The 57,671-nt window shown below is 63.5% G+C and carries 52 protein-coding genes and 1 tRNA gene (2 of these 53 cut by a window edge); 49 read left to right on the top strand and 4 right to left on the bottom strand.

The window, feature by feature from the left end; genetic code table 11:
• The 15 genes from mltG to pyrF all read left to right on the top strand — a co-directional run.
• A protein-coding gene (gene mltG / locus BSP239C_RS03955) for an endolytic transglycosylase MltG (RefSeq protein WP_101570329.1) crosses the window boundary here: on the top strand, positions 1 to 218 show its 3' portion. 925 nt of this gene lie to the left of the window's left edge; only the last 218 of its 1,143 coding nucleotides appear in the window; the start codon falls outside the window, past its left edge; the stop codon is at positions 216 to 218.
• Complete coding sequence (locus BSP239C_RS03950; RefSeq protein ID WP_101570328.1) at positions 215 to 1,240, top strand: shikimate dehydrogenase; 1,026 nt, start codon at positions 215 to 217, stop codon at positions 1,238 to 1,240. The genes mltG and BSP239C_RS03950 overlap by 4 nt, the downstream gene beginning before the upstream one ends.
• 27 nt (positions 1,241 to 1,267) lie before the next feature.
• Entirely contained in the window at positions 1,268 to 2,017 is a 750-nt protein-coding gene (locus tag BSP239C_RS03945) for a hypothetical protein (RefSeq protein WP_101570327.1), read from the top strand.
• A 10-nt stretch (positions 2,018 to 2,027) separates the two neighbouring features.
• Positions 2,028 to 3,233 carry a chorismate synthase gene (gene aroC / locus BSP239C_RS03940; RefSeq protein ID WP_101570326.1) on the top strand — a complete coding sequence of 402 codons (1,206 nt, stop codon included), beginning with the start codon at positions 2,028 to 2,030 and terminating at the stop codon, positions 3,231 to 3,233.
• Entirely contained in the window at positions 3,230 to 3,853 is a 624-nt protein-coding gene (locus BSP239C_RS03935; RefSeq protein ID WP_101570325.1) for a shikimate kinase, read from the top strand. The genes aroC and BSP239C_RS03935 overlap by 4 nt, the downstream gene beginning before the upstream one ends.
• A gap of 80 nt (positions 3,854 to 3,933) precedes the next feature.
• Entirely contained in the window at positions 3,934 to 5,049 is a 1,116-nt protein-coding gene (aroB, locus tag BSP239C_RS03930; protein WP_101570324.1) for a 3-dehydroquinate synthase, read from the top strand.
• A gap of 123 nt (positions 5,050 to 5,172) precedes the next feature.
• Positions 5,173 to 5,733 carry an elongation factor P gene (gene efp / locus BSP239C_RS03925; protein WP_101570323.1) on the top strand — a complete coding sequence of 187 codons (561 nt, stop codon included), beginning with the start codon at positions 5,173 to 5,175 and terminating at the stop codon, positions 5,731 to 5,733.
• Complete coding sequence (nusB, locus tag BSP239C_RS03920; RefSeq protein ID WP_101570322.1) at positions 5,734 to 6,141, top strand: transcription antitermination factor NusB; 408 nt, start codon at positions 5,734 to 5,736, stop codon at positions 6,139 to 6,141.
• Positions 6,142 to 6,251: 110 nt separating this feature from the next.
• Positions 6,252 to 6,803, top strand: coding sequence for a bifunctional pyr operon transcriptional regulator/uracil phosphoribosyltransferase PyrR (pyrR, locus tag BSP239C_RS03915; protein WP_101570321.1), 552 nt, complete (start codon positions 6,252 to 6,254; stop codon positions 6,801 to 6,803).
• Positions 6,800 to 7,780, top strand: a complete 981-nt coding sequence (locus BSP239C_RS03910) for an aspartate carbamoyltransferase catalytic subunit (protein ID WP_101570320.1) — start codon at positions 6,800 to 6,802, stop codon at positions 7,778 to 7,780. The genes pyrR and BSP239C_RS03910 overlap by 4 nt, the downstream gene beginning before the upstream one ends.
• Positions 7,773 to 9,092 (top strand): dihydroorotase, encoded by a 1,320-nt coding sequence (locus BSP239C_RS03905; protein ID WP_101570319.1) that lies wholly within the window; start codon positions 7,773 to 7,775, stop codon positions 9,090 to 9,092. The genes BSP239C_RS03910 and BSP239C_RS03905 overlap by 8 nt, the downstream gene beginning before the upstream one ends.
• The gene (locus tag BSP239C_RS03900; RefSeq protein WP_101570318.1) at positions 9,077 to 9,571 is read left to right on the top strand and encodes a hypothetical protein; all 495 of its coding nucleotides are present in this window, start codon (positions 9,077 to 9,079) and stop codon (positions 9,569 to 9,571) included. Before BSP239C_RS03905 ends, BSP239C_RS03900 begins: the two co-directional genes overlap by 16 nt.
• Entirely contained in the window at positions 9,568 to 10,728 is a 1,161-nt protein-coding gene (gene carA, locus BSP239C_RS03895) for a glutamine-hydrolyzing carbamoyl-phosphate synthase small subunit (protein WP_101570317.1), read from the top strand. Before BSP239C_RS03900 ends, carA begins: the two co-directional genes overlap by 4 nt.
• Positions 10,729 to 10,736: 8 nt before the next feature.
• Positions 10,737 to 14,012: a carbamoyl-phosphate synthase large subunit gene (gene carB / locus BSP239C_RS03890; RefSeq protein ID WP_101570316.1), complete on the top strand. Its 3,276-nt coding sequence runs from the start codon at positions 10,737 to 10,739 to the stop codon at positions 14,010 to 14,012.
• Positions 14,012 to 14,869, top strand: a complete 858-nt coding sequence (gene pyrF, locus BSP239C_RS03885; RefSeq protein ID WP_101570315.1) for an orotidine-5'-phosphate decarboxylase — start codon at positions 14,012 to 14,014, stop codon at positions 14,867 to 14,869. Before carB ends, pyrF begins: the two co-directional genes overlap by 1 nt.
• A gap of 28 nt (positions 14,870 to 14,897) precedes the next feature.
• Here the strand turns inward: pyrF and BSP239C_RS21325 are convergent, their stop codons facing one another.
• Complete coding sequence (locus BSP239C_RS21325; protein ID WP_101570314.1) at positions 14,898 to 15,428, bottom strand: GNAT family N-acetyltransferase; 531 nt, start codon at positions 15,426 to 15,428, stop codon at positions 14,898 to 14,900.
• 166 nt (positions 15,429 to 15,594) lie between these two features.
• On the opposite strand from BSP239C_RS21325, the gene mihF reads away from it, so the two are divergent.
• From mihF to BSP239C_RS03740, 28 genes are all read left to right on the top strand, one after another.
• On the top strand, positions 15,595 to 15,906 hold the full coding sequence (gene mihF, locus BSP239C_RS03875) for an integration host factor, actinobacterial type (protein ID WP_101570313.1): 312 nt from the start codon (positions 15,595 to 15,597) through the stop codon (positions 15,904 to 15,906).
• Between the two features lie 19 nt (positions 15,907 to 15,925).
• Positions 15,926 to 16,489: a guanylate kinase gene (gene gmk / locus BSP239C_RS03870; RefSeq protein ID WP_101570312.1), complete on the top strand. Its 564-nt coding sequence runs from the start codon at positions 15,926 to 15,928 to the stop codon at positions 16,487 to 16,489.
• Between the two features lie 12 nt (positions 16,490 to 16,501).
• Positions 16,502 to 16,834 carry a DNA-directed RNA polymerase subunit omega gene (gene rpoZ / locus BSP239C_RS03865; protein ID WP_101570311.1) on the top strand — a complete coding sequence of 111 codons (333 nt, stop codon included), beginning with the start codon at positions 16,502 to 16,504 and terminating at the stop codon, positions 16,832 to 16,834.
• The gene (coaBC, locus tag BSP239C_RS03860; RefSeq protein ID WP_101570310.1) at positions 16,831 to 18,090 is read left to right on the top strand and encodes a bifunctional phosphopantothenoylcysteine decarboxylase/phosphopantothenate--cysteine ligase CoaBC; all 1,260 of its coding nucleotides are present in this window, start codon (positions 16,831 to 16,833) and stop codon (positions 18,088 to 18,090) included. The genes rpoZ and coaBC overlap by 4 nt, the downstream gene beginning before the upstream one ends.
• Positions 18,087 to 19,289: a methionine adenosyltransferase gene (gene metK, locus BSP239C_RS03855; protein WP_308298054.1), complete on the top strand. Its 1,203-nt coding sequence runs from the start codon at positions 18,087 to 18,089 to the stop codon at positions 19,287 to 19,289. Before coaBC ends, metK begins: the two co-directional genes overlap by 4 nt.
• Positions 19,289 to 21,379, top strand: a complete 2,091-nt coding sequence (locus BSP239C_RS03850; protein WP_101570308.1) for a primosomal protein N' — start codon at positions 19,289 to 19,291, stop codon at positions 21,377 to 21,379. Before metK ends, BSP239C_RS03850 begins: the two co-directional genes overlap by 1 nt.
• Before the next feature lie 54 nt (positions 21,380 to 21,433).
• Positions 21,434 to 22,393 carry a methionyl-tRNA formyltransferase gene (locus tag BSP239C_RS03845; protein WP_101570307.1) on the top strand — a complete coding sequence of 320 codons (960 nt, stop codon included), beginning with the start codon at positions 21,434 to 21,436 and terminating at the stop codon, positions 22,391 to 22,393.
• 5 nt (positions 22,394 to 22,398) lie between these two features.
• Positions 22,399 to 23,853, top strand: a complete 1,455-nt coding sequence (locus tag BSP239C_RS03840; protein ID WP_101570306.1) for an RsmB/NOP family class I SAM-dependent RNA methyltransferase — start codon at positions 22,399 to 22,401, stop codon at positions 23,851 to 23,853.
• A 1-nt stretch (position 23,854) separates the two neighbouring features.
• Positions 23,855 to 24,517, top strand: a complete 663-nt coding sequence (rpe, locus tag BSP239C_RS03835) for a ribulose-phosphate 3-epimerase (protein ID WP_101570305.1) — start codon at positions 23,855 to 23,857, stop codon at positions 24,515 to 24,517.
• 11 nt (positions 24,518 to 24,528) lie between these two features.
• Positions 24,529 to 25,194, top strand: coding sequence for a nicotinamide mononucleotide transporter family protein (locus BSP239C_RS03830; protein WP_101570304.1), 666 nt, complete (start codon positions 24,529 to 24,531; stop codon positions 25,192 to 25,194).
• A gap of 115 nt (positions 25,195 to 25,309) precedes the next feature.
• On the top strand, positions 25,310 to 25,573 hold the full coding sequence (locus BSP239C_RS03825; RefSeq protein WP_101570303.1) for a phosphoribosyl-ATP diphosphatase: 264 nt from the start codon (positions 25,310 to 25,312) through the stop codon (positions 25,571 to 25,573).
• A gap of 83 nt (positions 25,574 to 25,656) precedes the next feature.
• Entirely contained in the window at positions 25,657 to 26,496 is an 840-nt protein-coding gene (gene hisG / locus BSP239C_RS03820) for an ATP phosphoribosyltransferase (protein ID WP_101570302.1), read from the top strand.
• 25 nt (positions 26,497 to 26,521) lie between these two features.
• A complete protein-coding gene (locus BSP239C_RS03815; RefSeq protein WP_257930062.1) occupies positions 26,522 to 26,938 on the top strand; it encodes a PH domain-containing protein in 417 nt (138 codons plus the stop codon).
• A gap of 2 nt (positions 26,939 to 26,940) precedes the next feature.
• On the top strand, positions 26,941 to 28,146 hold the full coding sequence (locus BSP239C_RS03810) for a CaiB/BaiF CoA-transferase family protein (protein WP_101570300.1): 1,206 nt from the start codon (positions 26,941 to 26,943) through the stop codon (positions 28,144 to 28,146).
• Between the two features lie 93 nt (positions 28,147 to 28,239).
• On the top strand, positions 28,240 to 29,742 hold the full coding sequence (locus BSP239C_RS03805) for a carboxyl transferase domain-containing protein (RefSeq protein ID WP_101570299.1): 1,503 nt from the start codon (positions 28,240 to 28,242) through the stop codon (positions 29,740 to 29,742).
• A 28-nt stretch (positions 29,743 to 29,770) separates the two neighbouring features.
• The gene (gene hisF, locus BSP239C_RS03800) at positions 29,771 to 30,535 is read left to right on the top strand and encodes an imidazole glycerol phosphate synthase subunit HisF (RefSeq protein ID WP_101570298.1); all 765 of its coding nucleotides are present in this window, start codon (positions 29,771 to 29,773) and stop codon (positions 30,533 to 30,535) included.
• On the top strand, positions 30,532 to 30,903 hold the full coding sequence (gene hisI / locus BSP239C_RS03795) for a phosphoribosyl-AMP cyclohydrolase (RefSeq protein ID WP_101570297.1): 372 nt from the start codon (positions 30,532 to 30,534) through the stop codon (positions 30,901 to 30,903). The genes hisF and hisI overlap by 4 nt, the downstream gene beginning before the upstream one ends.
• Positions 30,893 to 32,485: an anthranilate synthase component I gene (gene trpE / locus BSP239C_RS03790; protein ID WP_101570296.1), complete on the top strand. Its 1,593-nt coding sequence runs from the start codon at positions 30,893 to 30,895 to the stop codon at positions 32,483 to 32,485. Before hisI ends, trpE begins: the two co-directional genes overlap by 11 nt.
• 1 nt (position 32,486) lies before the next feature.
• Positions 32,487 to 33,104: a Trp biosynthesis-associated membrane protein gene (locus tag BSP239C_RS03785; RefSeq protein WP_226830494.1), complete on the top strand. Its 618-nt coding sequence runs from the start codon at positions 32,487 to 32,489 to the stop codon at positions 33,102 to 33,104.
• Positions 33,105 to 33,202: 98 nt separating this feature from the next.
• Positions 33,203 to 33,472 carry an HGxxPAAW family protein gene (locus BSP239C_RS03780; RefSeq protein ID WP_101570295.1) on the top strand — a complete coding sequence of 90 codons (270 nt, stop codon included), beginning with the start codon at positions 33,203 to 33,205 and terminating at the stop codon, positions 33,470 to 33,472.
• Positions 33,469 to 34,272: an indole-3-glycerol phosphate synthase TrpC gene (gene trpC / locus BSP239C_RS03775; RefSeq protein WP_101570294.1), complete on the top strand. Its 804-nt coding sequence runs from the start codon at positions 33,469 to 33,471 to the stop codon at positions 34,270 to 34,272. The genes BSP239C_RS03780 and trpC overlap by 4 nt, the downstream gene beginning before the upstream one ends.
• A gap of 37 nt (positions 34,273 to 34,309) precedes the next feature.
• Positions 34,310 to 35,524, top strand: coding sequence for a tryptophan synthase subunit beta (gene trpB, locus BSP239C_RS03770; RefSeq protein WP_101570293.1), 1,215 nt, complete (start codon positions 34,310 to 34,312; stop codon positions 35,522 to 35,524).
• A complete protein-coding gene (gene trpA / locus BSP239C_RS03765) occupies positions 35,521 to 36,312 on the top strand; it encodes a tryptophan synthase subunit alpha (RefSeq protein ID WP_101570292.1) in 792 nt (263 codons plus the stop codon). Before trpB ends, trpA begins: the two co-directional genes overlap by 4 nt.
• Positions 36,309 to 36,614 (top strand): hypothetical protein, encoded by a 306-nt coding sequence (locus tag BSP239C_RS03760; RefSeq protein ID WP_101570291.1) that lies wholly within the window; start codon positions 36,309 to 36,311, stop codon positions 36,612 to 36,614. The genes trpA and BSP239C_RS03760 overlap by 4 nt, the downstream gene beginning before the upstream one ends.
• Positions 36,615 to 36,801: 187 nt before the next feature.
• A complete protein-coding gene (gltB, locus tag BSP239C_RS03755; RefSeq protein ID WP_101570290.1) occupies positions 36,802 to 41,478 on the top strand; it encodes a glutamate synthase large subunit in 4,677 nt (1,558 codons plus the stop codon).
• Complete coding sequence (locus BSP239C_RS03750) at positions 41,471 to 42,955, top strand: glutamate synthase subunit beta (protein WP_101570289.1); 1,485 nt, start codon at positions 41,471 to 41,473, stop codon at positions 42,953 to 42,955. Before gltB ends, BSP239C_RS03750 begins: the two co-directional genes overlap by 8 nt.
• Before the next feature lie 116 nt (positions 42,956 to 43,071).
• Entirely contained in the window at positions 43,072 to 44,619 is a 1,548-nt protein-coding gene (gene pyk / locus BSP239C_RS03745; RefSeq protein WP_101570288.1) for a pyruvate kinase, read from the top strand.
• A 269-nt stretch (positions 44,620 to 44,888) separates the two neighbouring features.
• Positions 44,889 to 46,304 carry a dicarboxylate/amino acid:cation symporter gene (locus tag BSP239C_RS03740; protein WP_101570287.1) on the top strand — a complete coding sequence of 472 codons (1,416 nt, stop codon included), beginning with the start codon at positions 44,889 to 44,891 and terminating at the stop codon, positions 46,302 to 46,304.
• A gap of 142 nt (positions 46,305 to 46,446) precedes the next feature.
• Here the strand turns inward: BSP239C_RS03740 and BSP239C_RS03735 are convergent.
• Positions 46,447 to 46,528, bottom strand: a tRNA-Leu gene (locus BSP239C_RS03735).
• Positions 46,529 to 46,687: 159 nt separating this feature from the next.
• Here BSP239C_RS03735 and BSP239C_RS03730 point away from each other — a divergent pair.
• Entirely contained in the window at positions 46,688 to 47,308 is a 621-nt protein-coding gene (locus BSP239C_RS03730; RefSeq protein WP_374701013.1) for an ANTAR domain-containing response regulator, read from the top strand.
• Between the two features lie 129 nt (positions 47,309 to 47,437).
• Here BSP239C_RS03730 and BSP239C_RS03725 read toward each other — a convergent pair whose 3' ends face one another.
• Positions 47,438 to 47,896, bottom strand: coding sequence for a PaaI family thioesterase (locus tag BSP239C_RS03725; protein WP_101570285.1), 459 nt, complete (start codon positions 47,894 to 47,896; stop codon positions 47,438 to 47,440).
• Positions 47,897 to 47,937: 41 nt separating this feature from the next.
• Between BSP239C_RS03725 and polA the strand changes: the two genes are divergently transcribed.
• Positions 47,938 to 50,604 carry a DNA polymerase I gene (gene polA / locus BSP239C_RS03720; RefSeq protein WP_101570284.1) on the top strand — a complete coding sequence of 889 codons (2,667 nt, stop codon included), beginning with the start codon at positions 47,938 to 47,940 and terminating at the stop codon, positions 50,602 to 50,604.
• Positions 50,605 to 50,640: 36 nt separating this feature from the next.
• Here polA and BSP239C_RS03715 read toward each other — a convergent pair whose 3' ends face one another.
• Positions 50,641 to 51,480 (bottom strand): class I SAM-dependent methyltransferase, encoded by an 840-nt coding sequence (locus BSP239C_RS03715; RefSeq protein ID WP_101570470.1) that lies wholly within the window; start codon positions 51,478 to 51,480, stop codon positions 50,641 to 50,643.
• A gap of 204 nt (positions 51,481 to 51,684) precedes the next feature.
• Here BSP239C_RS03715 and rpsA point away from each other — a divergent pair, with 204 nt between their 5' ends.
• The 4 genes from rpsA to uvrB form a co-directional block, all read left to right on the top strand.
• On the top strand, positions 51,685 to 53,172 hold the full coding sequence (gene rpsA, locus BSP239C_RS03710) for a 30S ribosomal protein S1 (RefSeq protein WP_101570283.1): 1,488 nt from the start codon (positions 51,685 to 51,687) through the stop codon (positions 53,170 to 53,172).
• A gap of 100 nt (positions 53,173 to 53,272) precedes the next feature.
• A complete protein-coding gene (locus tag BSP239C_RS03705) occupies positions 53,273 to 55,033 on the top strand; it encodes a hypothetical protein (RefSeq protein WP_257930061.1) in 1,761 nt (586 codons plus the stop codon).
• A gap of 47 nt (positions 55,034 to 55,080) precedes the next feature.
• The gene (gene coaE / locus BSP239C_RS03700; protein ID WP_101570281.1) at positions 55,081 to 56,241 is read left to right on the top strand and encodes a dephospho-CoA kinase; all 1,161 of its coding nucleotides are present in this window, start codon (positions 55,081 to 55,083) and stop codon (positions 56,239 to 56,241) included.
• 129 nt (positions 56,242 to 56,370) lie between these two features.
• Positions 56,371 to 57,671, top strand: the 5' portion of a protein-coding gene (uvrB, locus tag BSP239C_RS03695) for an excinuclease ABC subunit UvrB (protein ID WP_101570280.1). 832 nt of this gene lie beyond the right edge of the window; only the first 1,301 of its 2,133 coding nucleotides appear in the window; it begins with the start codon at positions 56,371 to 56,373; the stop codon falls past the right edge of the window.

Here is a 57,671-nt window from a genome sequence, read left to right as displayed (position 1 = left end):
AGAAGAAGGGTCTGCCTCCGGGGCCGATCAATTCGCCCAGCTCCGGCGCAGTCGACGCCGCCCTCAACCCGACTAAGGGAGACTGGCAGTTCTTCGTAGCCACGAACCCGGACACCGGGGAGACCAAGTTCGCCGACACCTTCGACGAGCACCGGAAGAACGTTGAGATCTACCGGAAGTGGCTCAAGGAGCACGGAGAGGACAAGGGCGACAAATGACGATCTCGGCAGCGGTGCTCGGTCGCCCGATCGCCCACTCCAAATCGCCGCTGCTGCATCGTGCGGCGTTCCACGCTCTTGGTCTTCACGGCAGCGAATACACCAGCTTCGACCTCGGTGCCGATGAACTGGAAACCTTTCTGGCCGCTCATCCAAGCCAGGTCGGGTTCTCTGTCACGATGCCTCTGAAGGAACGGCTTGTCGAACTTGCGCTCACCCACGGGTGGGGCCTCGACGACACGGCGAAGCTGACCGGGGTGGCGAACACCTTGGTTCGCCGGCACGGGGCGACATCGGTGGCCAACACCGATGTGCAGGGAATCGTGCGCGCGTTGACCCCGGGCCTGACCACCTGTCGGGGAGGCGCTGTCACCGCTGCGATATCGGCCGCGGTCGTCGGCCTCGGCGCGACAGCAGGCGTGAGCACCGCCGAACATGACGGTGCCGACAGGGCGACGATTCTCGGTGCCGGGGCCACCGCAGCCTCGGCGCTGATGGCCTGCCACGAACTGGGCATCACCACGGTCGAATTTCTCGTCAGAAACCCTGACCGGGCCCGCCGAGTCCTGGAACTCAGCGCACGGCTCGGGATGTCGGCGACCACCGCACCGCTGAAACTGATCGAACCCTCGGCAGTGGTCATTTCGACTCTGCCCGCCGAGGCCGTCCCGGAGCTGGAATGGTCACCGGGCTTCCGTGGTGGAGTGGCCCTAGACGTCGCCTATGCCGCCGAGTCCGGGTTCCTTAATGCAGCGAAATCACACGGATTCATCTGTGTCGAAGGCACTGTGATGCTCGTTGAACAGGCCGTCGCACAGTCGGAGATGTTCATCGCCGCCGCCGAAACGACGGAGGTCGCAACAGCGGAAGCAGCGGATGCTCCTGCCAACCCGACCTGGGACGCAGACCGTCGCGCTGTGATCACAGCAGCCATGTATCGCGCGCTCGAACACCAACCCGGACCGTCAGACGACCGACCGTCAGATGACCTCCCGGCGGACGACCGACCAGCAGGCGACTGACCACAAGGACGGGAAGGGCGGGCGAGGGTGGACAGCGGAGTTCTCCACGGGTGGCCGATCGTTGCCACAGCAGTCTTCAGCGCCGTCCTCGGCGTTCTCCTGGCCTGCGCCCGATCATGGTGGCTGGCCGATGACAAACACTTCGCCGTCCTTTCCAGAACTCGCCTCTTCCGCCCCCTGCCCCTGACAATCTTCGGCACGGTCCTCGCTGTTGCCGCGGCTCTGTTCTTTCCCGGCACGGACACCACACTCGATTCCGGCCTCGCACGTCCCGGAGCCGATTTCGGGACCTTCGACCGGCTGCTCCTGGCGTTGAGCCTAGGCGCAGCCGCTGCAGCCACGCCGTTCCTCGTCATCGTCGACATCGTCGTCCACCGGCTGCCTGACCGGATCGTGTATCCGCTCATCGGCACCGAACTGCTCGTCCTCGTTCTCGGGCAGCTGCTGGGGGAGTCTCCGATCTGGGTCCTCGGCCTCATCGCCGGTGCTGCTGGAGTTCTGTTCTTCGGTTCCCTCTACCTGATCGGACGGGTGCTGCACGCACGCACAATGGGCCTCGGCGACGTCAAACTCGTCTTCATCGTGTTCTGCGTGCCCACCCTTTTCTCCGCCTGGGCACCGGCGCTTGTCTTCATCATCATGATGCTCATCGCGGGCATCGTGGCCCTCATAACCGCCGCTGCAAAGCGCAGTCTGAGGGCGACGACGATCGCATTCGGGCCCGCAATGTTATCCGGAATGTGGTTCGGGGCGGTACTTGCGCCAAACATTTTGTAGAATCGGTTGAATGTTGAGATGGCTGACTGCAGGCGAATCCCACGGCGAAGCGCTGACTGGGATCATTGAGGGGCTTCCTGCCCACGTTCCTATCACCAGGGAAGATATTCGCGCGAGCTTGGCGAGGCGCCGCTTGGGCTACGGCCGTGGAGCACGGATGAAGTTCGAAGCCGACGAGGTTCGACTCCTCGGCGGAGTCCGGCACGGTCAAACACTGGGTTCACCGGTGGCTGTTGAAGTCGGGAACACGGAATGGCCCAAATGGGAGTCCGTGATGAGTCCTGACCCGATCGACGAGGACGAGCTCGCCGGGCAGGCGCGCAACGCCCCGCTGACCCGACCGCGGCCGGGTCACGCCGATATCGTCGGTATGCAGAAATACGGATTCGACGAAGCACGACCGATCCTCGAACGCGCTTCCGCACGGGAAACCGCAATGCGCGTGGCGCTGGGCACCATCGCCTCGAACTTCCTGGGCGAGCTCGGCATCACCCTGGTCGCCCACACCGTGGCCATCGGGACCGCCGAGAATGCCGTGGATTCCGCCACAGAACCTTCCTTGCCCCTGGCCTCCGATGTGGATGCCCTCGACGCCGATCCTGTGCGCTGCTTCGATCCCGATCTCTCGGCCCGCATGGTCACCGAGATCGATGCGGCGAAGAAGGCCGGTGACACGTTGGGCGGAGCCGTCGAGGTCCTCGCCTACAATCTCCCGCCCGGGCTGGGGTCGCATGTCCACTGGGACCGTCGCCTCGACTCCCGACTCGCCGGGGCCCTGATGGGCATTCAGGCGATCAAGGGCGTTGAAATCGGCGATGGCTTCGAGACCACGAAGCGCCCCGGATCGGCCGCCCATGACGAGCTCGAGGTGGGCGAGGACGGGATCCGACGCGTGAGCAACCGTGCCGGCGGCACAGAGGGCGGAATGTCGACGGGCGGCCCGCTGCGCGTCCGGGCAGGCATGAAGCCCATCGCCACGGTGCCCCGCGCTCTGGCAACCGTCGACGTCGTCACCGGTGAACCTGCGAAGGCCAACCATCAGCGCTCCGACGTCTGCGCGGTTCCGGCCTCCGGCGTCGTCGCCGAAGCGATGGTTGCCCTGGTGCTCGCCGAGGCAGTGGTGGAGAAGTTCGGCGGAGACTCCGTGGCCGAGACCAAACGGAACCTGGATGCCTACGTGGCCGCCATTCCGGAGAACCTTCACATCGGCCAATGACACAGCGCCCGCACCCGAAACCGGTTCCTCCGCTGGAACCGGTCCCGGCATCGCAATCACGCATCGTCCTGACCGGGCCGCCCGCAGCCGGCAAGTCCACGATCGGTCGGCTATTGGCGGATCGGCTCGATCTGCCGCTCATCGACACGGATGCCAACATCGTCGACAAATACGGTGTCATCGCAGAGATCTTCGTCGACCGCGGTGAGGACTATTTCCGGCGGATCGAACGCGAGGTCGTCCGGCGTGCCCTGCGTAGGCTGCTCGACCGTCCAGGCATCGTGTCCCTGGGCGGGGGAGCGATCCTCAATCCGGGCACCCGAGCCCAGCTGGGGCATCCCGCGATCAAGGTCGTGCACATCGATATCGACGTCGACACCGTCATGACGAGGCTCAATTCCCCGCACCGGCCGCTGCTGCGCGGGGCAGGAACTCCGGTGGAGAACTGGCTGTCGCTGGTCAACGAGCGTGAGCCCCTCTACGATCAGGTCGCCACGTTCCGTGTCCATGCGTCGAATTCCCATCCCTCGACCATCGTCAACCGCGTCGTCGACGTCCTCACCGGCCTGCAGCGAGCCGAGGAGTATGCCAAGTACTCGGGCCGCGAGTCGGAGAGTTAGGCTTGGGGTCGCAACAGGTTCGTAAGTTCAGCCAACGCGGCCATGACATGCCCGGAGGCAGCAAAGGGGAAAGTGCACGAATGAGTCTCACACGCATCAACGTCGAAGCCGGCGGAAACTATCCGGTTCTCGTGGGGCAGGGTCTCCTGGGCGAACTTCCCGAGCTCCTCGGCCCCCGGGTCGAGAAGGTGCTCGTTATCCATCCGCGGGCTCTGCGTGCCACCGGAGAGACGGTTCGTGACGATCTGCGTGCAACCGGTCTCGATGCGATCGTGGCTGAGATCCCCGACGCCGAAGAAGCCAAACACGTGCAGGTCGCCTCGTTCTGCTGGCAGGTGCTGGGGCAGAGCGACTTCACCCGCAGCGATGCCATCATCACCGTGGGCGGGGGAGCCGTGTCCGACCTCGGCGGCTTCGTCGCAGCAACCTGGCTGCGCGGAATCTCCGTCATCCACATTCCCACCACGGTGCTGGGAATGGTCGACGCGGCCATCGGCGGTAAGACCGGGATCAACACCGCCGAAGGCAAGAACCTCGTCGGTTCCTTCCACGCGCCCTCCGGTGTCCTCGTTGACCTCGACACCCTGCAGACACTGCCGGAGAATGAACTCTTCACCGGGCTCGCCGAGGTGGTCAAGACCGGTTTCATCGCCGATCCCGCGATCCTCGATCTGGTGAGCAACCATTCGAAGGCTGAGATCGCCGAGGTGGAAGGCCCCGTCCTGCGCGAGCTCATCGAACGTGCGATCGCAGTCAAGGCCGAGGTCGTCGCCGATGACTTCAAGGAATCCGGGCGCAGAGAGATCCTCAACTACGGACACACCCTGGCCCACGCCATCGAGCACAAAGAGCGCTACCAGTGGCGCCACGGCGCCGCGGTCTCCGTGGGCATGGTCTTCGCCGCCGAGGTGGCCGCGATGGTCAAGAGCCTTCCCCCTGAGACCGTCGACCTCCACCGTGAGCTGCTGACCAAGCTGGGCCTGCCCGTGGCCTACCGTGCCGATGTCTGGCCGCAGCTGTTGGAGACGATGAAACGAGATAAGAAGGCACGTGGCTCCATGCTGCGCATGGTGCTTCTGAGCGAAGTGGGCGCGCCCGCCACAGTGGAGATCCCGGACGTCTCGATCCTCCACACGGCCTATCAGGAGATCGGGGAGGACTCTCCCCGCGTCATGCTCGGAACAGACCTGGGCTGAGGCCCGAGATGGCAGGCCCTGCAGGAGCTTGCTAGAATTGCTGTTTGGCGAAACTGCACGTTGTCGCCAGACACACCAAATCACCTCGCGGTGGCCAAGACTGACACGAAGAAGGACGGATTAGTGGCTTCAACCAACGACCTGAAGAACGGCCTTGTGCTCAATATCGACAAGCAGCTGTGGCAGGTGCTGGAGTTCCAGCACGTCAAGCCCGGCAAGGGTCCGGCATTCGTCCGCACCAAGCTCAAGAACGTCATGTCCGGCAAGATCATCGACAAGACCTTCAACGCCGGAACCAAGGTCGAGACAGCCAATGTCGACCGTCGCGATATGCAGTACCTCTACCATGACGGCACCGACTACGTGTTCATGGATGCCGAGGACTACGACCAGGTCAGCATCCCGCCAGACCTCGTCGGCGATGCCGCCAACTACATGCTCGAGAACCAGAATCTGCAGATCTCCTTCCACGAGGGCACTGCCCTGTCTGTGGAGCTGCCGCCTTCGGTTGAGCTGTTGATCACCCACACCGAACCAGGCCTGCAGGGTGACCGGTCGACTGGTGGATCCAAGCCTGCAACGCTGGAGACCGGCTACGACATCCAGGTGCCGCTGTTCCTCGAAGAGGGCACCAAGGTCAAGGTCGACACCCGCAACGGCGACTACCTGGGTCGCGTCAAGTAAGTGTCAGCGCGTACGCGGGCCCGACGTCGGGCCCTGGAACTGATGTTCGAGGCAGGACAACGTCGCCTCGACACCGAGCAGGTCGTGACCATGCGGTCCAACGACCCCGATTATCCGATGAAGGCCTACGCGGTCGAGATCGTCGAAGGAATCACGAGTCATCGTGAGGAGATCGACGAGATCATCGCCACCTACGCTGAGGGCTGGACCCTGGAGCGGATGCCGGCCGTGGATCTGGCGCTGCTCCAGATCGGGACCTGGGAGATCCTCTTCAACGATGAGGTGCCCGACAAGGCGGCAATCGACGAAGCCGTGTCCCTGGCCAAGCAGTTCTCAACGGATGACTCACCAGGCTTCATCTCAGGACTGCTCTCACGCGTCCTGGACGTCAAGCCGACCCTGATCTGAGTCCGCGGGTCCGGAATCCGGACCCGCGAACCGAGCCGAATCGGCTGAGGTCTACAATCGAATCGAACCACTCCTTTAACCACCGTCCGGAGAGGCGGAGAAGGGGAAGCATGACACAGCGAACAGTGCTCGATGCCCCAGATATGAAACGGGCAATGACCCGTATCGCCCACGAGATCATCGAGTCCAACAAGGGCAGCGACGACCTCGTTCTTCTCGGAATTCCGCGCCGCGGCGTTCCTCTGGCCACTCGTCTGGCAGAGCAGATCGCCTCGATCTCGGCACGACCTGAGATGGCCGGCGAGCTCGTCGGCAGCCTCGATATCACGATGTACCGTGACGACCTGCGCAGCGGTGCCTACCGTGCACCTGAACCCACCACTATCCCCGCCGACGGCATCGATGCCAAGACCGTGGTCCTCGTCGACGATGTGCTCTTCTCCGGGCGGACGATCAGAGCAGCCCTCGACGCGCTCTCCGATCTGGGTCGTCCGTCCAAGGTCCGCCTCGCCGTCCTCGTCGATCGGGGCCACCGGGATCTGCCGATCCGCGCCGATCACGTCGGAAAGAACCTTCCCACCTCCAACAGCGAACGCGTCAACGTCTCCCTGCTCGAGATCGACGGAGAAGACGGCGTCACCATCTCGGGAGGTCGCGAATGAAACACCTCCTCGACACCATCTCCTTAAGCCGTGAAGAAGCTATCTCGATCCTCGACATCGCAGAGGAGATGACTCAGGTCTCCGAACGTGAGGTCAAGAAGCTTCCCGTCCTGCGCGGACGCACCGTCGTCAATCTCTTCTTCGAAGACTCGACCCGGACCCGGCTGTCCTTCGAAGCCGCGGCCAAGAGGCTCTCAGCAGACGTCCTCAACTTCTCTGCAAAGGGCTCTTCAGTGTCCAAGGGCGAGAGCCTGCAGGACACCATCCAGACGATCTCGGCAATGGGAGCCGACGCTCTCGTCGTTAGGCACCCCGGCTCGGGCACTCCGCATCGCCTGGCCCACACCGGCTGGATCGACGTTCCCGTCGTCAACGCCGGCGATGGCACCCACGAACATCCGACACAGGCGCTGCTCGACGCCTTCACCCTGCGTCGTGCCCTCGGCGGGTTCTCCGCCTCAGGCGCTGTCAAAGAGGGCCCTCGCGGACGCGGACTCGACGGGGCGAAAGTCGCCATCGTCGGTGACGTTCTCCATTCCCGGGTAGCCCGCTCGAATGTCCACCTGCTGGCCCGCCTCGGCGCTGAAGTCCACCTCGTGGCACCGCCGACTCTGCTCCCGTGGGGTGTCGAGAATTGGCCCGTGACACTCCACTACGACCTCGACGAGGCCCTGCACAGCGAAGACTTTGCGGCCGTGATGATGCTGCGTGTCCAGAACGAGCGCATGCACGAATCGTTCTTCCCCAACGAACGCGAATACGCACGACTGTGGGGACTTTCGGCAGCCCGGCTGGCCGGACTGCCGAAGGAGACTTTCATCATGCACCCGGGGCCGATGAACCGCGGCTTCGAAATCTCAGCGGCAGCAGCCGACTCACCGCGTGCACTCATTCTCGACCAGGTCGAGAACGGAGTGAGCGTGCGAATGGCGGTCCTGTACCGCCTCTTGACGGGCCAGGAGGGAACCAATGAATGATTATCTGATCCGCGGTGCGAATGTGCTGGGCCAGGGAATCGCCGATATTGCGGTCAGGGAATCGACGATCGTCGACCCCGAACTGCTCGATCCCACGAGCAGCGATGTGGAGGTCGTGAGCGCTGAGGGGCTGATCGCCCTGCCCGGGCTCGTCGACATGCATACGCATCTGCGCGAGCCCGGAAAAGAGGACGCGGAGACGATCCTGAGCGGATCACGCTCGGCCGCCTCGGGCGGGTTCACCTGTGTTCATGCGATGGCGAACACGGCCCCGGTGGCCGATACTGCAGGCGTCGTCGAGCAGGTCCACCGGCTCGGCCGGACCGCCGGCTACACCGAAGTCGTGCCCATCGGAGCTGTGACCATCGGCCTGGAGGGGAAGAATCTCGCAGAAATCGGAGCCATGGCCCGTTCGGCGGCTCGAGTCAGGATCTTCTCCGACGACGGCATCTGCGTCTCAGACCCGCTGCTCATGCGCCGGGCCCTCGAATACGTCAAGACATTCGACGGAGTCATCGCCCAGCACGCCCAGGAACCGCGCCTGACCGAAGGCGCGCAGATGAACGAGGGAGTCGTCTCGGCTGAACTGGGACTGCCCGGCTGGCCGGCCGTGGCCGAGGAATCGATCATCGCCCGCGATGTGCTCTTGGCCGAACATGTGGGCTCACGCCTGCACATCTGCCACGTATCGACCAAGGGCAGCGTCGACATCATCCGGTGGGCGAAGTCCCGCGGAGTCGAGATCACCGCCGAGGTCACCCCGCACCACCTGATGCTCACCGACGAACTCGTCCGCAGCTTCGACCCCGTCTACAAGGTCAACCCACCGCTGCGCACGGAAGCCGACGTGACCGCCCTGCGCGAAGCGCTGGCCGACGGCACGATCGATGTCATCGGCACCGATCACGCCCCGCACACCGCCGAGCACAAATGCAGCGAGTGGACGGCTGCGGCCATGGGAATGGTCGGCATGGAGACCGCGCTGCCCATCGTCGTCGAGGCGATGCGCAACTACGACTTCGACTACGGAGACCTTGCCCGCGTCATGTCCGCAACACCGGCACGGATCACAGGGGCCACCGGTCACGGCAGCCTCGAGATCGGTGCGAGCGCGAACATCGTCCTCATCGACCCGGCCTCCACACACACGATCGTGCCCGAGGACCATGCCACGAAGGGCCGCAACAATCCCTTCGCCGGACTCGAGGTCTCCACCTCGATCACCGACACCTTCTTCTACGGCCACCGGGTGCTCTCCGGCGGCGAACTCAGCACACCCCATCCGGCAGGAGCATCATGGACAGACCAGTAAGCGTCATCATCATCGCAGTCGTCTTCCTCCTCCTGATCCTTGCGATCACCTGGGGCTGGAGCCGACGAAAGAAGAGCCAGACCGAAATGCCGCAGCCTGCGAAACCGCACATGGGAATCAAAGCCGTCTCCGATCCCGTCGAAGGATCCTACGTATCGACGACCTTGGCCGGGCACCCACTCGAACGAGTCGCCGTCCACGGCCTCGGCATCCGCACCACCGGAGAGATCGTCATCACCGATGGGGGAGTCGTCATGGACCTCGCCGGACGTGAGGACTTCCTGATCCCCAGGCGCGATATCGTCTCCGTCGACACCACCGCCGGGATGATCGGCAAGTTCGTCGAACGCGGCGGAATCGTGCGCATCACCTGGCGGCTGGGGGAGACCCTCGTCGACACAGGCTTCCGCGCCCGCTACTCCGCCAGCACCACACCCACCGTCGCCCGCATCCGCGAAATGATCGAAGAGGCACAATGAGACTGTCCACCACACCCGCTGTCCTCGTCCTCGAAGACGGACGCACCTTCCGCGGCTCCGCATACGGGGCCGTCGGCGAGACCCTGGGCGAAGCGGTCTTCGTCACCGCAATGTCGGGCTATCAGGAGACCCTGACCGACCCGTCCTACCATCGTCAGATCGTGATCCAGACGGCTCCGCACATCGGCAACACGGGAATCACCGATGACGACGACGAATCAGCCAAGATCTGGGTCGCCGGCTACGTCGTCCGCGACGCCTCCCGTGTGTCCTCGAACTGGCGCTCCATCGGAGACCTGTCCACGCGCCTCGAAGAATCAGGCATCGTGGGCATCAGCGACGTCGACACCCGGGCCCTGACCCTGCACCTGCGTGAAGCGGGAGCCATGCGCATGGGCATCTTCTCCGGCCCTGCCGCCGAGGTTGAGGACAAAGAGCTGCTGGCCAAGGTTCAGGCCTCACCACACATGGCTGGAGCGAAACTGGCCGAAGAGGTCTCGATCACCGAGCCCAAACTTGTCCCCGCAGTCGGCGCAGTCGGCGAGAAGAAATTCAGCGTCGCAGCCCTGGACCTGGGCATCAAGTCGATGACCCCCGAACGGCTGAGCGAACGTGGCATCGAGGTCCACCTCCTGCCCGCCACGACAAGTTTCGCGGAGATCCAGGCACTCGGCGTCGACGGGGTCTTCTTCTCCAACGGTCCCGGTGACCCAGCGACCGCCGATACCCAGGTCGAACTTCTCCGCGAGGTCCTCGGCGCGCAGATCCCGTTCTTCGGAATCTGCTTCGGCAACCAGCTGTTGGGCAGGGCATTGGGCTTCGGCACATACAAACTGCCCTTCGGCCACCGCGGCATCAACGTCCCCGTCATGGATCGCACTACCGACAAGGTCGAGATCACCTCGCAGAACCACGGCTTCGCCGTCGACGCACCCCTAGACGGCGAGACACAGGCCCCGCACGACGCGAGCTTCGGTCGCGTGCGCGTCTCCCACGTGTGCCTCAACGATGACGTGGTCGAAGGGCTCGAATGCCTCGACATCCCCGCGTTCTCCGTCCAGTTCCATCCGGAGGCTGCAGCCGGACCCCACGACTCGAGCTACCTGTTCGATCGATTCATCGACCTCATGTCCGCTTCCCCGGTCGCACAGGCCTAAGGAGAACCATGCCACTCAGACAAGATCTCACATCCGTCCTCGTCATCGGCTCCGGTCCCATCGTCATCGGCCAGGCGTGTGAATTCGACTACTCGGGCACCCAGGCCTGCCGTGTGCTGCGCGAAGAGGGCCTGCGCGTCATCCTCATCAACTCGAACCCCGCGACGATCATGACCGATCCCGACGTCGCCGACGCCACCTATGTCGAACCGATCGACCCCGACATCATCGAATCGATCATCGACAAGGAGCGCCCCGACGCGATCCTGCCGACCCTGGGCGGACAGACTGCGCTCAACGCAGCGATCGCGCTGCACGATGCGGGCACCCTCGAGAAGTACGGGGTCGAACTCATCGGCGCCGACGTCGACGCCATCCAGCGCGGCGAGGACCGGCAGAAGTTCAAGACCATCGTCGAGGAATGCGGCGCGGAATCGGCCAAGTCCATCATCTGCCACACCATCGACGAGGCACTGGCCGGGGCCGAAGAACTCAACTATCCCGTCGTCGTGCGTCCCTCGTTCACAATGGGTGGACTGGGATCGGGCATGGCCTATGACGAGAACGACCTGCGGCGCATCGCCGGCGCCGGTCTGGGCGACTCCATCACACACGAGGTGCTCCTCGAGGAGTCGATCCTCGGCTGGAAGGAATACGAACTCGAACTCATGCGCGACCACAAAGACAACGTGGTCGTCATCTGTTCGATCGAGAACGTCGATCCTGTCGGAGTACACACCGGTGACTCCATCACAGTCGCCCCGTCACTGACTCTGACCGACCGCGAATACCAGAAGATGCGCGACATCGGCATCGACGTCATCCGTGCAGTCGGAGTCGCCACAGGCGGCTGCAACATCCAGTACGCCGTGGACCCGAAGACCGGACGCATCGTCGTCATCGAAATGAACCCCCGGGTCTCGAGGTCCTCGGCACTGGCCTCGAAGGCCACAGGCTTCCCGATCGCCAAGATGGCTGCCAAACTGGCCGTGGGGTATTCGCTCGACGAGATCCCCAACGACATCACACGGGTCACGCCTGCCAGCTTCGAACCGACACTTGACTACGTCGTCGTCAAGATCCCGCGATTCACCTTCGAAAAGTTCCCTGCTGCGGACCCGACGCTGACCACGACCATGAAATCCGTGGGCGAGGTTATGGCACTGGGCCGCAACTTCACCACCGCTCTGCAGAAGGCCATGCGGTCGATGGAGCAGCGCGACGCCTCATTCTCATGGTCCGATCTGCCCGACATCAGCGATGAGGATGTCAGAGAATCCGTCCTCGAAGCGATCTCGCATGCAACAGCCGACCGCATCCATTCTGTTCAGCGCGGACTGGCCGCCGGCCTGAGCAACGAGGAGGTCTTCGAAGCCTGCGAGATCGATCCCTGGTTCCTTGACCAGATCGAACTCATCAATGAGGTCGCCGAGTACATCTCCACAGCAGACGAACTCGACGCCCAGGTGTTCAAAGTCGCGAAGAACCACGGATTCTCCGACGAGCAGATCGCGAGTCTGCGCACACTCGACACCGGCGTCGTCACCGGAGTCCGCCGCGCGCTGCGTGTCCGTCCCGTGTTCAAGACTGTGGACACCTGCGCAGGTGAGTTCGCCGCACATACTCCGTACCACTACTCGAGCTATGACGAGGAGACCGAGGTCGCACCTCGCGAGAAGCCTGCCGTGATCATCCTCGGTTCGGGACCCAACAGAATCGGTCAGGGCATCGAGTTCGACTACTCATGCGTGCACGCGACCATGGCTATCTCCGAAGCCGGGTACGAGACGATCATGGTCAACTGCAACCCGGAGACCGTGTCCACGGACTACGACACCGCTGATCGCCTCTACTTCGAGCCGCTGACCTTCGAAGACGTGATGGAGGTCTACCACGCCGAGGTGGCCGCCGGTCCCGTACTCGGCGTCGTCTGCACCCTGGGTGGTCAGACCCCGCTGGGCTTGGCCGACGATCTCAAAGCCGCAGGAGTCCCGGTCCTCGGCACGCAGCCCGAAGCGATCGACCTGGCCGAAGACCGCGGCGAATTCGGCGCCGTCCTCGACCGTGCCGGTCTCACCGCACCGAAGCACGGCACCGCAGTGACGTACTCAGAGGCCGAGAAGATCGCCGAAGAAATCGGCTACCCGGTCCTCGTCCGCCCCTCGTACGTGCTCGGCGGCCGCGGCATGCAGATCGTCTACGACCGCACTCAGCTCGTGGACTACATGGCCACTGCCACGGAGATCTCTGTGGACCGTCCCGTCCTCGTCGACCGGTTCCTCGAGGACGCCATCGAAATCGATGTCGATGCCCTCTACGACGGCACCGACATCTTCATCGGCGGCATCATGGAGCACATCGAGGAAGCAGGAATCCATTCCGGCGACTCAGCCTGCGTGCTGCCGTCGCTGACCCTGGGCGAAGATGTGCTTGAGCGGGTCCGCACGGCCACATTGGCGATCGCCGAAGGCACCAACGTGCGCGGGCTGCTCAACATCCAGTTCGCCATCACCGCTGACGTGCTCCATGTCATCGAAGCCAATCCGCGTGCCTCCCGGACCGTGCCGTTCGTCTCGAAGGCCACATCCACACAGCTGGCGAAGGCCGCCGCACTCATCGCGGTCGGACGCACGATCGCCGATATGCGCGGAGGCTTGCTCCCGGAGACCTGCGACGGTTCGCGACTTCCACTGGATCATCCGATCGCGGTCAAAGAAGCGGTCCTGCCGTTTTGTCGGTTCCGGACTGTCGAAGGCAAGGTCGTCGATTCGATCCTCGGACCGGAGATGCGTTCGACCGGTGAGGTCATGGGCATCGACCACGACTTCCCGACAGCATTTGCGAAGGGGCTGCTGGGAGCATCGATCAAGCTGCCGACCTCCGGCACCGTGTTCGTATCCGTCGCAGACCGGGACAAACGTGCCATGGTCCTGCCGGTCAAGGAACTCGTCGACTTGGGCTTCGACGTGGTCGCCACAACCGGAACGGCCGCAGTCCTGTCCCGGTACGGCATCAAGACCACACAGGTGCACAAACACTTCGAGGCCGACGCCGAGGATCGCACGATCCTCGACTACCTGGCCGCCGGCACGATCGACATGGTCATCAACGTCCCATCCGGCCGTCAGGAAAGGGCAGACGGCTACGAGATCCGTGCCTCGGCGACCGCGCACTCCGTGCCGTTGATCACGACGCTCGCCGAGTTCGCTGCCGCAGTCACCTCACTCGAGGTCGTCCGTGACAAGACCTTCAAGGTCCGCAGCCTGCAGGACTGGAACTCGTGATGTTCGGTGCCCGCCTGCAGGCGGCCATGGACGAGCACGGGCCGCTGTGCGTGGGCATCGACCCCCATGACCATCTCCTCGAAGCCTGGGGCTTGCCGTGCACAGCGGAAGGGCTGCGTGAATTCTCTCTGCGCACGGTGACCGAGCTGGCGGGGAATGTGGCCGCGGTCAAACCGCAGTCAGCCTTCTTCGAGCAGTACGGATCGGCCGGAGTCGCTGTCCTCGAAGAGACCTTGGCGGCCTGCCGGGAACACGATCTCATCAGCGTCCTCGACATCAAACGCGGGGATATCGGGTCGACCATGGGAGCCTACGCACGCGCGTACCTGGACCCCGCCTCGGCGACGGCAGCCGATTCGATCACGGCATCTCCGTATCTGGGATTCGGGGCGCTGGAGCCTGCCTTCGAGCTCGCGCAGACCCATGATCGGGGAGTCTTCGTCCTCGCACTGACATCGAACCCGGAAGGGGCAGAGGTCCAGCATGCCAGGCGCGGCGAGGCCGTCGAAGGCTTCGGAGACACCGTAGCCGGGTCGATCGTCGGCCAGGTCGCGCAGCGCAACTTGGCTGCCTCCCCACAGGGTCTCGGGCGCTTCGGTCTGGTCGTTGGTGCAACGATCGGATCCACGGCCCGCGAACTCGGATTCGACCCGTCTGCATGTGGTGGGCCGATCCTGGCGCCGGGAGTCGGCGCCCAGGGAGCGGGCATCAGTGAACTCATCGGCGTCTTCGGAGCAGATGCGATCACTGCTAACCAGGTTCTGGCCACAACCTCACGCGCTGTGCTCGGTGCGGGGCCCGACGGGCTGCAGGCCGCAGCGAAAGCACTGAACCTATCCCTGAAACAGGTGGGCTGAGCCCAGATACCGACGAGATCTCCCGGCTTCAGACAGTGCTTCTGCCCAGCAGTCCAGAGTACTGTTTGAAGCCGGCTCTCTCGTACATTCTCACGGCGCCTTCGGACGAGTGGACCGTGATGTAATCAAGTCCACGTCGGTGAGCATATTCGACGACTTCGGTGACGAGCCGATGACCAATACCGCACCCGCGTAGCTTCGGGGCGACAAAGCACGATTGGACATCACCGCTTGCTCGATTTGGATTCAGAGGCGCCAGCACCCGCGGAAGTATCGCCAACCACGCCATGCCGACCGTTTCGTCTCTGAGGACAGCCACGAAGGGGACGTGTGAGTCCGAGTGACGTTGCGACCAATCAGCGGCTGCTACTGTAAATTCCTCGAGTGGGAGAAGTTCGCTGCGGTCATGCTGTTCCAGGGCCCACCGCCAACGCAGCTCGGCTAAGCCGGGCAGGTCCTGCTCGGTGGCCAAACGGACACTGACATTGGGGGCCGCCTGTTCTGGGGCACAACCGCCTTCGTGAGCTGCGCCCTGAGATATTGCTGTGCCTCGCGCCATGCGCCTATCCAACCACTGGTGATATCCCGGGTCAACGGGGTGCTGAAAACGACGGTTTCTGCAGACACTTGAGTTTTCTTTCTCGCTTTATGCCTCTCACGAGGGTTTTTGTTTTAGACTGAAGCAACTTCCCTACCTGCCCGTTCATGGTGACAGAGGAGATAATGTGGCACTCGAACCTTTGACCCCGCAACAGCGTTCAGCTGCTCTTGACAAGGCTTTCAAAGCGCGTCAGGCGCGAGCCGAGGTCAAAACCGCGCTGAAGAATGGTCAAACCGATCTCACTTCCGTGCTGAAGAAGGCCGATGCAGATGAAGCACTCGCGAAGATGCGCGTCGTCGATCTGCTGAGATCACTGCCCGGAGTCGGCGATCGACGCGCGGAAGCGGCCATGGAAGATGTGGGCATCGCATCGTCACGTCGAATCAAGGGCCTGGGTGTGCACCAGAAGAACGCCCTGTTGGAGAAATACTCCTGAATGTGTGAACAATAGTTCTGTGAATAATCGACTGACCGTCCTCGCGGGACCTACCGCGGTCGGAAAAGGCACCATCAGCGCGTACATCAGAGATCATCATCCCGAAGTCTGGTTCTCCGTCTCCGCCACCACGCGGCCGCGGCGACCCGGGGAAACCGATGGTGTTCATTATCACTTCATCAGCGATGACGAATTCGACTCACTCATCGCTGCCGGTGAGCTGCTTGAGTACGCCGTCGTCCACGGACGCCACCGCTACGGCACCCCATCGGCTCAGGTTCAGGAGAAGCTGACCCAGGGGATACCGTCCCTGTTGGAGATCGATCTCCAGGGAGCGCGCCAGGTCAAGGACAAGATGCCCGACGCACTGTTCGTCTTCCTGGCTCCGCCCAGCTGGGAGGAACTCGTGTCGCGACTCACCGGTCGCGGAACGGAAACGGCAGCAGAACAAGAGCGTCGTCTGACCACGGCCAAGCGGGAATTGCAGGCCGAATCCGAGTTCGATGTCACCATCATCAATGACCACGTTCGCACTGCGGCCGAAGAACTCATATCATTGATGGGTATATCCACTACCGATTAGATTGGACATTCATTGCCTGCACAACCTGAAGGCATCACCAATCCACCGATTGATGATCTGCTGGCCGTGACCAGCTCGAAGTACGAACTGGTCTCGATTGCGGCTCAGCGAGCACGCCAGATCAACTCCTACTACGCCCAGCTCCAAGAGGGACTGCTTGAGAACGTCGGTCCGCTGGTGACCCCGGGCACGCACGAGAAGCCGCTGTCGATTGCGCTCCGCGAGATCAACGAAGGCAAGATCGTGGCTCGCGAAGTCACCGAAGCCGACTTCGGTGCTCTCGCCCCAGAACCTGCGCAGCCCGCTGCCAGCAACGACGGCGCACTGGACTTCAGCGACCAGTGAGAACCGTACTCGGCGTCGCCGGTGGAATCGCCGCCTACAAGGCGTGCCATGTCATTCGGCGACTCCGGGAACTCGGGCACAGCGTCAAAGTCGTGCCCACCGCCAGTGCGTTGAATTTCGTCGGTGCCGCCACCTTTGAGGCACTGTCCTCACAGACCGTGACCACCGATGTCTTCGACGAGATTGATTCGGTCAACCATGTCCGCATCGGGCAGGAAGCCGAACTCGTCATCATCGCCCCCGCCACGGCCAACACTCTGGCCAAGTTGGCCGCAGGCATCGCCGATGACCTGCTCACCGCCACGGTCCTGACAACGACCGCCGAGGTGGTCGTTGCCCCAGCTATGCACACCGAAATGTGGCAGAACGCCGCCACCGTCGCCAACATCGCGACCTTGAAACAGCGCGGCATCCACGTCCTCGAACCCGCTGTGGGACGTCTCACCGGGCCCGATTCGGGCCCCGGCCGGCTCCCTGAACCCGACACGATAGTCGACTTCTCCCTGGCCGCCGCCGCGAACGCACACACGTCCGCTGTCGCCTCGGCAGGGTCAGGACGGCTGCACGGAAAGCACCTCGTCATCAGCGCCGGCGGAACCAGAGAACCACTCGATCCCGTGCGCTACCTCGGGAATCGTTCCTCAGGCAAGCAGGGCGTTGCCCTGGCTCGTGCCGCTGCCCGTGCCGGAGCCCACGTCGACCTGGTTGCGGCCAACATCGATTCGGGACTGCTGTCCGATCTGCCCGACAGTGTCCGAATCACCACGGTCGAGTCCACGCTTGAACTCCAGACTCAGATGCACGCCTCTCAGGCCGACGCCGATGCCGTCATCATGGCCGCCGCCGTTGCTGATTACCGGCCGGCTGAGCGCACCGACTCGAAGATGAAGAAGTCGGGCGACGAGGGAATGACTCTGCAGCTGATCCAGAACCCTGATGTGCTCGTGGGGCTGGTCGAATCACGTCGTCAGCCTCAGATCATCATCGGTTTCGCCGCCGAGACCGGAGATTCTCATCACAGTGCACTCGACTACGCGATGGCGAAGTTCCGCCGCAAGGGTGTGGACTTCCTCGTCTTCAACAACGTCTCCGGCGACAGGGCCTTCGGCCAGGACGACAATGCCGTGCAGATTCTCACCGCCGACGGTGACGACGTCGTCGCCGGCACGGAAATCCACGGCAGCAAAGACGATGTTTCGGAAAAGGTCATCGAGGCTCTCGCCGATCGTGTGGAATGCGTAGAATCGACGCCGTGAGTCAATCAAATCTGCGCTTCTTCTCGTCCGAATCCGTCACCGAGGGCCACCCCGACAAGATCTGTGACCAGATCAGCGACGCCGTCCTCGACGATCTGCTGAGTCAGGACCCGAACGCCAAAGTCGCCGTCGAGACGATGGTCACCACCGGACTCGTCCACGTGGCCGGCGAGGTCAACACCGCGGCCTACGCCGACGTGGCAGGCATCGTCCGTCAGCTCATCACCGGCATCGGCTACGACTCCTCCGACACTGGATTCGATGGCCATTCCTGCGGTGTGTCCGTCTCCATCGGCAGCCAGTCCACCGACATCCATTCCGGTGTGACCAACCCGCTGGACTTCCGCGAAGCCGTGGATTCCGATCACGGTTCCAGCCTGGGCGCCGGCGACCAGGGCCTCATGTTCGGCTACGCCGACAACGCCACCAACGTCCTCATGCCCATGCCGATCCATCTCGCCTCACGCATGGCGGAGAAACTCTCCGAAGTGCGCAAGACCGGAGCATTGGACTATCTGCGTCCTGACGGCAAGACCCAGCTGACACTCGGCTACGACGGAAACGAAGCCGTGTCGATCGAGAACATCGTGGTCTCGACCCAGCACGCCGCGCACGTCGACCAGGCCCAGCTGCATTCGGAGATCAAGGACTTCGTCATCGACCCGGTCATCGCCGGCTCCAACCTCGACGTCAGCCATGCCAACATCCACATCAACCCCGCCGGGCCCTTCGTCACCGGCGGACCGATGGGAGATGCCGGACTGACCGGCCGCAAGATCATCGTCGACACCTACGGCGGATACTCCCGCCACGGCGGCGGCGCCTTCTCCGGCAAGGACCCTTCGAAGGTCGACCGCTCCGCCGCCTATGCCATGCGCTGGGTCGCGAAGAACGTCGTCGCCGCCGGGCTCGCCGACCGCGCCGAGGTGCAGGTCTCCTATGCGATCGGCCGCGTCGACCCGATGGGCCTCTACGTCGAAACCTTCGGCACCGAGAAGGTGGACCCCCACGCGATCTCGAAGGCGATTCGGGAGGTCTTCGACCTGCGACCAGCCATGATCATCCAGGAACTCGACCTCCTGCGCCCGATCTACTCTCAGACTTCGACCTACGGCCACTTCGGCCGCGAGCTCTCCGACTTCACTTGGGAGGTCACGGACCGTGCCGACGATCTGCTGCGCGCAGTCTCCTCGGCTTGATGGACGAACCTCTTCCCATCGACACCGGCACCTCCGCCATCGGGCAGGTGCCGGTGGCATCGGAAGACCCCGTGGCTCACGTGCTCATCGATCACCCGGTGCCGCACCTGGCCCGGACCTTCGACTATGCCGTGCCGGAGAAATTCGCCGACACAGCCCGCCCCGGTGTGCGAGTCAGGGTCAAATTCGCCGGGAAGCTGCGTGACGGATTCCTGCTCGAACGGGTTGAGAAATCCGAACACATCGGACCACTCGCCACGATCGAGCGCATCACCAGCCCCGTCGTCGTGCTCACACCAGAACTGCTGCGCCTAGCCACTGCCACGGCCCGCCGCTACGCGGGAACCCTCTCCGATGTGCTGCGTCTGGCGATCCCGCCCCGCCACGCACGTGCCGAAAAGGCGGTGCTCAAGGCGGAGAAGGCCGCGCAACAGCAGCAGAGCGACTCCGCAGCGCCGACGGCAGGCGAGGCCGCGAACTCAACGTCCGAGGGCTCGGCTTCAACTTCCAACACCCCGACTTCAACGACAACGGACACGATCGGCCGCCTCGGCGAATGGGTGGTCAACGAATCCGCCCACGACAGAGAAGACAAGTTCCCAGCCGCCGAACATCCGCGGATCGCCATGACCTGCGTCCCCGGACCCACCCCAGGACTGAGTTGGATCACCGCCGGCCTGGAAGCTGCCCGAGCAACGCTGGCGGCGGGGGAGTCGGTGCTGTGGCTGGTGCCCGATCATCGTGAACTTGCCGTGCTCGCGGCCGCACTCGACTCCAGCGAGGACATCGGCTCGTACTCCGTGCTCAGCGCCGATCAATCACCCGAGCAACGCTGGAAAGCCTGGCTGCGTGGCCTGCTGGGACACACACGTGTGACGATCGGCACCAGAGCAGCCGCCTTCGCCCCGGTCGAAGGGTTGGGCCTCATCATCTGCTTCGACGACTCGAACTCGAACTACCTCGACCAGCACGCACCATACCCACACGCCAGGGAAGTGTGCCTGCTGAGGTCGACCATCGACTCCACCGGGCTGCTGTTCGTCTCCACCGATCGCAGCGCAGAGATCCAACGCCTGGTTGAGGTCGGATGGCTGCACGACGCCACACCCACCGGCCCGGAACGCCGTGAGGGCGCACCGCGGGTATACGTCCCCGACGAGGAGCGAGACCCCTTCGCCTGGCAGCGCATCCCCTCACGCGCCTGGCAGCTGATGCGCGGTGCCCTGCGCCCAGGAACCAAGGACACGAACGCGGTCGGACCCGTCCTCGTCCAGGTCCCGCGGGCCGGATACTATCCGGTGTTCGCCTGCGCGAGATGCCAAGAGGTCGCACGCTGCCCACAGTGTTCGGCAACCCTGACCACACAGTCCGAGGTCGGCCCCTTCGCCTGTCGCTCATGCGGGTTCCATTCCGATACGTTCTCCTGCGGACGCTGCCGCTCGAACCAGGTCCGCTCGATCGTGCGCGGCAGAGGTCGGACCGTCGAAGAGCTGCGCAAGGCCATGCCGGGCATCGAAATCCTCGAGTCCGGCGGGGACGACATCCCCGTCGCCATCGACGACTCTCCACGCATCGTCGTCGCCACCACCGGAGCAGAGCCCTACGTCCTCGGCGGCTACGCCTGCGCAATCCTGCTCGACTCGCTGTGGCCGGGGCCATGGATGCGCTCAACCGATGAGGGGGTCAGCCGGAGGCTGCGTGCGGCCGTCCTCGTGAGATCACGCACAGCCGGGGGAGTCGTCTACCTCGGCGACACCGATGAGACGATCCGGAACACGGTGACCACCTTCGACCCGGTCACCACCATGTCCCGGGCGCTCAACGATCGGATGGAGCTCGGCTTTCCGCCCTACCGGCGCATCGTTGAACTCACCGGCGCCGGCGCCGATATCGACGCCATGATCACCGCCGTACCCGAGCTGACCGAACTCATCCGCGACTCCGACGACGATGGCCAGAAGGCCGTCGCCGCCTACCCGATCGCTGCAGGCGACACGGTCGGCGAGGCATTGGCTCATCTGATCGCCTCCCGGTCTGCGAAGAAGCTCCCCCAGGTGCGTGTGCGCATCGACGATCCGCGGTCTCTGTGAGCATCCCGATGCCCGGACTCCGCGTCCGCGAAGCGAACAAGTAGAATTCCTCAAGTGGATATCGTCTTTGCCGGAACTCCGGATGCCGCAGTGCCAGCCCTCGAGGCTCTCGTCGAATCTCGACACCGCATCCGTGCCGTCCTCACCCGACCCGATGCCCCGGTGGGACGCAAACGTGTCCTCACCCCCTCACCCGTGAAAGCCCGTGCCCTCGAACTCGGTCTCGACGTCATCGAGGCGAGCCGACTCCGCGGCGAGGTCATCACAGAACTCAGAGCCCTCAAGGTCGACGCCGTAGCCGTCGTCGCCTATGGGGCCATCGCCGGACCGGCAGCACTGGCGACTGCCGAACTCGGCTGGTTCAACCTCCATTTCTCGCTTCTCCCAGAACATCGCGGAGCCGCTCCGGTCCAACGTGCCCTCATCGCAGGCCAGAGCCACAGTGGAGTCAGCGTGTTCAAGATCGACGAGGGCATGGACTCCGGGCCCGTCCTGCGCCGCCTCGAACTCCCGTTGGACCATCCCGATGTCGCCACCGCACTCGACGACTATGCCCATAGGGGTGCGGCCGAACTGGTCGCGGCCTTCGACGACCTGGCCGACGGCACCGCGGTCATGAGCCCGCAGTCAGGGGAAGCGAGCCACGCGGACAAGATCGGTATCGCCGACGCCCATCTCGACTTCTCCGAGCCCGCACGGGCGATCATTGACCGTGCCCGGGGAGTCAGCCCGAGTCCCGGACCATGGGCCAACATCGATGGGAAGCGGGCCAAACTCTTCGGACTCGCACCCGCTCCCGACGTCGCCGCGGCCACCGATGTCGGGCTGCTGACCTCTTGGCAGAAGACAGCTGTCATCGGCTGCGGCGACGGCTGGGTCCAGGTCGAGGAGATCCAACCCTTCGGCAAGCCTCGGATGGCTGCCGTGGACTTCCTGCGTGGCCGTGGCGACATCCGATTCGACCCCAGCGAAGCTAGTGCCGAGCCGACGGCAGACCCCGAGCAAGGAGCATGAGACCGATGCCAGCAGATGAGCGCATGCCGAGGAAGAGACCAGCGGGGAACAAGCCCCCAACAGGCGGCAAGTCCTCCGGCAACGGACCCTCGGGTGGGCGAGAGCCGCGTCAGGCCAAGAACTTGCCTCGGCGCATCGCCTGGGAGGTCCTCGTCGATGTGGAGACGAAGGACTCGTACGCGAACCTGCTCCTGCCCGCCAAGCTCGCCCGCACGCATATGGATCCCCAAGATGCGGCGTTCACGACCGAACTCACCTATGGCGCGCTGCGCCAACAGGAGTTCTACGATGCGATCATCGCCAAGGCCGCGAACCGCCCCATCGACAGCATCGACCCTGAACCGCTGGCCGGAATGCGCCTCGGCGCCCACCAGATCCTGTCCATGCGCGTGCCCGACCATGCAGCACTGTCGGAGACCGTGGCCGTCATCAAGTCCTATGCTCCGAAGACGGCCGGGTTCGTCAACGCCGTACTCCGCCGGGTCTCCGAGGTCGACCGGGACGAATGGCTGCGCCGTGTCACCGCCGGAGCCAGCGCAGTGAGCGAGCAGGCCATCGAATACTCCCATCCGGAATGGATCGTCCGGGCCATGACACAGGCCCTTAAGGGCCACGGCCGGCAGGCGTCTGAACTGCAGGCCCTGCTCGAAGCCGACAATGCGGCAGCGAAGGTCAGCGTCTCCGCTCTGCCGGGACTCATCGACCGCAGCGAACTGCCCGGGCAGCCGACCGAATTCTCACCCATCGGCGTCACCCTCGACACAGCGGTGCCCAAGAACGTCGATGCCGTCGCCAGCGGCCGGGCCCGAGTGCAGGACGAAGGGTCCGCGCTGGTGGCTCTGGCCCTGGCGCAGGTTGAGGCACCGGCAGGCACCTGGGCGGACCTGTGTGCAGGACCCGGTGGCAAGGCCGCAGTCCTCGCGGCGATTGCGAAGGCGTCGGGAACCTTTCTCGATGCCTTCGACTCCAGCGAGCACAGGGTCGAACTTGTGCGATCCTCCACCCAGGCCCTCGATAACGTCACGACCCGCGTCCAAGACGCCCGCGAGGCCACAGGCCCCTACGCGAAGGTGCTCGTCGACGTTCCCTGCTCGGGACTCGGCGCCCTGCGTCGTCGCCCCGAGGCCCGCTACCGTCGTCGCCCTGAGGACATCAACGCGCTGGCAGGACTGCAGCGAGAACTGTTGCGGGCAGCCTTGGACGCATGCGCTGCCGGGGGAGTCGTCGCCTACTCGACCTGCTCTCCCCACTACGCGGAGACAGTGCTCGTCGTCGACGATGTCCTGCGCGGGTCCGACATTGAAATCCTGGATGCCCCAGCTGTCCTCGCAGAGGTCACGGGCACCGATGCCGAAGGGTTCACCTCGGTGAGCCGGGGAGCGGGACGGTACGCTCAGCTGTGGCCCCATGTCCACAACACCGATGGAATGTTCTTGGCTCTGATGCGGAAGGCGCACTGAAATGGCGATCGAGATCAACCCCAGCATCCTCAGCTCCGACTTCTCGGACCTGCGAGGCGAACTGGCAAAAATCAGCACCGCCGATATGGCGCACATCGACGTGATGGACAACCATTTCGTTCCGAACCTCACCTTCGGCCCGCCCGTGGTCGAACGGATCCAGGCGATCAGTCCGATCCCGCTCGACGCACACCTGATGATCGCCGACGCGGACCGGAACGCACCGGTCTACGCCGAGCTCGGCTGCGCCTCGGTGACCTTCCACGCCGAGGCGGCCGCCGCACCTGTGCGCCTGGCTCGGGAGATCCGAAAGCTGGGAGCCAAAGCCAGCCTCGCACTCAAGCCGGCGACCCCCATCGAGCCCTACATCGACCTCCTCGGCGAGTTCGACCAGATCCTCATCATGACCGTCGAACCCGGTTTCGGTGGACAGAAGTTCCTGGATGTGTGCCTGCCGAAGATCCGTCGCACCCGTGAGGCGATTTCAGCCTCCGGGCTGGAGATCAAGCTGCAGGTCGACGGGGGAGTCTCGACGTCGACGATCGAACGCGTCGTCGACGCCGGCGCCGATGTGCTCGTGGCCGGCTCCGCCGTCTACGGACCCGACGATGCAGCCACCGCGATCTCGGAGCTGCGTGAACTCGCAGCATCACACGTGCACTGAAGAAGGCGGAAATGGAACTGCTCGACTGGCTGAACACCCCAGCATTCGAACTGCTGGGCAAACCAGTGCCGTATTCCGACCTGTTCGGCAATATCTGCGCCTTGGCCACCGTGGTCCTGGCGCTGCGGCGCAACATTCTGTCCTGGCCGGTCCAGATCCTGGGTTCCATCCTTCTCTTCGCCGCCAGCATCTCCGCCGGACTCGGCGGCAACGCCTCCCGCCAGGTCGTCATCATCGTGGCCGCAGTGTGGGGCTGGACGCAGTGGAAGAAATCCCGGGAAGCCGCCGGCGAAGTCCTCGTCCGCTGGGCGACCTGGAAGGAGCGACTGCTCCTGATCGGCGGGCTCCTCGTGGGCACCGGAGTCTTCGGCTACGTCCTGGCACTGGGCGGATGGTCCTGGAACCCCTATCCCGACGCCTACATCTTCGTCGGCTCAATCGTGGCGATGTACGCCCAGGGTCGTGCGATCGTCGAATTCTGGTTCGTGTGGCTGGCCGTCGACCTCGTAGGGATACCCCTGGCCGTCGCCGGAGGACTCGTGTTCTCCGGTGCCGTATACCTCATCTTCCTCGTCATGGTCGTCCTCGGCTTCATCGACTGGTCGAAGAGATCGAAGCAGACGATCTCGGCGCCTCATCGAGGCGCCACGGACATCAACCGAGGCAGCGAGGAATGAGACCTCCCAGTCGTGGGTGATCGTCCCGTCGAGTGGACCGTTCCGTAGTGGGGTAGCGTCCCGATGGCCGAGACCCCGTGTGAGCGTGTTGAGATCGATGTATTAGGCTGGTTTCGTGAAGACTTTTGACTCGCTGTACGCCGAACTCCTGCAGAAATCCCTCGATCGTCCTGAAGGCTCGAAGACCGTGGCCGAACTCGACGCAGGAGTCCATGCGATCGGGAAGAAGGTCGTCGAAGAAGCCGCAGAGGTCTGGATGGCGGCCGAATATGAGACTAAGGATGACCTCGCCGAGGAGATCTCCCAGCTGCTCTACCACCTGCAGGTGCTCATGGTCGCTAAGGATCTCAGCCTCGACGACGTCAACTCACATCTCTAGAGGTCAACCCGCATCAGTCGAGACGCACGGAGCTGCAGATCGACTCCACAATAACCGTTGACGATGAAACACAAAAGGACACCATGCTGCGTGTAGCCGTGCCGAACAAGGGCGCACTGTCCGAAGCCGCCTCCGAGATGCTCAGCGAGGCCGGATACTCCACTCGCCGGGGGAGTAAGACCTTGGTCCATCAGGACGAAGTCAACGGCGTCGAGTTCTTCTACCTGCGCCCCCGCGATATTGCCGTCTACGTCGGATCGGGCATCCTCGACGCCGGCATCACCGGTCGTGACCTGCTGTTGGAGTCGAAGGCCGAAGCGCAGGAAGTCATCGGTCTCGGCTTCGGTGCCTCCCGCTTCTTCTACGCCGGAGTCACCGGTTCCTACACCTCGCCCACCCAGCTGGAAGGCGCACGCATCGCCACCAGCTTCCCGAACCTCGTCGAAGCCGACCTGCAGGCCCGGGGCATCAACGCAAAAACCGTCCAACTCGACGGTGCCATCGAAGTTTCCATCCAGCTCGGCGTCGCCGAGGCCATCGCCGATGTGGTCGAGACCGGCAGCACGCTGCGCGCTGCAGGGCTCGAGACATTCGGGGAGCCACTGCTGGAATCCGAAGCCGTCCTCGTCCAGCGCGACGGAGCAGCCGAGACCATCGAGGTGCTGCGACGCCGTCTCGAATCCGTGATGGTGGCCCGGCAGTACGTGCTCGTCGACTACAACATCGAAGAGCGGCTGCTCCCCGAAGCACTCGGACTCACCCCCGGTCTCGAATCACCCACCATCTCCCCACTGCAGGAGACCGGCTGGGTGGCGGCCCGCGTCATGGTCGAATCCAAAGAGGTCAACAACGTCATGGACCGTCTCTACGCGGTCGGTGCCCGTGCGATTCTGGTGACGAACATTGGCGCCTGCCGAATCTGAATTCCGCGTCTTCCGACCCCGCCAGGTGCGCATCATCAGCACCGTCGGCGCAGTGATGGTGTTCATCGGCTTCGCGGTGCTGTCCATCGCACTGCTCGTCGTGGACTGGGATCCCTGGACCCCGCTCGACGTGGTCTGGATGAACCTGCTCGGTATCATCTTCGCTGCGGCACTGCTGCGCGTCGCCGACATCCAGGCCCGACCCAGTGAATCCGGTCTGGTCGTGAAGAACATGGTCAGGACGCGCACCTTCGCCTGGGGGCAGATCCTCGGCGTCGCCTTCTCACCGGAAGGGGACGATCCGTGGCCCACTCTTGATCTGACCGACGGAACCACATATGCCGTGATGGCGATCCAGCACGCAGATGGACCCCGAGCCCACGAGGAATGTCAGCGGTTGCGTATGCTCATCGCTAGATGGACCCACTTCAAGGAGGAATAGGAATGTCGAAGGACACAATCACAGGGGTCGAAGGCCCACTGACCGGATACACGGTCGTCGACCTCTCACGCGCATTGGCCGGCCCACACGCGGGAATGATGTTCGGCGACCTCGGCGCCCGTGTGATCAAAGTCGAAAACCCGGGCAAAGGCGATGACTCACGGTCCTGGGGCCCTCCATTCGTCGGTCCCGAAGACGACCCGCAGGCCACATACTTCTTCTCCTGCAACCGCAACAAGGAATCCATCGCCCTCGACCTCAAATCGGACACCGGCAAGGAGACGTTGCGGGAACTGATCTCCCGCGCCGATGTGCTGATCGAGAACTTCCGCTCCGGAGTCCTCGACCGCCTCGGGTTCTCCACCGCCGTGTGCATGGAGATCAACCCCCGCCTGGTGCTGCTCTCGATCACCGGTTTCGGCCACGACGGCCCCGAGTCCTCCCGGGCAGGCTACGACCAGATCGCCCAGGGCGAGGCCGGACTCATGTCGCTGACCGGGTCCGGGCCCGATGACATGCAGCGTGTGGGTGTGCCCATCGCCGATCTCCTGGCCGGCATCTACGGCTCCTACGGTGTGCTCGCCGCCCTCCTCGAACGCGAACGCACGGGCAAGGGCAAGGTCGTGCGCACCTCCCTCATCGCCGGCATGGTCGGAGTCCACGCCTTCCAGGGCACACGCGCCACAGTGGCCGGACAGACCCCTGAGCCAGGCGGCAACCACCACCCTTCGCTCTCGCCCTACGGACTGTTCAGGTGCGACGACGGTGCCGTGCAGATCTCCGTGGGCAACGAGAACCTGTGGCAGAAGTTCTGCGCAGCCTTCGACATCGATCCGGCCACCGAGGGCATGGGCGACAACGCCTCACGCGTCGCGAACCGTCCGGCCGTGATCGAACTCATCGAAAGCAAGTTCGCCGCCTACGGACCGGACGATCTCCTCGCTAAGCTCGGCGCCGCCGGAATTCCATCCGGCACCGTCCGCACCCTGCAAGAGGTCTACTCCTGGGATCAGGCACTGAGCCAAGGACTCAAGGTCTCGGTCGACCACCCGGTTCTCGGTGACATCGACCTGCCCGGACCACCCCTGCGGTTCTTCGACGCAGATGGTGAGGCCGAGGTCGAAACCACGCGGACAGCCCACGATGCGCCGCCGCTGCTGAATGAGGATGCCGAGGCGATCGTGTCCTGGCTCGATTCGGACAGCTGAGGCCCTGACCGCAGCGCCACCGTCTGATCTGCACCCGGTGGTCCAACTTCGCTTTACCGTTCGTCAGACACACCTGAAACAGGAGATAAGCACGTGGCACGGTTGAATGCACATGAACTCGTCGACATCGTCGTGGATGACGGATCATTCGTGTCCTGGGATACGGCTCCGGTCATGCCCGCAGGAGGCATCTCCGAGGAGTACGCGGCCGAACTCGCCGCTGCCCGGGAGAAGTCCGGGGTCGATGAGGCCATCATCACCGGCGAAGGCATGATCGAGGGGCGCCGCGTCGCCATCGTGGCCGGAGAATTCCGGTTCCTCGCCGGTTCGATCGGAGTCTCAGCGGCCCAACGGCTCGTCGAGGCGATCGAACGAGCCACGCTCGAGGGGCTGCCGCTTCTGGCAGGACCGGCCTCGGGCGGAACCAGGATGCAGGAAGGCACCATCGCATTCCTGTCGATGGTCAAGATCACCAATGCCGTGATGGCTCACCGCCGGGCCGCCCTGCCCTACCTGGTGTATTTGCGGCATCCCACCACCGGCGGGGTCTTCGCCTCCTGGGGGTCGATGGGCCACGTCACCGTCGCCGAGGCGGGGTCCCTCATCGGCTTCCTCGGCCCACGTGTCTACGAAGCCATCTATGGGGAGAAGTTTCCCGAGAATGTGCAGACCGGTGAGAACCTGCACAAGCACGGCATCATCGACGCGGTGATCGGTCCCGAGCGGATTCAGACCACCGTGGCTCGCGTCCTCGACGTGCTCATGGGCGCCAAAGAGATTCCGCTGCGCGTCGCCGATCCTGACACCCGCCCCGAGGTGGTGGACCCGAACTCCGATGCCTGGGAGGCGATCACCCGGTCGCGCAACCCGGAGCGTCCTGGAGTCCGTGACCTCCTGCGCACCGCAGCCAACACCGTGTTGCCACTCAACGGCACCGGACAGGGGGAGAAGGATCCCGGCCTGCTGCTCGCACTGGCGAAATTCGGCTCCGCCCCGTGCATCATCCTCGGCCAGGACCGGTTCCGTCAGGACTCCCGGGCACCTCTGGGGCCTGCAGCATTGCGCGAGGCTAGGCGCGGCATGCGGTTGGCGGCCGAACTCAATCTTCCTCTCGTGACCGTCATCGACACCCCTGGCGCTGCACTGTCGAAATCCGCCGAAGAAGGGGGAATCGCCGGAGAGATCGCCCGCAGCCTCGCCGATCTCGCGAACCTCGACGCCCCCTCGGTGTCCCTCATCCTCGGTGAAGGATCCGGTGGGGGAGCCCTCGCACTGATTCCCGCCGATCGAGTCCTCAGCGCCGAGAACGGCTGGCTCTCACCGCTGCCACCGGAAGGCGCCTCAGCGATCGTGCACCGAACAACCGAGCGCGCACCGGAGATGGCCCAAAGCCAGGGCGTGCATGCACCCATGCTCAAGGAGACGGGAGTCGTCAACCGCATCATCGCCGAACATCCGGACGCTAGCCAGGAGCCGTTGGACTTCGTGTCCCGGGTGGGTGCGACACTGGAGTACGAACTCATCGAACTCATGCGCGAACCCTCCGATCGTCGCCTGGCGCGGCGGATGGAACGGTATCGCACACTTGGAATCTGAACGTCGATTGGGAATCTAGGAGAATCACATGGTTGCTATCAGAGTCATACCCTGCCTCGACGTCGACGAAGGACGTGTCGTCAAGGGCGTGAAGTTCGCTGACCTCAAGGATGCCGGCGACCCGGTCGAACTGGCGCGACGCTACGGGGAGTCCGGAGCAGACGAGCTGACGTTTCTCGATGTCACCGCCAGCAGCGGTGATCGGGAGACCGTCCACGACATCGTCCGTGCCTGCGCGGAAGAGGTCTTCATCCCGCTGACCGTCGGCGGCGGCATCCGCAGCGTCAACGACGTCGACCGGCTTCTGCGCGATGGGGCCGACAAGGTCTCCGTCAACACGTCCGCGGTGGCAGATCCGACGCTCATCAGCGATATCGCCCACCATTTCGGCAATCAGGTCCTCGTCCTCTCCCTCGACGCCCGTCGTACTCAGGGGACGCAGACTCCGTCTGGCTTCGAAGTCACCACCCGCGGTGGTCGTGAGGGGACCGGTCGCTGTGCGATCGAGTGGATCACCGAGGCGGCCGGACGCGGCGTCGGTGAGATCCTGCTCAACTCCATCGACGCAGACGGGACCCGTGACGGCTTCGATCTCGAGCTCATCGCCGCGGCTCGCGCAGCCGTCGACGTTCCGCTGATCGCGTCCGGGGGAGCCGGACGGGTCGAACACTTCGCTCCGGCCGTGGCTGCCGGAGCCGACGCGCTGCTGGCCGCAAGTGTCTTCCACTTCGGGACACTGAGCATCGCCGAGGTCAAAGACGCACTGCGCAAGGAAGGAATCGAGGTCCGATGAGCACACACGATTCAACCACCCAGGTCGATGCCGATCCGGACAATTGGCGCGAACTGATCACTGTCAACCCCGACGGGCTCATTCCCGTCATCGTCCAGGAAGTCACGACCCGAGAAGTCCTCATGATGGCGTGGATGGACACCGAAGCCATCGAACGCTCCCTGAGCACCGGTGCCGCTGTGTACTGGTCGCGGTCCCGGCAGGAATACTGGGTCAAGGGTGAGACTTCGGGGCACACACAGAAGGTGATCTCCCTGAGCCTCGACTGCGATGCCGACGCTCTGCTCATGGAGGTCGAACAGACCGGTCCGGCCTGCCACACCCAGACCCCGACCTGCTTCACCGGAAGGACCATCAGTGCCAACTGACACAGGGACCACCGACACAGGATCCAGCGACACAGGATCCGCAGACACAGCGCTGGCGATTCGCCCCAGCCTTGAGGAATTCCGCGCTTCGGGCGCCGACCATCGCCTGGTGCCGGTCCACGCGGAGGTCCTCGCCGACACCGAGACCCCGCTGAGCCTGTACCGCAAGCTCACGGACGGTGGCCCCGGCAGCTTCCTTTTCGAATCGGCCGTGTCCGGAGCCTGGGCGCGCTACTCGTTCATCGGCTCCGCGCCGGTGGCCACCCTGATCTCCGAGGGAGAGAGCTTTCGTTGGGAAGGCACACCGCCGGTGGGGATCCCGACCGAAGGCAGCGTTCTCGATGCCGTCACCGCGACCCTCGAGCTCCTTGCTGTGGACGGGACCGATTCGCTTCTGCCACCGATGGTCTCGAGCTTCGTCGGGTACTTCGGATGGGACATTGTGCGTGAGTTCGAGCGCCTCGGCCCCGCCCTCGCCAATGAGCACCATCTGCCGACTGTGCAGCTGATGATCCCCGGAGACATCGCGGTCTACGACCATTACTCGGGAACCCTCACGCTTGTCGCCAACGTATTCAACGTCAATGGAGCCAATACCGGCATCGACGAGGCCTACCACGCTGGTGTGCATCGGATCGAAGCGATGCTGGCCCGAATCAGCAGGCCCAGCGAAGCCGAGATCTCGAGCACGCACTTCGTCAAACCCGAGGTCACGACCCGCACCGACCCGCAGGTCTATCTCGACAACGTCGAACGCGCCAAACTCGAGATCGTCGACGGAGAGATCTTCCAGGTCGTCCTCGGGCAACGCTTCGACACCGCGTGCGAAGCCGATCCGCTGACCGTCTATCGGATGCTGCGTCATTCGAACCCCAGCCCGTTCATGTACCTGCTTAACCTCCATGACGACCAAGAACAGCCCGCCAGCATCATCGGCTCATCCCCGGAGGCCCTTGTCACGGTCCGCTCCGGCGACGTCGTGACCCACCCGATTGCGGGTTCACGCCCTCGCGGCGCCACGACCGAAGAGGACTCGGCGCTGGCCAGAGGCCTCATCAGCGACGAGAAGGAACGTGCCGAGCACCTCATGCTCGTCGACCTCGCCCGCAATGACCTGGCCAAGGTGTGTGTGGCCGGCACCGTCGATGTCAGCGAATTCATGGACATCGTGCGCTACAGCCACATCATGCACATCTCCTCGACCGTGCGCGGACAACTCGCACCCGGGCACGGCGCCGTGGACGTTCTGCGGGCCACGTTCCCGGCTGGCACACTCTCCGGAGCGCCGAAGCCGCGGGCTCTGCAGATCATCGACGAACTCGAACCCATCGGCCGCGGAATCTACGGGGGAGTCGTGGGCTATATGTCGTTCACCGGCGACCTCGATCTGGCGATCGCCATCCGTACCGGAGTTCTTCGCAATAAGGTCATGAGCGTGTACGCCGGCGGCGGACTCGTCGCCGATTCCGTGCCCGAAACCGAATATGAGGAATCGCAGAACAAGGCGGCAGCAGTCCTCGGAGCGGCGGCAGCAGCCAGCGCCGTGGAAAAGCTCGGAACTTCGACCAGGGAACGAGGCTGAGATGACGAAATCACGTGGTGTTCTCCTCGTGCTCATCCTCGCCGGTGCCCTGTGGGCCATCAGCATTGCGTCTTGGCAGGCCGGCGTCGCTGGTGACACGCTCGGGCCTGCAGGCGTAGCCGATGTCACAGAGGACGCGAGTTCTCAGGCATCGCCGGTCGCGACCGCCTGCGTCGCAATCATCGCCGTCACCGGACTGCTCTCGGCCATGCTCGGCAAGATCGGACGCTTCGTCGTCCTCGGTTTCGCTGCATTGGCCGCGATCGGCTACGGCATGACGGCGCTGCAGTCCTTGTCGGCCCCCGGTGCCACCGCCTGGCCGATCGGGGGACTGTGCGCGGCAGCCATCGCCCTCCTCGTCATCGTCTACGTGGCCTTCGCCTCGGCGAGTTGGGCCAATTCGAACCGGTATGCCAGGACGGCGGAAGCCGGGGGCGAAGAATTCGACTCGGCCGCGACCTGGGACGCACTCTCCCGCGGAGACGACCCCGAACCGGGCCCGGAAACGTCGGAGCCTGAGGCCAGCGAAACATCGGTCCCTGAGTCCGATGACGGCCACGAGCCGACAGCCGATGGCACCGATCCCAACGCTGGTGGGGCCGAAGATGAATCGAAATGACCTCGTGACCGGGTCGGTGTCTCGACCCAACTCGAAGCGTGTCACAATGGATGCAACAAGTTTTCACGCGTGCCACGCCTGCATCTCTAAGGAGCACCATGTCGCAAACCGTCGCTCGTAACGGCGCAACCGATCTCGACAAATCGACGATCGACTATGCAGCCATCGCCGACCCAGGACACGGGAATTCCGTGGCCGGTTGGACCGGCGTCATCATCATGCTCATCGGCGTCACCATCGGCTGCGTCGGGTTCACGATCCACACCGCGACCATCACCTACGTGGGCGTCGGCGTCGTCGTACTCGGCTTCATCGTCGGCGTCATCCTGCGTGCTGTCGGTCTGGGAAACAAGCCGAAGAAGAAATGACAGTTCTCGACGACATCGTCGCCGGAGTACGCGAAGATCTCGCCGAACGCCGGAGGCAGACACCACTGGCAGACGTCATCGACCGCGCGCGTGAGGCTCAGCCTGCGCGTGCGTTCGATCTTGATGCCGAATTCGGGGTCATCGCCGAGGTGAAACGACGTTCTCCCTCCCGCGGAGACCTTGCTCACATCCCGGATCCAGGAACCCTGGCCGGCCTCTACGCCGCCGGGGGAGCGCAGGCGATCAGCGTCCTCACGGAAGGACGTCGCTTCTCCGGCAGCCTGGATGATCTCGACTCCGTCCGGGCAGCCGTCGACGTTCCTGTCCTGCGCAAGGATTTCATGGTCGATGAGTACCAGTTCCATGAGGCGCGAGCCCATGGCGCCGATCTCGTCCTCCTCATCGTTGCGGCACTCGATGTCGCCCAACTCCACGAGTTCCACGCCCTCGCCCACGAATTGGGGATGACGGCCCTCGTAGAGACGCACAACGCCGAAGAGCTGGCGATTGCGGCTGAACTCGATGCCCCACTGATCGGCATCAACACCCGCAACCTCAAAGATCTCAGCGTCGACACGAACCGCTTCGCGCCGCTGTCCGATCTGGCGCCGGCAGAATGCACGCTCGTGGCAGAGTCCGGAGTCGCAGGCCCCGCAGATGTCGAGACCTACGCCGATGCCGGTGCCGATCTCGTGCTCGTCGGCGAGGCGCTGGTGACCGGCGGCGACGCGAAGTCCGCTGTGGCCGAGTTCACCTCGATCGGGCAGAAACGCCGGGCGGCGACCAGTCGTCAGTCTTGATCCACCCGAACACCAATTTGCACCACGAAGGACGGCAATGACCGATTTGAGCCAGGAGAACGGACCCTATTTCGGTTCGTACGGAGGCAGGTTCTTCCCAGAAGCGCTGATCCCCGCACTCGACGAGATCGAGGAGACATGGCGCAAATCCCAAGTTGATCCGCAGTTCACGGAACAGCTGCTGGACCTGCAGAAGAACTACATCGGCCGTCCCAGCCTGCTCACCGAGGCCACCCGATTCGCCGAGCACTGCGGCGGAGCCCGGGTCTTCCTTAAGCGTGAGGACCTCAATCACACCGGCAGCCACAAGATCAACAACGCCTTGGGTCAGGCTCTCCTAGCTAAACGCATGGGGAAGACTCGCGTCATCGCCGAGACCGGTGCTGGACAGCATGGTGTCGCCACAGCCACAGCAGCCGCTCTCCTCGACATGGAGTGCGAGGTCTACATGGGCGAAGAGGACACTCAGCGACAGGCACTCAACGTTGCCCGGATGCGTCTGCTCGGAGCCAAGGTCAACTCCGTGTCCAACGGCACCAAGACACTCAAAGACGCGATGAACGAAGCGATGCGTGACTGGGTCGCCAACGTGGATCGCACCCACTACATCATCGGCACCGTCGCTGGCCCCCACCCCTTCCCAGCCATGGTGCGGTCATTCCAAGACATCATCGGCATCGAATCCCGCGAACAGATCCAGAACGCTGTCGGCCGTCTGCCCGATGCGGTCTGCGCCTGTGTCGGCGGCGGGTCGAATGCCATGGGCATCTTCGCCGCGTTCCTCGCCGATACCGAGGTGAAGATCTACGGCTTCGAAGCCGGAGGAGAAGGCGTCGACAGCGGCCGTCACGCCGCCCGATTCTCCGGCGGACGCCCCGGAGTCCTTCACGGTTCCGCTACCTACATCCTGCAGGACGAAGACGGCCAGACACGAGGCTCCCACTCGATCTCCGCCGGACTCGACTACCCATCGGTCGGCCCCGAGCATTCCCATCTCCACGACACGGAGCGTGTGACCTACGAACCCGTCGTCGACGAAGAGGCGATGGAAGCCATGCAGCTCCTGTCACGGACCGAAGGCATCATCCCCGCAATCGAATCCGCTCACGCACTGGCTGGCGCGATGCGCATCGGCCAGGAACTCGGCAGCGATGCTGTCTTGCTCGTGAACCTCTCGGGGCGCGGTGACAAGGACATGACGACCGCCGCCAAATGGTTCAACTACTTCGACGAAGGAGCTGTGCAGGTATGACGAGCTCAGGATTCCGAACAGGTACCACTCTCGACGCGGTCGCCCAAGCGGGTCGCAAGGCCGCACTCATCGGCTACCTGCCCGTCGGATTCCCTTCCGTCGAGGGGTCCATCGAGGCCATGGTCGAACTCGTGAAGTCCGGCGTCGACATCGTCGAGGTCGGCATGCCCTACTCCGATCCTGGAATGGATGGCCCTGTCATCCAGCGGGCCGCAGAACAGGGACTCGCTGCCGGGGTGCGGACCTCCGACATCTTCACCGCTGTCTCAGCTGTCGCCGAGGCCGGCGGAACTGCCGTAGTGATGAGCTACTGGAACATCGTCCTGCAATACGGTGTCTCCGCCTTCGCCCGCGACCTGGATTCTGCCGGCGGCGGCGGCATCATCACCCCGGACCTGATCCCCGATGAGGCCCCCGAATGGGTGAGCGCCTCAGACGAGTACGATCTGGACCGCATCTTCCTCGCCGCACCCTCATCGACCCCCGAACGTCTTGCCGCCATCGTGAATGCGAGCCGTGGATTCGTCTATGCCTCCTCGACGATGGGCGTGACAGGAGTTCGCTCCGAGGTCGACAACCACGCTCGCGACCTGGTGAGCCGCCTCAAAGAGGCCGGAGCACCGCACGCCTGCGTCGGGCTCGGAGTCTCAACCCGCGAACAGGCCGCAGAAGTCGCCGACTACGCCGACGGTGTGATCGTCGGCTCTGCCCTGGTGCGTGCTCTTGACAGCGACGGAGTCAGCGGAATCTCAGCCTTGGCCACTGAACTCGCCGAGGGCTGTGCATGAGCCGGGCCGATTTGCTCAGCGCCGACAACGGCCTTCAGCTCGGCTCGGTCTTGATCCCATTCTGGGTCCTGGGGGCCCTTGCGCTCCTTGTCGTCCTCCTCATCGTCGGCATAGTCGTCTATCGCCTGGCTCGGCGTGCGCGGAAGCTGGCACGTGCCACGGATGATGCCGCGAAGGGCGCCGGCGAGGACTTCGGAGGGCACGGCTTCGGATACTTCGGAGCGGTCACCTCGGCGATCTCGATCACGCCGGATGTGAGCCCGCGATCTCACGACACCAACGGTTCGAACTCCGACGACTGAGACGTTCTGGTTCTTTTTACGGTCCTTTTTCGCTGCCTACCTGAGCTGCCCAGGGGTGTAGGTTAGGTATCCGACCGTGAGAACCACGTCACACCTTTGTCTGAGGACGATCTTCTTAAGACACCGCACCAACAGCTAGAGACAGCGCCGTCTTTAACGTAGATACCTACACCCCGTGAAGGCAGCGATGTACAGTGATGACTCTTCGAACCCGAAAACTTTGCGCCACCCAGTGCGCGCAGGACTCTACGATCCCGCCCTCGAGCATGATGCCTGCGGACTCGCACTCATCGTTCGCTACCGCGGACCGGCCGACCACAAGGTTGTCGAGCAGGCTCTGAGCGCTCTGCGCAAACTTGAGCATCGCGGCGGAATCGGCTCCGATGAGGGCACCGGCGACGGTGCTGGCATCACCCTGCAGATGCCTCACGACTACTTCGCCGAGGTGCTGCGTGAGCAGGGCGTCGAGCTTCCCGATTCCGGCGCCTACGCCGCGGGAATCGGTTTCTTCGCTCAGGACTATCGAGCTGACCTGACCAGAGCGTCTGAGCCCGAGCCCGCAGTCTCGTTCCCCTCTGCCCGCAACGAGGAGTCTCTCCTCGAACGCATCGCCGCCGAAGAGGGGCTGTGTGTTCTGGCCTACCGCGACGTTCCCCACGATGCCAGCGTGCTCGGCGCCACCGCCCGCGCCACGATGCCCGTCATGTTGCAGGTCTTCTTCGGCATCGACGAACGCTACCCCTCACGCGACGACCATGACCTCACCCGCCGGGCCTACATTGTGAGGAAACGTCTCGACCACGCCGGAATCTACTTCCCCTCGCTCTCACCCGCGACGATCACGTACAAGGGCATGCTCTCGACAGGACAGCTCTCCGCCTTCTACACCGAATTGCTTGACGATCGTGTGACCTCACGGATCGCGCTCGTGCATTCACGATTCTCGACGAATACGTTCCCGTCCTGGCAGCTGGCACAGCCCTTCGGCACGATCGCCCACAATGGTGAGATCAACACGGTGCGCGGTAACCGCAACTGGATGAAGGCCAGAGAATCGACTCTGGCCTCTGATCTCCTCACCTCTCCTGTGCCCGGGACCTCGTCGAGTCTCGAGAGACTGTGCCCGATCGTGCCCCCGGGTGCCTCCGACTCGGCCTCATTCAATTCCGTGCTCGAGCTCATAGTCGCCTCGGGACGATCCCTGCCGCAGGCGATGCTGATGATGATCCCCGAAGCCTGGGAGAACACCCCCGGCATGGGGGAGTCCCGCAGAGCCTTCTACGAATACCACTCCCTGCTGATGGAGCCGTGGGACGGACCGGCCTGTGTGGCCTTCACCGATGGCCAGCTTGCCGGTGCTGTCCTCGACCGCAACGGGCTGCGACCAGCGCGCTACGTCATGACATCTGACACTGTCGTGCTGGCCAGCGAGATCGGCGTCGTCGACTTACCGGAGACCGACATCGTTGCCCGTGGGCGTCTGACCCCGGGCCGCATGTTCCTCGTCGACACCGAATCCGAGCGCATCATCTCCGACACAGAGATCAAAAACCAGCTGGCCTCCGAACACCCGTATGAGGACTGGGTCAAGGGGTGCTCCCGACGACTGGCCGACCTGCCTACCCGAATCCACGTCACCCACCCGCAGGCTTCCGTCCGGAGACGCCAACGCACCTTCGGCTACACCGAGGAGGAGCTGCGGATCCTGATCTCACCCATGGCGGAGACCGGGGCCGAGCCGCTCGGAGCCATGGGCACGGACACCGCGATCGCGGCGCTGAGCACACGGCCCAGACTCCTCTTCGACTACTTCCATCAGAACTTCGCACAGGTGACGAACCCGCCGCTGGACTCCATCCGCGAGGACATCGTCACGAGCATGTCCTCGAGCATCGGCCGGGAAGGCAACCTGCTCCAGTCCACGCGACCTGACTCTGCGCACATCCTGCTCGACCGGCCCGTCATCGACAACGACGAGCTCACGGCGATCTCCCACGTCCAGGGCCACCACCTCGGCGTCGACGATGGCCGACCCAGCGTGACCCTGTCGGGCCTGTATTCGGTGAATGCCGGACCCGAAGCCATGGCGGCACGGCTCGAGGTGTTGTGCCAGGAGGCGAGCGCCGCGGTGGAGGCCGGAGCCGTGTTCATCATCCTCAGCGACAGGGACTCCACGGTCGATCTTGCTCCGATCCCGTCCCTGCTTCTGACCTCAGCGCTCCATCACCACCTGGTGCGAGCCCGATCCCGCACTCGTGTGTCGATCATCGTCGAAGCCGGTGACGTGCGGGAAGTCCATCATGTGGCCACTCTTGTGGCCTTCGGAGCGTCTGCGGTCAACCCGTATCTCGTCATGGAGTCGGCGGAGGCGCTCGTGCGCTCGGATCGCATCCGCGGTGTCAGTGAGGCAGCTGCCGTGGCCAATGTGCTCACGGCTCTGAACAAGGGCCTGCTGAAGATCATGTCGAAGATGGGGATCTCGACGGTGCAGTCCTATCACGGTGCGCAGACCTTCGAAGCCCTCGGACTCTCCGCTGACTTCATCGACGAGTACTTCACCTCCACCCCGCATCAGCTGAGTGGGAAGGGAATCATCGAGATCACTGCGGAGTCCAATGCCCGGCACGCCGATGCCCATCGCGACGATCATCCCGCACCCGCGCACCGGAATCTGCGTATCGGTGGTGAGTACCAATGGAGACGGGAGGGACCGGGCCACCTGTTCAATCCGGAGACGATCTTCAAGCTTCAGCACTCCACCGCCACCGGACGATTCGACATCTTCGGCGAATACACTCGGGCGGTCGACGAACAGTCCAGTGAGCTGATGACGCTGCGTGGCCTGTTCGAGCTCGTCCCCGCAGACACCGGACCCATCGACATCGCCGAGGTGGAACCCGCCTCGGCGATCATGAAGCGATTCTCGACCGGCGCGATGAGCTATGGGTCGCTGTCGCAGGAGGCCCACGAGACCCTGGCGATCGCGATGAACCGCATCGGCGGCAAGTCGAACACCGGTGAGGGCGGTGAAGACACCGAACGCCTGACCGATCCCGAACGCCGATCGGCGATCAAGCAGATCGCCAGCGGCCGCTTCGGTGTGACGAGTCATTATCTGAGCGAGGCCGATGACCTGCAGATCAAGATGGCGCAGGGAGCGAAACCCGGAGAGGGCGGGCAGCTGCCCGGGGCCAAGGTCTACCCGTGGATCGCAAAGACCCGGCACTCCACTCCCGGAGTCGGACTCATCTCCCCACCACCGCATCATGACATCTACTCCATCGAAGACCTTGCCCAGCTCATCCACGATCTCGGTCGGGCCAACGCCCGGGCCCGTGTGCACGTCAAGCTCGTCTCCGGGATCGGGGTCGGCACGGTTGCCGCCGGGGTGGCCAAGGCCGGTGCCGACGTCGTGCTCATCTCCGGCCATGACGGAGGTACGGGGGCCAGCCCGTTGAACTCGCTCAAGCACGCCGGCACACCGTGGGAGCTGGGCTTGGCCGAAGCCCAGCAGACGCTGGTGCTCAATGGTCTGCGGGACAAGGTCAGCGTTCAGGTCGACGGTCAGCTGAAGACCGGACGGGATGTCATCATCGCCGCTCTGCTCGGCGGTGAGGAGTTCGGGTTCGCGACCGCGGCTCTCGTCGTTTCCGGCTGCATCATGATGCGCGTGTGCCACAAAGACACCTGCCCCGTCGGTGTGGCGACGCAGAACCCGAAGCTGCGCGAACGCTTCCACGGTCAGGCTGACCATGTGGTGAACTTCTTCACTTTCATCGCCGAGGAGGTCCGCGGCTATCTTGCACAACTGGGACTGCGGACGCTCGATGAGGCCATCGGCGCGGTCGAGCGGCTGCGCATCGATGAAGCCCAAGAGCGTGCCTCCGGCCTGCACCTCGACCTGGCTTCCATCCTGAAGGTGCCCGAAGATGTTCACGGCAACACCACGGTGGCGCGCAGATGCACGAGCGCGGTCGACCGGGACTTCGCGGACGAACTCGACCTGCGTCTGTTGGCGCAGGCGCAGGCGTCGATCCGGTCCGGGACGAAGGTCACGATCACCTCGGCGATTGCGAACACGGACCGCAGCGTCGGCACACTGCTGGGCCACCACGTCACCCGCACCCATGCAGATCGGGGGCTGCGTGAGGACACGATCAGACTGTCGCTGCACGGAACCGCAGGACAGTCACTCGGGGCGTTCCTGCCTCACGGTGTCACCATCGACCTGCACGGAGATGCCAACGACTACGTCGGCAAGGGACTCTCCGGGGGAACGATCAGCGTGCATCCCCAGCCTGAGAACCCGACCCGCCCCGAACACAATGTGATCGCCGGCAATGTGCTGGGCTACGGTGCGACGGCCGGCAAGCTGTTCGTGTCCGGTCAGGTGGGGGAGCGCTTCATGGTGCGCAATTCCGGCGCCGAGGCGGTCGCCGAGGGCATCGGCGATCACGGCCTTGAGTACATGACAGGAGGAATCGCCGTGATCCTCGGCAGCACCGGACGCAACTTCGCCGCCGGAATGTCCGGTGGCACGGCGTACGTGCTCGACTTCAACCCGGCCCGGCTCAACCCCAAGGAACGCGCCGCCGGGGTGTTCCGCTTCACCGGGGTCGGAATCGCCGATACGGACGTGCTGCAGCGACTGCTATCTGAACATGTTCAGTGGACGAATTCACCCCTGGCCACGCAGCTGCTCGAGGGACTGCGCAGGGGAGAAGACGTCCTCTCCCGATTCACGAAGATCATCCCCGTCGCCTATGCGTTGGTCAAAGACGTTCAGGACGAGCTCACCGCGTCTGGAGAGCCCCTGGATTCCGAAGCCGCCTGGCACACAATTCTGGAGGTTGCCAATGGCTGATCCACACGGATTCCTAAGCGTCGATCAGAGGGAGACGCCCCGGCGTCGACCGGTCCCCATCCGCCTGATGGACTATCGCGAGGTCTACGAGGCGGGGGACCCCGAACAGCTGCGCAGACAGGCCTCACGGTGCATGGACTGCGGCGTCCCCTTCTGCCATCAGGGCTGCCCCTTGGGCAATCTGATTCCCGAGTTCAATGATGCAATGTATCGCGGAGAGCTGCCCCGGGCGGTCGAACTGCTGCATGCGACGAACAATTTCCCTGAATTCACCGGCAGGGCATGCCCGGCACCATGTGAGAACGCCTGCGTCCTCGGCATCAACCAACCGGCCGTGACGATCAAACAGGTCGAGGTGACCATAGTCGACCAGGGCTTCGAAGCCGGCCTCATCCAGCCGGTGATCCCGGAGCGGATCACCGGGCACACGGTGGCCGTCATCGGCTCCGGGCCCGCCGGCCTGTCAGCAGCCCAACAGCTGACGAGAGCCGGTCACACGGTCGTCGTCTACGAACGCGACGCCCGCCTCGGCGGCCTGCTGCGCTATGGGATTCCCGACTTCAAACTCGAGAAGCACCACATCGACCGCCGACTCGACCAAATGCGTGCTGAGGGCACACGCTTCAAGACGTCAATGGAGATCGGAGTCGACATCAGCCTCGAGGAGCTGCAGTCGAGCTTCGACGCGGTCATCGTATGTACGGGAGCCACGGTTCCCCGAGACATGGGCATCGCCGGCCGGGACCTCGACGGCATCGAATTCGCGATGGACTATCTGGTGCCCTCGAACAGGGTGCAGGCAGGGGAACAATCTGGGGTGCAGGACACCGATCAGTCGGGGCGCGGGAAGTCCGGAGGCTTCATTGATGCCCGCGGCAAACACGTGATCATCATCGGCGGCGGCGATACGGGTGCCGACTGCTTGGGCACGGCACTGCGGCAGGCCGCTGCCTCGGTGACGACACTGGCGATCGGAACGCAGCCTCCCGCCGAGCGCAGCGAGTCCGATCCCTGGCCGACGGTTCCGCGGATCTTCGAAGTCCAGTCCTCTCATGAGGAGGGCGGAACACGGCGCTACCTCGCGTCGACGACTGGATTCGTCGGCGACGACGGGGGCAGCGTCATGGGCATCGACGTCGCCGAGACCCGCTTCGTCGATGGCGCACGAGTTCCAACTCCTGGTACCGAGCACCGTCTCGACGCTGACCTCGTCCTCTTGGCATTGGGGTTCTCAGGTCCCGAGTCTGAAGCGTTGGGCCTTGACGTTGCAGAAGGAGGCGCCTTCGCCCGCGATGACTCCTATGTGGGTTCGGCGCCGGGTGTCTTCATCGCCGGTGACGCAGGTCGGGGCCAGTCGCTGATCGTGTGGGCCATCGCTGAGGGGCGCTCGGCTGCGGCCGAGGTGGATCGCTTCCTCACCGGCTCATCACGGCTCCCAGAACCGGTCAGACCACACGAAAAGAGTTTTAAATGTTAAGATAGTCCGTGTCATTTAATGAGAAGTCCGCACGTAGGTGTGTGTGATTCTCCTCCGACGAACAGACGTGGCAGGCGGTTCGTATCGCCTGCCACGCTACAGGTAGGGTGGTGTGCATGAGGCGTGCAAAGATAGTCGCAACATTAGGTCCGAACCAGAACTCCTATGAAGAGATCCGCGCTCTTGTCGACGAAGGCGTCGATGTGGCCAGATTCAATCTCAGCCACGGCAAGCGGGAAGAGCACGAAGAGAAATTCGCCTGGGTTCGCCAGGCTGCACTCGATACAGGTCGCGCAGTCGCATTGCTGTTGGACCTGCAGGGCCCCAAGATCAGGGTCGGCAATTTTTCCAACGGCAAGGAAGAGCTCGTCGAAGGCGCAACATTCACGATCACCAACCGTGACATCGCGGGCACAGCGGAGGTCGTAAGCACCACGCTCTCGACCCTGCCAGGCGATGTCTCCGTCGGAGATCCGCTGCTCATCGACGATGGGCGCCTGCGTCTGCGTGCCACCGAGGTCACCGACACCGATGTCGTCACCGAGGTGGAGATCGGCGGAACGATCTCGAACCACAAAGGCATCAACCTTCCCGGTGTTCCGGTCTCCGTGCCGGCACTGTCGGAGAAGGACATAGAGGACCTCAAATGGGGCCTCAACCTCGGCTTCGACTGGGTGGCCCTGTCCTTCGTCCGCAGCCCCGAGGACATGGATGACGTCAGGGCGGTGATGGACGAAGTCGGCATCCACGCCCCCGTCATCGCCAAGCTGGAGAAGCCGCAGGCCGTGGAGCAGCTCGACGCGGTCATCGACGCCTTCGACGGAATCATGGTCGCCCGCGGCGACCTCGGCGTGGAACTGCCGCTTGAGCAGGTCCCGATCGTCCAGAAGCGTGCGGTCGAGATCGCTCGACAGCAGGCCAAGCCCGTCATCGTGGCCACTCAGATGCTCGAGACCATGATCGATGCCGCCAGGCCCACCCGCGCCGAGGCGAGCGACTGCGCCAACGCCGTCCTCGACGGTGCCGATGCCCTCATGCTCTCCGGTGAGACCTCGGTCGGCGAATACTGGGTCGAAGCGATCCGGACCATGAGCCGCATCATCGAGTCCACCGAAGAGCACGGCATGGAGCGCATCCCGCAGCTGGGCACAGTTCCCCACACCAAGGGAGGGGCCGTCACGGCCGCCGCTGTCCAGATTGCTGAACAGCTCGACATCGATCTGCTCTGCACCTTCTCTCAGACAGGTGACTCCGTGCGCCGGATGTCGCGTCTGCGTCCCGCCTGGCCGATCCTCGGGTTCACCCCTGATGCGCAGGTTCGCCACCAGCTGGCTCTGACCTGGGGCGTTCGCCCCTACCTGGTCAAGACAGTGCGACACACGGACCAGATGGCCAGACAGGTCGATGCCGTGCTGCTAGCCGACGGAACAGCACACGAAGGCGATCAGTCCATCCTCGTAGCCGGTTCCCCTCCCGGCATCCCCGGGTCGACCAATGCCCTGCGCATCCACACCATGGGTGATGCAGCCAAGGGTGTTGCCGCAGCCTACGAAGACTCCTCGGACGATGAGGAAGATCCTTTGGCCGGGTACGGCATCGTCTCCGAAACGCCGGTCACTCATGAGGTGCCGATCGTCAAGGAGAACGGCACACCGAGGCACTGAGTGCCACAACAGCGCCCATGCGCTGAGTCTGTCGATAACGGCGGTCGCCCCATCTGGGGTGGCCGCCGTTTGCCATGTGCGGGTGGTGACCGGAGTGGCTTGGGGAGGTGGTGGCCGGTGCGGCTTTGGTGAGTGAGACCCACTTCACTTGGACTTGCGGAATTTCATAGATTGCTCAACAGTTGTGTCTTGAGTTGAGCAATGCTTGAGTCAAGCATCGCTTGCGTTGAGCATTGTTTCGAAACTGACAGGCAAAGAAGAGGAATCGCATGAGATTGCCCAAGTGGAGCAGATCCTTCGGGGTGCAGGTCACCATAGCCCTGATTGCGGGCGTGGTGCTCGGGCTGATCGCCCGGTCCTGGGGTCCGGTCAGTGAGGGTCAGGACAACTGGCTCGGTCAGACCTTGGACACCATCGGGTCCTCGTATGTGACACTCCTCAAGGCGGCCGTCGTGCCGCTTGTGATCACCGCGATCATCGCCAGCATCGGCAACCTGCGCAAGGTCACCAACGCTGCCAGTCTTGCAGTCTCGACACTCCTATGGTTCGCGCTCACGGCCCTCATCGCTGTCCTCATCGGCCTCATCCTCGGCGTTGTGATCCAGCCGGGCATGCACGCTGATGCCTCATCGTTGAGCGAATCTGCACCGGATTCGAACGGCAGCTGGATCGGATTCCTCACTGGTCTCGTGCCTGTGAACTTCCTCGGCCTCGAGGTCGGCACCTCCGCCGATGAATCCGGCGCTATGGTCTCCGAGGTCAACTTCAACATCCTTCAGCTCATCATCGTCTCCGGCGCGATCGGCATTGCCGCAGTCAAGGTCGGAAAGGCCGCCGAGCCATTCCTCCAGTTCGTGGAGGCGGCCCTGGCCGTCGTCCAGAAGGTGGTGTGGTGGATCGTGCGCATCGCCCCGATCGGCACCCTCGGGCTCATCGGCAATGCCGTGAACTCCTACGGCTGGTCGACCATGGGTTCCCTGCTGTGGTTCGTCGTGGCCGTCTACATCGGCCTGGCAATCGTCTTCTTCGGCGTGTACCCGACCCTGGCGAAGCTCAATGGCCTCTCCGTGCGTCAGTACTTCTCCGGAGTCTGGCCCGCAGCTCAGATGGGCTTCGTCTCCCGGTCATCGATCGGTACCATGCCGGTCACCCAGAAGGTCGCCACCGACAACTTCGGAGTTCCCCAGAGCTACGCCGCATTCGCGGTTCCCTTCGGCGCGACCACGAAGATGGACGGCTGCGCCGCGATCTACCCGGCGATCGCTGCGGTCTTCGTGGCCCAGTTCTTCGGAATCGACCTCACAATCGTCCAGTACTTCCTCATCGTGTTCGTCTCAGTCATCGGCTCGGCGGCAACAGCAGGGACAACTGGTGCCACCGTCATGCTGACACTGACGCTGTCCACGCTCGGACTTCCACTTGAAGGTGTGGGACTGCTGCTGGCGATTGAGCCGATCGTCGACATGGGGCGCACCGCGCTCAACGTCTCCGGCCAGGCCCTCGTGCCTGCCATCGTGGCCAAGCGCCACGGAATCCTCGACGAAGCACGCTATGACTCGGACCGCATCAACGGCTATGTCCCGATGGGCGAGGACGTGGATGCAGGTGAGAACGGCGCAGGCACGATCGAAGCCGAACTCGAAGAGTCCTCACTCGAAGGCTCCTCGGGTGGGACCCGAGCCTGAGTCCACGATCTGAGCGGTGTCGAATCGGCTGAGGCGGAGTTCGCCGGTGGAACACCGCCTCAGCCGAAATGCAGAGAACCCCCGAGCAATCATGCTCAGGGGTTCTCTGCTGTCAGAACTCTGCCGCCTCTGGGGCGAAAAGTACCGGATGTGGGACTCGAACCCACACGTCTCTCGACAATGCATTTTGAGTGCACCGCGTCTACCGATTCCGCCAATCCGGCTGAGCACGGATTGAATCCGCGCCACGCTAGAGTTTACGACAGCTTTTGCGCGATTGCACAATCGACTGCGGTGGCGGCGATCACACGGGTGGCTACCATCACAGAAGAAACTTGGGTACCGAGGTCGGTCCACGCGTGGGCCTGGTTTAGACTGGTGCCGTGCTTTCAAACAGCGAACAACCAACTTCAGATGAGTCCGTGCCGGTTCGCCGCGTCGTAGTGGCGGAAGACGAGGCCGTGATTCGTCTCGACATCGTCGAGATGCTGCGCGAGGTCGGATACGACGTCGTCGGCGAAGCCGCAGACGGTGAATCCGCAATCCGCCTGGCCGAAGAGCTGCGCCCCGATCTCGTCGTGATGGACATCAAGATGCCCATCCTCGACGGAATCTCCGCAGCGGAGAGGATTGCCAAGGCGCGCATCGCTCCGGTGGTCCTGCTCACGGCGTTCTCGCAGAAGGAGCTCGTTGAGCGAGCCCGTGATGCGGGAGCAATGGCCTACGTGGTCAAGCCCTTCACCGCAGCGGACCTCATCCCAGCCCTCGAGATCGCCCTGTCGCGTCATGCGGAGATCAGCTCCCTCGAGAGCGAGATCTCGGATCTGACCGAACGCTTCGAGACCCGCAAGGTCGTCGAACGTGCGAAGAGCCTGCTCCAGACCTCGATGGGTCTGAGCGAGCCAGAGGCCTTCCGTTGGATCCAGAAGACCTCGATGGACCGCCGCCTGACAATGCGTGAGGTCGCGGACACCGTTCTCAAACAGATCGGCTCCGACAAGTAGTCAGCACCCACCCGAACACACACTGAGGCCGGCGAATCCGAAGATGATTCGCCGGCCTCCTGCGTTGCCGCGAAGCAGTGACAGCGCATTGGCCATCATTGCCTGTCATCGGCTGTTACTGCCCGGGCATCATTTCGGGTCGGTCTTGAGGATCATGTTCGTGATCCGCACGATCGAGAGAAGCCGACCGGCTTCATCGGTCATCTTCACCTCATGGGACACGATCGTGCGTCCCTGATGGAGCACCTCGGCGCGGCCGGTCACCGTTCCATCTCGCGCGGCGCGCAGATGCGTGGCATTGAGGTCGACACCGACGACGTTCTTACCCCCGGAGATGAGGAACGAATGCATGGATGCCAGCGATTCGGCGAGCACCACATGACCGCCACCGTGGAAGAGGCCCATGGGCTGAGTGTTGCTTTTCACCGGCACGTGGCCGGTGACATGTTCGTGAGTCAGCTCTGTGAACTCGATCCCCATTTTCGCCGCCAGATCACCGATTGCTTCGGGAGCATTGAGCTGGCCGAGCAGCTCCCTGCTCTGTCCCTCAGTGGTCTGCGCGGTCAGTGATGCCTCTGGTCTGAACATCGTTCTCCTTCATGTCAGTTTTGAACGATAGGCTATGCCATGTGACTCAAGTAAACGAATCTCTCCTGCTCATCGATGGACACTCTCTGGCGTACCGGGCATTCCACGCCCTGCCGGTGGAGAACTTCGCCACCAGCACCGGCCAGCCGACGAACGCCATCTACGGCTTCATCTCGATGCTCATCAATGTCCTCAGGGACGAGTCACCGAGCCACGTGGCCGTCGCCTTCGACCTGGGGCGACAGACATTCCGTCTGGAGGAGTACCCAGAGTACAAAGCCGGACGTGCCAAGACCCCACCGGAGTTCCATCCCCAGATCGACCTGATCAAGGACATCGTGGTCGCAATGGGACTCACCGTGGTGACCAAAGAGGGTTTCGAGGCCGATGATGCGCTGGCGACCATGGCTCGCATGGGCACCGAGGCGGGCGCCGCTGTCGAGGTGATGAGCGGGGACAAGGACTCGTTCCAGCTTTCGAGCGATTCCGTGACGATCCTCTACCCCAAGCGCGGAGTCAGCGATCTCAACCGCATGACCCCGGACGCGATCGAAGAGAAGTACGCGGTCACTCCCGCAAACTACCGTGGACTCGCAGCCCTTGTGGGGGAGAAGGCGGACAACCTTCCCGGAGTACCCGGTGTCGGTGACAAGACTGCGGCGAAGTGGCTGGCATCCTACGGTGACCTGCCCGGCGTGCTTGAGAATGCGGAGTCGATCAAGGGCAAGGTCGGTGAGAAGCTGCGGGACCACATTCCTGATGTCGAACGCAATTTCCGGCTCAACCGTCTGCTCGACGATGTGGACCTGGGTCTGACCTATGCCGATTTGAAATGGGGCGAGGGTGATCCGGCCGAGCTCTCGAGCCTGTTCGACCAGCTCGAATTCCAGGCGCTCGGCAAGCGACTCAGTGCGATCTTCGGTGAGGAGGCTGTGCCGGAAGCAGCTGCCGGTCCGGCTCGGGAAGTCTCCATTGAAACTCTCGAGGTTCCCGGACTGCTTGAGAAGTTGGCAGATTCCGATGTGCTCGCCCTCGATTCCGATGCGCGTTTCGAGCTCGGACGCGGTGATGTTCGGATCCTCGCCGTATCCGGTGCACCTGAGGAAGCCTGGGTCGTCGACCTCGCCGAGGCGGGGGAAGCCGCCGTCTCCAAGCTGAGCTCGGCGCTGCGGACGAAGTCCCTGATTCTGCACAGCTCGAAGACGCAGCTCAAGGCCTGGCGTTCGCTGGGCCTGGACGTCGACGATGTCGCCGGTGACACGGCGTTGGCCGCCTATCTCCTGGTGCCCGATCAGCGCAGCTACGAACTGCCGCAGATCGCGCTCGAGCGCACCGGCATCGAACTCAGCGACTCCACTGGCGACAGCGGTCAGCTGGCCCTCGACCTCGACTCCGACCAGACCGCTCAGACTCACGGGCACAGAGCCGCCGCGCTGCTCGAAGTCCACGACAAACTGGCCACGGCGATCGACGAGGCGAACATGAGCCAGGTCTATCGCGACATCGAACTGCCGCTTGTTCCTGTGCTGGCCAAGATGGAGCTCGCTGGCATCGCTGTCGACGAGGCTGGCCTGTCCGGTCTCATCGAGGAATTCACGAAGCAGGCGAACGCCAGCGCCGGACTCGCCTACGAGGCAATCGGCCATGAGGTCAATCTCGGGTCGCCGAAACAGCTGCAGGCTGTGCTCTTCGACGAGCTCGACATGCCCAAGACCAAGCGCACGAAGACCGGGTACACCACCGATGCCGAGGCGCTGGCAGAGCTGTTCATCAAGACCGAGCACCCTTTCCTGCAGCACCTGCTGGCTTACCGGGATTCGACGAAGCTCAAACAGACCGTCGTCGGGCTCCTCAAAACCGTGGCCGAGGACGGTCGCATCCACACGACCTATCAGCAGACCGTTGCTGCGACAGGTCGACTTTCCTCACTGGATCCGAACCTGCAGAACATTCCGGTCCGCACCGAATCAGGGCGGCGGATACGTGAGATCTTCATCGCCGACCCGCAGGTCACCGACTCTCGGCTCCTGACGGCGGACTACTCGCAGATCGAAATGCGCATCATGGCCCATCTCTCGGGCGATGCGGCACTCATCCAGGCTTTCAAGGACGGTGAAGACCTGCACTCCTACGTCGGGTCGAAGGTCTTCGGCGTCGGCATCGACGAGGTCGACTCCGCGATGCGCTCGAAGGTCAAGGCCATGTCCTATGGGCTGGTCTACGGACTCTCCGCCTATGGGCTCTCCCGTCAGCTGGCGATCGGTGTGGACGAGGCGAAGAACCTCATGGAGCAGTACTTCGAACGCTTCGGTGCGGTCAAGGACTACCTCGACGAGATCGTCGAGCGGGCCAGGACCAACGGCTATACGGAGACCATCATGGGGCGCCGTCGCTACCTGCCCGCTCTGCACAGTGACCGGAGGCAGCTGCGGGACATGGCCGAACGCGCCGCCCTCAACGCCCCGATCCAGGGTTCGGCCGCCGACATCATGAAGATTGCGATGCTCAAGGTCAGCGACCGCCTCGGCGATCTGAAGTCGACGGTCCTGTTGCAGGTCCATGACGAGATCATCGTCGACGTCCACCCTGATGAGGTCGATTCGGTGACATCGATCGTGACCGAGGAGATGGGATCAGCCTTCGAGCTGGACGTGCCCCTCGACGTCAACGTCGGAACCGGCGTCTCCTGGCACGACGCCGCCCACTGAGGGCAGTGGGCAGTGCAGAGGCAGTCTGCTGTTGAGTCAATCCTTGCTGAGTGTGGTGGAGAAGATGACGGTGCCGGGCATCAGGGTCCCACGCAGCGGAGACCAGCCGCCCCAAGCGGTCTGGTTGGACTCCGGCCATTCAGGTTCGGTCACCGAATCGATCGTGAAGCCGGCTGTCACCAGTAGGTTCACCCAATCACCCATGGTGCGGTGGTGTTCAGCATAGACCGGCTGGCCGTCTGCGGAGATCTCCACATAGGGGGTCCGGTCGAAGTAGGAGTACTCAACGGTCAGGCCAGATTCGCCGGGCACGTCGGGGAACATCCAGCGCATCGGATGCGTCGTCGAGAACGCCCACCGTCCGCCCGGACGGACCACACGGGCAACCTCGGCGAGAACCACCTCGGCGTCCTTCACGAAGGGCAGCGCCCCATAGGAGGAGAACGCAACGTCGAAGCTGTTCGAGGCGAAGGGAAGCTGACGGGCATCGGCGTGCAGGAACGTCGGGGGAGTGGCGTCGTCGCTGAGCGGGTGCTCACGCTGCAGGCGCGAGGCCTGCTCGAGCATGCCGGCGGAGACATCGACTCCGGTGGCGATTGCACCCTCTTCGGCCAACCAGCGTGAGCACTGACCCGCGCCGCAGCCGACCTCGAGGATCTGGCGTCTGCTCACATCTCCGAGCAGACGGACATCCGATTCATGAATTCCCTCGGGACACCACATGAACTCGGAGGCACCGAGGAAACTGCCGTGCTCGGCGAGATATTCCTCAGCTGAATTGTCCCAATAGCCTCTGTTGGCGCGGACAGATGCCTCTTCATCGATGGGCAGATAGCCACCGCTGATGACCTCGGCCCGATAACTTCCGTCGCTCATCATTCCTCCGTGGCGATTGCCATGTTCTGTTTCCGACTGCGGCGTGCATTCACGCCATGGATGATGCTAGTATTGACAACCGTATGCGCGTATGCATGCATGTCCAAAATCGTAATCGAGACCGGATCCAGTTCTCGGGCTGTTTCACAGCATTGCCTCAGAGTATCGGATCTGGACCATAATTCCATCGGAGTCCCAACCTATATGACCACCACCACGCCGGAATCGGTGCAGCCGAAGCAGATCGCTGTCAACGACATCGGAACCGCTGAGGATTTTCTCGCCGCCGTCGATGAGACGATCAAGTACTTCAACGATGGCGACATCGTCGAAGGAACCGTCGTCAAGGTCGATCGCGACGAAGTCCTCGTCGACATCGGATACAAGACGGAAGGCGTCGTCCTTTCGCGAGAACTCTCCATCAAGCATGATGTCGATCCCGGCGAAGTCGTCGAGGTCGGGGACGAAATCGAAGCCCTCGTTCTTCAGAAGGAAGACAAAGAAGGCCGACTCATGTTGTCCAAGAAGCGCGCTCAGTACGAGCGCGCCTGGGGTGACATCGAAAAGATCAAGGAAGACGACGGTGTCGTCACCGGTACCGTCATCGAGGTTGTCAAGGGCGGCCTGATCGTCGACATCGGTCTGCGCGGCTTCCTGCCTGCTTCCCTCGTTGAGATGCGTCGCGTCCGCGATCTTGCTCCTTACATCGGCCAGCAGGTCGAAGCCAAGATCATCGAACTGGACAAGAACCGCAACAACGTCGTTCTGTCCCGTCGCGCATGGCTCGAGCAGACCCAGTCCGCCGTCCGCCACGACTTCCTGCAGACCCTGCAGAAGGGCCAGGTCCGTCCCGGCGTCGTCTCCTCCATCGTCAACTTCGGTGCATTCGTCGACCTTGGTGGTGTCGACGGACTCGTTCACGTCTCCGAGCTGTCCTGGAAGCACATCGATCACCCAGGCGAGGTTGTCACCGTTGGTGACGAGGTCACCGTTGAGGTGCTCGACGTCGATATGGACCGCGAACGTGTCTCCCTGTCGCTCAAGGCGACTCAGGAAGACCCATGGCAGCACTTCGCTCGCACTCACGTCATCGGTCAGATCGTTCCCGGCAAGGTCACCAAGCTGGTTCCGTTCGGTGCATTCGTGCGCGTCGAAGACGGCATCGAAGGCCTCGTCCACATCTCCGAACTCGCAGTTCGCCACGTGGACCTGCCAGAACAGGTCGTCTCCGTTGACGAGACCATCTACGTCAAGGTCATCGACATCGACCTCGAACGTCGTCGCATCTCGCTGTCGCTGAAGCAGGCGAACGAAGGCGTCGACCCCGAGGCCGACGAATTCCTCGACCCTGCCCTCTACGGCATGCCGCAGGAATACGACGAAGACGGGAACTACAAGTACCCAGAAGGCTTCGATCCAGAGACCAACGAGTGGATGGAAGGCTTCGACTCACAGCGCGAGGTCTGGGAGCAGCAGTACGCTGCCGCTCAGGAACGCTGGGAAGAGCACAAGAAGCAGGTCGCCAAGGCCATCGCTGCGGATGCCGAAGCAGGCTCCGAAGAGGCCGGCAGCGCTCCTGCCGAAGCTGCACCAGCCACCGGATCGTTCTCCTCGGAAGAGGCAGCCGACGAAGGAACACTGGCCAGCGACGAAGCTCTCGCAGCTCTGCGTGAGAAGCTTGCAGGCAGCTGATAACAGCACTCACAAGGGCTCCCGGTCGATTGGCCGGGAGCCCTTTGTGTATGCATCCACCCTGCGACAGCGAGCCCGACCGTGGCTGTGGTATGCGCTTATGCTCACTGTCATCAGCATCTGCGTGTTCGGACAGGTCGCCGCCGATCCCGGAGGGCAAGTTGTCGCCGGCAACGACGACTCCTCCCTCTTCATCTGGTGGCTCGGACACGCCGCGGACATCTTCGCCTCGCAGCTCGGCTTCGGCACCCCTCAGGCAGGATCGGCAGACGGCCTCCTCTACACGGAGGCGATGAACACACTCAACGGCGGTGTCAACGGAGCCTGGAACACGTCCCTGGCCGGCCTGGCCCTGATCCTGGCCCCCGTCACCTGGGCGGCAGGACCCATCGTCAGCTACAACCTGCTCATCATCTCCATCCCGGTGCTGGTCAGCCTCGCGGCTGCGGCTCTCTTCACCCGGTTCCTCACCCGAATTCCTGCCTTCATCGCGGCCGGCGGAGTGGGTTTCTCCAGCTACGTGATCGCCCAGACCTCCGGCCATCCCAACCTCGCCTTCGCCGTCGCACCACCACTGGTGGCATTGATCATCCTCAAACTCCTGCTGCGGGCTCCTCGGGTGGGAATCGGCAGCCGTGAGTTCTGGACCTTGAGCCTCGGACTGGGAGCTGTGCTGGGGTTCCAGTTCTACGTCTCCACCGAGGTCCTCGCCGGTACCTTCATCGCCGCACTGTGCCTGCTGGTCAGCATCGCCGTCTTCGGCAGGAAGGTCTGGAACCTCGCCGGCTGGCTGAGATTGGGCCTCGGCGGTGTGCTCGGATCCGCGCTGGCGCTGTTCATCGCCCTGCCCCTCCTGTTCACGATGCGCGGACCCAACGCGCCCGACAGTGCGATTCGACCCCACGGAGTATGGAACACGGATCTGCTCGATCCCATCATCCCCGCCGGCCCGACTCTTCTCGGGTCAGGTGCCTCACCCATTCCGCGCATCATGGACATCGATGCCGCCGAACTCGGCGCCTACGTCGGAGTGCCCGCCCTCATCGTCGCTGCCCTCATCGTCATCTGCCTGGTCCGCAAGCCGAGGTATGGAACGATCCTGACCATCGCCTCGGCGACGGGGCTCTTGGTCTTCGTCCTCTCGCTGGGCTCACCGGTACTTCTCGATGGGAAGAGCATCCTTGGGATCGGTCCCTTTGCATTGGTCGAAGCGATACCGGTGCTCAACAACGTCCTGCCCATGCGCCTGGTCCTGCATTCGACGATCGCACTGTTCGTGATCCTCGGCTGCGGACTGCAATGGGCGCTTGAGAATATCCGGCTCCGCGTCGGCCAAGCTCTGCTGGGGCTGCTGGCAGTCGCCGCGGTCACAGTGATTCCTGGTGTGCAGACGTCACGCGAAGTCTACGTGCCCGAGTTCTACACCGAATCCATCGCCGAGGTGATTCCCGCAGGATCGGTCGTGAAGACTGTTCCCCGCCCGCTGGCCTGGGCCGAACCCCATGCCGACGAAGCCATGGTGTGGCAGTCGGTGAGCGGTTTCCACTACCGGGAGTCCGGCGGCTATTTCATCGGCTCGAGCCCGGATGCGGGTGTCACCTATGCAGCCCCGGAGGATGCTCTGGACACGCTGCTGCACGAGGTGGTGTACTCCGGTGCGCCCTTCCCAGATCCTGAGAGCAGTGAGATGAGCGCGGCCGTCGATGAGCTGCGCGATTCGGGTGTCGACTTTGTCGTCCTTGCCCCGGACGCGCCGCTTCTGCCCGGTGGTCCCGGAGAATACGAGAACTTCCTCAACACCAGCCTGGGCGAACCGGTGTTCGCCGAGGAAGGAGTTTTGGTCTACTCGCTCGATCGCTAGGTGCACCTGATCTCGCTAGGTGCACCTGAAATGGCTAGGCTGAGGTCATGCTGAAAATAGGTCTCACCGGTGGAATCGGTGCCGGGAAGTCAACCGTCTCCGAGATCCTCGCCGCCCACGGTGCCGCGATCATCGATGCCGACAAGATCGCACGGGAGGTCGTCGCACCGGGGGAGCCCCTGCTCGATGACCTTGCTGAGAGATTCGGTGAGGCCATCATCGGTGACTACGGTGGACTCGACCGGGCGCAGCTGGCAGCCGCGGCATTTGTCGACGAGCAGTCCACCGCGGCTTTGAACGCGCTCATGCATCCCGCGATCCGTGACCGCACCCTCGAGCACTTCGCCAGGCATTCCGACGCCGAGGTGGTCGTCCACGATGTGCCGTTGCTCGTCGAGAACGCGATGACCCCCGCCTACCACCTCAATCTTCTCGTCGACGTCCCGGCCGAACTGCGCCTGGAACGGCTGATGAGGGCCAGGGGCATGACCCGCGACGACGCAGAATCGCGCATCGCCCGACAAGCCAGCGATGAGGACCGGTATGCCGTCTGCGACGTGATCATCGACAACGCGGGCACGGTCACTGCAACGCAGGACCGCGTTGCCGACCTCGTCCACGACCGGATCCTTCCCTTCGCAGAGAATCTGACAGCGCAGCGGCGTGCAGAACGAGGCCCGGCCGTACTCGTTGACCCCGATGGCCAGGACTGGGAGCTGCAGGCACAGCGGATCATCGCCAAACTCCACCACGGCCTCGGCGATCAGTTCCACATCGACCACATCGGGTCGACAGCAGTACCGGACCTCGCTGCGAAGGACGTCATCGACCTGCAGATGCTCGTACCCGATCTCGATACTGCACATGAACTCTCTGACCGGCTGGCAGAGCTGGGATATCCGGGCAAAGAGGCCGTCGACAACCTCGGCGAGGGGCAGCTGGAGACCAAACGATTTCACGCGAACACGGACCCGGGGCGGGCCGTCAACCTCCATGTCCGAACGACGGATTCCGTGGGTGCCATCTTCGCGCGGGAATTCGTTGAACTGCTGCGTACGGACACCGTCGAACGCGACCGATACGCACAGCTGAAGTCCACTTTGGCCCTTGACTATGCCGGCGATGATCACTCCCACGGATATGCGGAGGCGAAGGAACCCTACTTCCTGACGATTCGCCGACGACTCGTCCCCGGCAGCTTCGACTGAGCGGCGCGCGCCCCAGTCCTATCCCGACGACAGTCCCACCCCCGAGAATTCCCTGTGGCAGGTCCCAATAGTTCCCTGTGCCAGGTCCCGATCATTCACTGCGTCAGTGCCGAGGGCTAGTGTGGGACCATGAGCTCAGAACGTCCCCTGCCAGCCATCGGCCACAGGCCGGATGTCACGCGCACAGTCGCCCCCTTCGAAGTCGTCTCCGAATACTCCCCATCCGGTGATCAGCCCACCGCAATCACCGAAATATCGGAACGTCTCGACCGGGGTGAGCGCGACATCGTCCTGCTCGGCGCCACCGGTACAGGTAAGTCCGCAACCACGGCCTGGCTGATCGAACAGGTTCAGCGCCCGACCCTGATCATGGCACCGAACAAGACCTTGGCCGCACAGCTTGCCAATGAGTTCCGTCAGCTGCTGCCCAACAACGCCGTCGAGTACTTCGTCTCCTACTATGACTACTACCAGCCGGAAGCATACGTTCCCCAGACCGACACCTTCATCGAGAAGGACTCCTCGGTCAACGACGAGGTCGAACGTCTGCGCCACTCGGCAACGAACTCCCTGCTCACCCGGCGTGATGTCGTGGTCGTCTCGACGGTGTCCTGCATCTACGGTCTGGGCACACCTGAGGAATACGTCGACCGGATGGTGACGCTGAAGCGCGGCGAACAGTGCGACCGCGATGAACTCCTCAAACGCTTCGTGTCGATGCAGTATGCCCGCAACGACATCGCATTCACCCGCGGCACCTTCCGTGTCAGGGGCGACACTGTCGAGATCATCCCGCAGTATGAGGAACTGGCCCTGCGGATCGAGTTCTTCGGCGATGAGATCGAAACTCTCCAGACGCTGCACCCGCTGACAGGTGAGATCGTGCGTGAAGAAGAGACGATCCATGTCTTCCCCGCTTCCCACTACGTCGCCGGTGAGAACCGGATGGGTCGAGCCGTCAGCGAGATCGAGAACGAACTGCAGACACGGTTGAGCGAGTTCGAATCGCAGAACAAGCTCCTCGAGGCTCAGCGCCTGAAGATGCGCACGACCTACGATCTCGAAATGATGGAGTCGATGGGCTTCACCTCCGGCATCGAGAACTACTCCCGGCACATCGACGGACGTCCCGCCGGGTCGGCACCGAACTGTCTGCTCGACTACTTCCCTGAGGACTTCCTTCTCGTCGTCGACGAATCCCACGTCACCGTGCCGCAGATCGGCGGCATGTACGAAGGCGACATGTCGCGCAAGCGCACACTGGTCGAACACGGATTCCGTCTGCCCAGTGCGATGGACAACAGGCCGCTGAAGTTCGATGAGTTCCGTGAACGCATCGGGCAGGCCGTGTACCTGTCGGCGACTCCCGGCAACTTCGAGCTGGGCAACGCGAACGGATACGTCCAGCAGATCATCCGACCCACCGGTCT

The organism is Brevibacterium sp. 239c (assembly GCF_900169365.1).
GTDB lineage: Bacteria > Actinomycetota > Actinomycetes > Actinomycetales > Brevibacteriaceae > Brevibacterium.
This window is presented reverse-complemented; position numbering and strand designations above follow the sequence as displayed.

Coding starts and splice junctions, on each gene's coding strand:
- BSP239C_RS03950 (WP_101570328.1), top strand. CDS start 215: ATGACGATCTCGGCAGCGGTGCTCGGTCGCCCGATCGCCCACTCCAAA.
- aroC (WP_101570326.1), top strand. CDS start 2,028: ATGTTGAGATGGCTGACTGCAGGCGAATCCCACGGCGAAGCGCTGACT.
- BSP239C_RS03935 (WP_101570325.1), top strand. CDS start 3,230: ATGACACAGCGCCCGCACCCGAAACCGGTTCCTCCGCTGGAACCGGTC.
- aroB (WP_101570324.1), top strand. CDS start 3,934: ATGAGTCTCACACGCATCAACGTCGAAGCCGGCGGAAACTATCCGGTT.
- pyrR (WP_101570321.1), top strand. CDS start 6,252: ATGACACAGCGAACAGTGCTCGATGCCCCAGATATGAAACGGGCAATG.
- BSP239C_RS03910 (WP_101570320.1), top strand. CDS start 6,800: ATGAAACACCTCCTCGACACCATCTCCTTAAGCCGTGAAGAAGCTATC.
- BSP239C_RS03905 (WP_101570319.1), top strand. CDS start 7,773: ATGAATGATTATCTGATCCGCGGTGCGAATGTGCTGGGCCAGGGAATC.
- BSP239C_RS03900 (WP_101570318.1), top strand. CDS start 9,077: ATGGACAGACCAGTAAGCGTCATCATCATCGCAGTCGTCTTCCTCCTC.
- carA (WP_101570317.1), top strand. CDS start 9,568: ATGAGACTGTCCACCACACCCGCTGTCCTCGTCCTCGAAGACGGACGC.
- carB (WP_101570316.1), top strand. CDS start 10,737: ATGCCACTCAGACAAGATCTCACATCCGTCCTCGTCATCGGCTCCGGT.
- pyrF (WP_101570315.1), top strand. CDS start 14,012: ATGTTCGGTGCCCGCCTGCAGGCGGCCATGGACGAGCACGGGCCGCTG.
- BSP239C_RS21325 (WP_101570314.1), bottom strand. CDS start 15,428: ATGGCGCGAGGCACAGCAATATCTCAGGGCGCAGCTCACGAAGGCGGT.
- BSP239C_RS03850 (WP_101570308.1), top strand. CDS start 19,289: ATGGACGAACCTCTTCCCATCGACACCGGCACCTCCGCCATCGGGCAG.
- BSP239C_RS03840 (WP_101570306.1), top strand. CDS start 22,399: ATGCCAGCAGATGAGCGCATGCCGAGGAAGAGACCAGCGGGGAACAAG.
- rpe (WP_101570305.1), top strand. CDS start 23,855: ATGGCGATCGAGATCAACCCCAGCATCCTCAGCTCCGACTTCTCGGAC.
- BSP239C_RS03830 (WP_101570304.1), top strand. CDS start 24,529: ATGGAACTGCTCGACTGGCTGAACACCCCAGCATTCGAACTGCTGGGC.
- hisG (WP_101570302.1), top strand. CDS start 25,657: ATGCTGCGTGTAGCCGTGCCGAACAAGGGCGCACTGTCCGAAGCCGCC.
- BSP239C_RS03810 (WP_101570300.1), top strand. CDS start 26,941: ATGTCGAAGGACACAATCACAGGGGTCGAAGGCCCACTGACCGGATAC.
- hisF (WP_101570298.1), top strand. CDS start 29,771: ATGGTTGCTATCAGAGTCATACCCTGCCTCGACGTCGACGAAGGACGT.
- hisI (WP_101570297.1), top strand. CDS start 30,532: ATGAGCACACACGATTCAACCACCCAGGTCGATGCCGATCCGGACAAT.
- BSP239C_RS03785 (WP_226830494.1), top strand. CDS start 32,487: ATGACGAAATCACGTGGTGTTCTCCTCGTGCTCATCCTCGCCGGTGCC.
- BSP239C_RS03780 (WP_101570295.1), top strand. CDS start 33,203: ATGTCGCAAACCGTCGCTCGTAACGGCGCAACCGATCTCGACAAATCG.
- trpC (WP_101570294.1), top strand. CDS start 33,469: ATGACAGTTCTCGACGACATCGTCGCCGGAGTACGCGAAGATCTCGCC.
- trpB (WP_101570293.1), top strand. CDS start 34,310: ATGACCGATTTGAGCCAGGAGAACGGACCCTATTTCGGTTCGTACGGA.
- trpA (WP_101570292.1), top strand. CDS start 35,521: ATGACGAGCTCAGGATTCCGAACAGGTACCACTCTCGACGCGGTCGCC.
- BSP239C_RS03760 (WP_101570291.1), top strand. CDS start 36,309: ATGAGCCGGGCCGATTTGCTCAGCGCCGACAACGGCCTTCAGCTCGGC.
- gltB (WP_101570290.1), top strand. CDS start 36,802: ATGTACAGTGATGACTCTTCGAACCCGAAAACTTTGCGCCACCCAGTG.
- BSP239C_RS03750 (WP_101570289.1), top strand. CDS start 41,471: ATGGCTGATCCACACGGATTCCTAAGCGTCGATCAGAGGGAGACGCCC.
- pyk (WP_101570288.1), top strand. CDS start 43,072: ATGAGGCGTGCAAAGATAGTCGCAACATTAGGTCCGAACCAGAACTCC.
- BSP239C_RS03740 (WP_101570287.1), top strand. CDS start 44,889: ATGAGATTGCCCAAGTGGAGCAGATCCTTCGGGGTGCAGGTCACCATA.
- BSP239C_RS03725 (WP_101570285.1), bottom strand. CDS start 47,896: ATGTTCAGACCAGAGGCATCACTGACCGCGCAGACCACTGAGGGACAG.
- BSP239C_RS03715 (WP_101570470.1), bottom strand. CDS start 51,480: ATGAGCGACGGAAGTTATCGGGCCGAGGTCATCAGCGGTGGCTATCTG.
- rpsA (WP_101570283.1), top strand. CDS start 51,685: ATGACCACCACCACGCCGGAATCGGTGCAGCCGAAGCAGATCGCTGTC.
- BSP239C_RS03705 (WP_257930061.1), top strand. CDS start 53,273: ATGCTCACTGTCATCAGCATCTGCGTGTTCGGACAGGTCGCCGCCGAT.
- coaE (WP_101570281.1), top strand. CDS start 55,081: ATGCTGAAAATAGGTCTCACCGGTGGAATCGGTGCCGGGAAGTCAACC.